Source organism: Streptomyces sp. NBC_00620 (assembly GCF_026341825.1).
Lineage (GTDB): Bacteria > Actinomycetota > Actinomycetes > Streptomycetales > Streptomycetaceae > Streptomyces.
The window spans coordinates 1,775,405-1,830,889 of record NZ_JAPENY010000001.1 but is presented as its reverse complement, the minus strand read 5'-3'; the positions used below and the strand labels follow the sequence as shown (position 1 = coordinate 1,830,889).

The window sequence follows — 55,485 nt, the reverse complement described above, 5'->3', positions numbered from 1 at the left end:
GCCGGTCGCGGCGGCCGCGGGCCGGTCGATGCCGATCCGGGCCAGCTCCCGCTGTGCGTAGGCGAGTTGGGCGGCGTCTTCGGCGAGGAGGGTGACGGGTTTGCCCCACGGGATGAGCCAGGCCAGGTAGGTGGCGAGCTTGCCCTCGGCCTCGAAGTTGAAGGTGCCCGACACGTGCCCTTCGGAGAAGGCGGTGCGGGCGCGCAGGTCGACGACCCATTCCCCGGCGGCGAGGCGCTCGGCGATCTCCCGGCCGTCGGCGGCCTCCGGCGGCGTCAGGTCCACCGGCGCGGGCCCGGCGGCGTTGACCGGGCCCATGTGGGCGTAGTAGGCCGGTACGTCGTCGAGACCGGCCAGCAGCTGTGCCACGAACGTGTCCACGTCCCTGGTCAGCGCGTCATTGGTCCTGCGCTCCTGGCCGATGGTGCCGGCCTCGCCCTCGGCCTGCGAGGAGGAGCAGAAGCTGCCGAACCCGTGTGTGGGCAGCACCCGTACGGCGTCGTCGAGCTCCGCGGCCAGCCGGTGTGCGGAGGCGTGCTGGGCGCGGGCCAGCTGTTCGGTCAGTCGCGGCTCGACCAGGTCGGGACGGCCCACGCTGCCGATCAGCAGGGACCCGCCGGTGAACGCCGCGACCTCCTGCCCGTCCTCGACGAGCACGTAGGAGGTGTGGTGCGGGGTGTGCCCCGGGGTGGCCAGCGCTCGCAGGGTCAGTCCGGCATCGACGGTGACGGTCTCGCCGTCGGCGATGGGCGTGCGGGCGAAGGAAACGCGGGCGGCGGCGGGCACCAGGTAGGTGGCGCCGGTCAGCCGGGCGAGCTCCAGGCCGCCGGAGACGTAGTCGTTGTGTATGTGGGTCTCCGCCACGTAGGCGATCCGCACCCCCCGCGCGGCCGCGGCCGCCACCACCCGCTCCGCATCGCGCGGCGGATCGACGACGACGGCTGTCTCGCGGCCGCCGGCCAGGTAGCTGCGGTTGCCCAGACCCTCGGTCTCCAGGATGTCCACGAAGAACACGGATGGGCCCCTTTCTCGGATGGGTGTACCCCGGGGGGTATCTTGTTTTCACTGTAGCACCGATACCCCAGGGGGTATTTTTGAGGCTGTAGGTCTCTCCGCAGGCGCATCGCCCGTACGCCTTCACCGCCACCCCTCGCACGCCGCAGAGGCGGGGGTCAGACTGGAGAGAGGCGGAGATCGTCGGGACCCCGCCGTGAACCGGCCTGGAGGAGTCATGACGGCGACCACGCGGAATGAGACTCCCGTCGCGATCGAAGGTGGCGGCGTGGAACTGCGCGCGCAGGAGATCGGGGGAGACATGAGTGTCGCCTTCGCGCGGCTTCCCGGGGGTACGGACATGACGCCGGCGGTCAAGGGGCTGCCCGGTGACGCTTGCCAGTGCCCGCACTGGGGCTACCTGCTCAAGGGGCGGCTGCAGATGCGGACCGAGCAGGGGGACGAGATCTACGAGGCGGGGCAGGCCTTCTACTGGGCGCCGGGGCACGTCCCGGTAGCGCTCGAGGACTGCGAGTACGTGGACTTCTCGCCGACGAAGGAGTTCAACGAGGTCATCGACCACGTCAAGGCGCAGTTGGGGTGACTCCGGCGGCGAGGGGCTGCGCGGCGGACCCTCATAAACGGGCGTAATCGCGCCCGCTTCGTACCCGCTTCATCGTCGAGTTCGCCCGGCTCGCAATCACCGGACCGAAAGCCGAATTCGTCACCCGCGCTGATCGATGCTCGCGCGGTCAGATGTTCGGCTATTCGGAGGGATTCTGCCCACACGGGAGATGATTCGGAGTCGGGTGCAGGAAAATGCTGGCATCTTGAGGGGCCTTCGGACGCTGTAGCCGCTTCTGGAAAGGCCCGGTCATGCAGGCATCCCCCGCCGACAGCGCCACGCTCCCACCTCAGCAGTCACAGTCCGACAAACAGGCGCGAGCAGGGGATTCCCCCAGGGGTCGCGACGGGATTCCGTGGTGGCTCTGGGTTCTCGTGGGGGCGCTGTTCTTCACGTACATGACGCTGTCCCTCCGCATCCATCAACGGCTGCTGTCCAACGCCTTCGACCTGGGAATCTTCGAACAGGTCATCCGGTCCTACGCGGACGGGCACCTTCCCGTGTCCGAGGTGAAGGGGCCGGACTACCCCGTTCTGGGGGACCATTTCCACCCTGTTCTGGCCCTTGTCGCCCCCTTCTACCGGCTCTGGCCCTCGCCGCAGGTCCTGCTCGTGGTGCAGGCGGCGCTGATCGCCGCGAGCGTTCTGCCGCTGGCCCTCTGGGCCCGTCGTGCACTGGGCTCCGGCGCGGCGGCGGTCATCGGCACTTGCTACGGCCTGTCCTGGGGCCTCGCGAACGCCGCCGGCTTCGACTTCCATGAAGTGGCCTTCGCCGTTCCGCTGCTCGCGTGCTCACTGGCCGCTCTGGGGAGCGACCGGCTGCGTGCCGCGGCGTTCTGGGCCCTGCCCTTGCTGCTGGTCAAGGAGGACCTCGGCCTCACCGTGGCCGTGATCGGCTTCCTCATCGCCCTGCGGGGGGACCGCAAGCTGGGGATCGCCACCGCCGCGGCCGGTCTGGTCGGGACGGCCCTGGCGATGCTGGTGATCCTGCCGGCCTTCAACCCGCAGGGGTCCTACGCGTACACGCACTGGCTGACAGGTCCAGAAGGCGGCGCCGAAAGCGGGCCGATGGACCTGCTGTACAAGGCCACGATCGGTCTCATCACCCCCGAGGCCAAGGTCACGACTCTGCTGTTCCTGTTGGCCCCCACACTGTTCCTGGCCCTGCGGTCCCCGCTGTTGTGGGTCGCGCTGCCTACCCTGGCCTGGCGCTTCGCCTCCGGGCTCTGGACCCACTGGGGCACCAGCTACCACTACTCGGTCGTGCTGATGCCGATCGTCTTCGCCGCCTTCATCGATGCCCTGATCCGGAGGCAGTCGAGCACAGTGAGCCTGCGGCGCTACCTCGTGGGCTCGGCCGCGATCACGGCCCTGCTCCTTCCGCAGTTCCCGCTGTGGCAGCTGGCGAAGCCGGAGACCTGGCGGACCGATCCGCGCATCGCCATCGCCCACAAGCTCATGGACCGCATCCCCGACGGCGCGACGGTCCAGGCGTCCAACCAACTCGTGCCCCAGCTCACCGACCGCACGAGCGCCAGCCTCTACGGCTGGGCCGACAGCCGCCCCGACCCGGAGTGGATCATGGTGGACACCGAGGTGCCGCAGCAGCGGCGATGGCCGCTGAGTCCCGGGGAGGAGAGGATCTCCCTGGACCGTGCCCTCACGCAGGGGTACCGCACCGCGGCGGAACAGGACGGCTTCGTACTGCTCACCCGCTCGGGCTGACGCCCCCCGGCCGACGCGAGCCAACGCGAACCGACGCGAGCCCCAGACCTACCGCACGAGCACCGACTTGATGATGACGGGCAGCTGGGGCCTGCCATCGGTGGATCCGTCCGACGTCCCCGTCTCGCCGATCTTCCGCAGTACGCCCATTCCGTCGACGACTTTCGCGAACGGAGTCCACTGGGGAGACATGGCGACGTCCGGATCGGCGTAACTGATGAAGAACTGGCTTCCATTCTTCCCCGGTTCCACCTTGGCCATCGCCACGGTGCCCGCCGGATAGCTCGCTCCGTCCAGATTTTCGTCGGACAAGAAGTATCCGGGGTCGGCTTTGCCGTCCCCTTTGGTGTCTCCGCATTCCAGAACGTAGATCCCCTGAGTGGTGACGCGGTGGCATTCGCTGCCGTCGAAGTACCCCTTGCGGGCCAGGAAGGAGAACGAGTTGGTCGTGCAGGGCGCGTCGCCGGTCAGGGCCTTGAGCGTGACCTCTCCCCGGTTGGTGACCAAGGTGACCGTGAGCGGACGGGCGGCCTTCTCGGCGTCGAAGACGGGGAGGTCGGAGCGGGTTCCGCGCTCGGTGGGCGTGTAGGAACACGATGCCTGCGGCTTGGAGTCGGAATCCTGTGTGGCCAGGGAGACCGACATCCAGGTCAGCGCCGAGCCGACCCCCGTGACGGCGAGAGCCATCGTCGCGGCCGCCGCCACACGGTTCCTGGGCCGTGCACCGGCCCTCAGTTTTCCTGACCATTTCCTGATGGGCATTCATTCCCCGATCGTGGTGGGTTGCGTCGGCCGAAACGACGCCGAGAGCGTATCCAGGCGTATTTGGATCAGGGCCAGCGACACACACCATTCCCGTTTCGGCTCGGCGCGCCTCAGCCATTCATGCCGGGGAGCTGGAATTGGATGAGGATTGTGAATCCAACGGTATGCCTGAACATGATCGTCAAAGACGAAGCGCCGGTGATTCGCCGCTGTCTTGAATCCGTCCGTCCCCTGATCGATACCTGGGTCATCCTGGACACCGGCTCCAGCGACGGCACTCAGGACGTCATCCGTGAGGTCTTCAAGGATCTGCCCGGTGCTCTGCACGAGAGCCCCTGGAAGGGCTTCGACGGGAGCCGCAGCGAAGCGATCGACCTCGCCCGCGACCGTGCGGACTATCTGCTGTTCATCGACGCCGACGACCTGATGGAGGTGGAGCAGGGGTTCCGTATGCCGGAGCTGACCCACGACGCCTACCGGGTCGCCCTCCACGACGGGCCGATCATCCACTGGCGCCCCGCCCTGGTCTCGACCCGGCTGCCCTGGCGCTATGTCGGTGTCCTGCACGAGTACCTCGAATGCGGAGAGCCGTACAGCCGCGGGACGTTCAAGGGCGCCAACATCCTCTCCGTGGGAGGCGGCGCCCGCCTGCGCGACGGCCAGCGGAACAAGTACCTGCGCGACGCGGAGATCCTTGAGGAAGGCCTGCTCAAGGAGCCCGACAACGCCCGCTACGTCTTCTATCTCGCGCAGAGCTGGCGCGACGCCGGCGAGCCCGAGAAGGCACTCGCCGCCTACGACCGCCGGGCGGCCATGGGCGGATGGGGCGAGGAGGTCTTCTGCGCCCACCTCTACGCCGCGCGGCTCGCGGCACGTCTCGAAAGGCCCGCCGCCGAGGTGATGGACCGCTATCTCCGCGCCCACGAGAGCCGGCCCTCACGCGCCGAAGCACTCGGCGATCTGGCACGCTACTGCCGCGAGAACGGCCCGCGCTGGCCGCTGGCCCACCTCTTCGCGAAGGCCGCGGCGCGGATCCCGTATCCGAGCGACATCCTGTTCGTCGAGTTCGACTGGTACAACTGGCGCGCTCTCGACGAACTGGCGGTGGCGGCGTACTGGACCGGGGAGTACGAGGAGACCATGGCCTGCTGCGAGCAGCTTCTCGCCGACGGCAAGCTCCCTGAGGCGCAGCGCGAACGCGTCACCCGCAACCTCGAATTCGCCCGGAGCAAGCGGGGCTCGAGTGAGCTGGTGGACGCCTGACCCTGACGATCGCGTACGGGTTCGAGGCAGTGTTCGAAGCGCTCGACCCGGTCCTGACGATCACGCACAGGCAGATCGACGGCCGCACGGCAACACCGCTCCCGGCGATTCGGCGCGGGAGACCATAGGCACAGGAGTCACGGGCCTTGCGGCGGCTCGCCGGTAGGCGGCTGCGAATGCGCTGTCGTGCACGCATCCATCGGGGGGTGGCCGGTACGCCGATATGTTGATAACCCTTCCGAGCACTCAAGGCGTTGCTTCTGCGATCCGATGTTGCCCAGGGAGGCTCGAACGCGCTTCCGGAATGGAATCTCGAACGTGCTTCCGGGACATCACTCGATCCGAAATCATGAGGAGCAGTGCATGAGTCCTGAACACCGGAACCGATCCCCATTCGGTCCGCTGCCTGTACGGAACGCCTGGCTGACCGGGGGCACCATCGCCTCGCTCGCACTCGTGCTCTCGAGCATCGCGAGCCCCGCGGGCGCCGTGGCGCGCACCACCGACCCGGCCACCGAGACCGCCGTGTCGAGCCCGTCCACGGGGGACCCGTGCAAGAAGCCGCGGCCGAAGCCGAAGCCGAAGCCGCACAGGCCGCACAGGCCGGAGGGGAAGTCCGTCGAGCCTGCGGCCGGCGGCGACCACGGCAAGTGCAAGGTCGGGCCTACGGGTCCGACGGGTCCGACTGGGGCCACCGGTGCCACGGGCGCGACCGGTGCCACGGGTCCGACCGGGCCCGCAGACGGTGCGACGGGTGCGACAGGTGCCACGGGTGCGACCGGTGCCACCGGTCCGACCGGGCCCGCAGACGGTGCGACGGGTGCGACAGGTGCCACAGGTGCCACGGGTGCGACTGGGGCCACCGGCGCAACGGGCCCGTGTACTGACATCGACACCTACGAGCCCTCGGACTCGGAGGAGTTCAGCGCGCTGCTCATCGACGGTGTGGCGTACGCCGGGCGCAGGGACAACCAGCCGGAGCTGGGCGACTACACGTGGACGGACCTCAGCGACAACGAGGACTACCCCGAAAACGTCTGCGGCATCTCTATCGCGGCCCAGGGCAACGACTCTTCGATCAAGGTCGTGACCACAGAGGGTGACATCTGGGAGACGCTGGGCGACACGAACGGCGACAACTTCGACTGGGACGGGGACTGGGACCCGGTGGATGCACCGACGGCCGTGAACCGCGCCATCATCAAGTCCAAGGGCGACCTGAACATGATCGGTTCCCTGAACGGACTTCCGACGAACAGGAACGGCTCCTGACCCCCTCCTGATACCCGCGGCTCGCCGCGCGCGCCCATCCGTACGCGCGCGGTGAGCCGGGGCACCGCCCGCCCAAAACCCACGGCAACCTTTCAACTCCCCGCGCCCACTGATGAGTCGAAGCCCCGCACCGGAGCTTCACACCGCACGTGACCACCACGTAAGGACTCATCCGTGGCATCCCCCTCCCACCGCCCTTCCCACCGACGCTCCCTCCGCAAGCGGCGCACGATCGTCGTAGCCTCCGCCGCAGTCGCGGCGACAGGCCTCGGCGCCGTCGCCTTCGTGATGAACGCGAACGCCGGAGCCGTCGACCTGGCCCACCAGACGCTGCCCGCCAAGGACGGCTGGGCGGCCTCCGGGTCGGGCACGACCGGCGGCTCGCAGGCCGACTCGGCGCACGTGTTCACCGTCAGCACCCGGGCGCAGCTGGTGAAGGCGCTGGGATCCAGCACCAATTCAACGGCGAAGATCATCCAGGTCAAGGGCACGATCGACGCCAACACGGACGACGCCGGCAAGAAGCTGACCTGCGCCGACTACGCCTCCGGTACGGGCTATTCGCTGGCCGCCTACCTCAAGGCGTACGACCCGGCCACCTACGGCACCTCCAAGCTGCCCTCGGGCACGCAGGAGTCCGCCCGCGCCGCCGCCCAGGCCAAGCAGGCGAAGAGTGTCGTCCTCAAGGTGCCGGCCAACACCACGATCGTGGGCGTGCCGGGGAGCAAGGCCGGGATCACCGGCGGCAGTCTGCAGGTGAAGAGCGTGGACAACGTCATCATCCGCAACCTCGCCTTCTCCGCCACCGAGGACTGCTTCCCGCAGTGGGACCCGACGGACGGTTCCACCGGCAACTGGAACTCCGCCTACGACTCCGTCACCCTGCGCGGGGCGACCCATGTGTGGGCCGACCACAACACGTTCACCGACGCGCCGCACCTCGACAGCGCCAACCCCAAGTACTACGGCCGGGAGTACCAGATCCACGACGGCGCCCTCGACATCACCAACGGCTCGGACCTGGTGACCGTCGAGCGCAACCAGTTCACCAGTCACGACAAGACCATGCTGATAGGCAGCAGCGACACGGACAGCACCGGCAAGCTGCGCGTCTCGATCCACCACAACGTGTGGAAGGGCATAGTCCAGCGCGCCCCGCTGGCCCGCATCGGCCAGATCCACATCTACAACAACTACTTCGACACGACGACCCTCAACGGCTACGCGCCCCTCTACAGCATCAACTCCCGCGCCAAGGCCCAGGTCGTCGCCGAGAACAACTACTGGAAACTGCCGTCCGGCGGCAAGGCCGCGAAGCTTCTCAGCGGCGACGGCACCGGCTCGGTCGCGGGCGGCGGCAACCTCGTCAACGGCACGGCGACCGACCTCGTCGCCGCGTACAACGCCGCCAACTCGAAGAAGCTGAAGACGACGGTGAACTGGACCCCGGCGCTCACCGCCGGCCTCCAGACCTCCGCGAAGAACCTCCCCACGGAACTGGCGACCACCACCGGCGCCGGGATCCTCACCAACTAGAGCCACACAAAAGGGCGCCCGGGGTCGGAAGACCCCGGGCGCCCTTCAACTTTGCGGTCAGGACAGGGACTTGTATCCGCCCCAACCCGTCGCGATCTTTGTGCGGGCTCCGAACGACCCTGCGCCGTTGCCGTAGTTGCGCCAGAGGTTGCCGGCCGTGTCACGCGAGACCAGGTCGGCCTTGCCGTCGCGGTTGAGGTCGCCCACGCCGACGATGACGTTGTAGGAGCCACCCCAGTTGGCGAAGACCTTCACGCGGGCCGCGAAGGTGCCGTTGCCCTTGCCGTAGTAGCGGTAGAGGTTGTTGGCCTTGTCCTGCGCGACCAGGTCACCGATGCCGTCACCGTTGAGGTCGCCGGTGCCGACGATCTTCTTGTACGTCTTCCAGTTGTCGTAGAGCTTCACGCGGGCGGAGAGCTTGCCCGCGCTCGTGCCCTTGTACAGGTAGACCGCGCCGGTGGAGGTGTTGCGGGCGATCAGGTCGGGACGACCGTCGCCGCTGACGTCTCCGGGCGAGGTGAGGATGTCGTACTGGTTCCAGCCGCTCGCCCCCAGCGACGTGTACGACGTCGACGGCTTGACCGCGCTGCCGCAGCCGGGCTTGTAGAGGCGCAGGGCGCCACTGCTCAGCCGGACCAGCACGTCATTGCAGCGGTCGCCGCTCAGGTCCCCGAACGGGACGGCCTTGATGCTGGTGGCCCAGCCCGTGCCGGTCGTCTTCTCGGAGAACTTGCCGCCGCCGGTGCCGTGTTGGTAGCTCAGGCCACCCGAGGAGTTGAGGGTGAGGACGTCGCCCACGCCGTCCGGTTCGCCTTCGATGCTGTTGAAGTCGTGGCGTACCGCCGCGCCGCCGAACACCGTTCCCGTGCCGCTGGTCAAGGTGGTCGCCGCGGTGCTGCCGAGGCCGGTCACCTTGAGGGTCCACTTGAAGCGGCCGTTGGGGAAGTAACTCCCGTTCGTAGCCTTGCCGTTCCAGGTCGGCGCCAGCCATGCCGTGGCTGCTCCGCCGGTGACCGTGCGCGTGGCCTTGCCGGTCTCGCCGCTCTCCACCGAGGTGAAGGTGAGGGACCAGGAGGAGATGGGACGGGACAGCAGCCAGTTGCCGTTCCACGTCTTGGAGTCGGTGTCCGACGACTTCGCCCAGACGAGGTCGTCGGCGGTCTTGGTCTCGAACACAGTTGTGGTGGACGGGGTCACCCCGGTCGTCGCCACGTGCGTCCGCTCGTGCAGGTCGAACCAGGCGACCAGGCCCGTGTACTCGTCCACCGTCCACCGGTAGCGGCGGTCGACGGCGAGCCCGGAGTCCGGGAGCCCGGAGGCGATCGCGCGGGTGGCGCCGGTGGTCGCGTCGGTCAGGACGAGTTCGTCCGTGGTGTGGTCGTGGCGTACGGCGAATCCGTCGCCGAGCAGCACGTCACCGGGGATGGTGGCGACCGACGTACCCGCCTTGGTGTCGTACACGCCCGCCGAGGCGGTCCCGCAGGCCCAGTACACCCAGCGGCCCGCCGCCTGCAGCTCGGTCGGGACGCAGCCCGCGCCCGGGATGGTGACCGTGGAGAGGGTCTTCGCCTCGGGCAGGCTGTACGAGGTGATCTGGCCGGCGGTGGTGGTGGCGCTCCAGAGCGTGGGGCCGTTGAGGGCGGCGGCGCGCACCGAACGCTTCAGCAGCTGACCGTCCTGGAAGTTGCCGACGTACTGCGTGGGCGTGGTGCCGCCGGAGTTGTACACCGCGTAGTCGTCGGAGACGTCGACGATGGAGCCGCCCTGGGTCGCGAAGTCCAGTTCGAGGCCCGGGATGGCGATCAGCCTGTCCGAAGCCGAGGTGTCGCTGTCGTCGGCCGTGCTGAGGTAGACGTCCCTGGGAGTGCTGCCGCTGTTGCCCCACAGCACCGAGCAACTGGTGACGGCGTACGGGCATGCGGAGCTGACCCCGGAGGACGCCGTGGCGGCGGAGGCGGTCAGCGTGGTGCCGCCGTCCGTGGCCAGGGTCCGTATCGACGTGTCGTCACTGGTGGTGGAGGCGGGGTCGTCCTCCGCCACGCGCAGGCTGCCCCGGCTGAGCGCGAGGCCCGTCTTGGCGTTCTCCGTCGCCGGGATCTCGGACACCTTTGCCAGCTCCAGGGAGCCGTCCGCCGCCTGGCTCGCGCGCTGCACCCACCAGTCGGTTGCGCTGGTGCCGCCCGTGACGAGGGCGTCGTCGCCGGCGGTGTGGATCGCGTACCCGTCCGCGTCGGCCAGCAGGGTCCGCGTGGAGCCGTCGGCGAGCGAGTGGGCCGTGATCGCGGTGCCGGTGCGCGTGTGCGTGGGCAGCAGCAGCCAGTCGCCGATCAGGACCGGCTCGCCGTCGAGGGAGCCGAGGGCCGGCTGGCCGATGATCGTGACGGGCGGGAGGTCGACGACCTGTTCCGTCCCCGCAGGGTCGGTACGGGACTTGAGGTGGAGGTCGCCGGTGCCGGGCTCGTACCAGCCGAACCGGTCCTCGCTCTGTACGTAGAACACGTTGGAGCCGACGTCGGTGAAGGCCTGGGTGGCGACGGCCGTGTCGACGTCGACGTAGGACAGGTAACTGCCGTACCCGTACAGCACACCGGCGGAGTCCGCGGCCACGACCTCGGAGGCCCCGATGCCGTACACGCCGTCGATGCCGGTAATGGTCCGAGAGCGCCGTACGCCGTCCACGGTGTCGATCAGGGTGTGCGCGGTGACGACCGTGTCACCGGCCAGCGCCCGGTATTCGTAGGAGGACGTGAAGGTCGACGTCTTGCGGGTCGCCGGGTCCCAGAGGGTGACGGACTTGGTGGTCGCGGCCGTCGGCAGGGCGACCAGGTCGCCGTCCGAGCCGAACCAGGCGGTCGAGCACTGCGAGCCGAGGGACGCGCAGGGCGCCGAGGGCGTGTAGACGCCGCTCGCGTTCTCCACGGTGACCGTCGTGCCGGTGGCGTAGTCCGTCCACAGCAGTCCGGCGACCCCGCTCTGCCGGTGCAGGAAGCCGGTCGTGCCGGCGGTGAGCGGCCGGTCGTCGCGATGCGTGTCCGAGTTCGGGTCGGTGAGCGTGATCCCGGTGGTGGCCGCGGCTTCGGTGGTGGCCGCCTCGGCGGAACCGCCGGCCTCGGAGTAAACGGTGACGGCCGCGACGGCGACCGCGAGTGCGGAGACGGCTGCGGCAAGACCGCCCCGTCTCAGGGCGTGTCTGCCCACGTGAATATCCCTCCCCGCGAGGGTCCCCGCCCTCGCACAAGTGAACGGATGCTACCAGCGGGTTCTTTGTGGGTTGTACGAGGTGGCGGACCGGGCCCGGACATCTGTCAGGGGCGGTCGACGCGGCCCGAACATCCGCCGCGGCACGCTCAGTTCACCCGCGTTTTCCGTTCCGTACTTCTCAAGTTTCGTTAAGGGGAGGCAAAGGTAACTCAAAGGGTTACCCACGATTGTCAGTGACATGTTGCTTCTTGTCGCCGCTGACCTGGTCGCCGTCTCCGTGCTGGCCTTCGGGATCTACTTCCCCCGCCACCACCGCCGGGACCTGGTGGCCTCGTTCCTGGGCGTGAACGTCGGTGTGCTCGCCGTGGCGATGGTGCTCGGCTCCACCTCGGTCGGCATCGGCATGGGGATGGGCCTGTTCGGGGTGCTGTCGATCATCCGGCTCCGCTCGTACGAGATCGCGCACCACGACATCGCCTACTACTTCTCGGCGCTGGCCATCGGCCTGCTGGCCGGTCTCTCCGAGTCTCTCGACCTTCTGCACGTCGGGCTGATGCTGCTGGTCGTGGGCACCCTCTTCGTCGGCGACCACCCCCGGCTGTTCCCGCGCTACCGGCAGCAGAACCTGCGTCTGGACTCCGCGTACACCGACGAGGACGCCCTGCGCGCGGACCTCGAAGTGCTGCTCGGCGGACGGGTGGTGAACCTGTCGGTGCGGAGCATCGACCTCGTCAACGACACGACTCAGGTCGAGGTGCGGTACGTCGTTCCGGCCGCTTCCCGGGCCCCCAAGGCGGCGAAGGCGGCCAAGGCACCCGGCTCCCGTACCGAGCGGAGGGTGGGGGCGTGACCGCCCTCGACTCCGTCGACGCGGTCGTCGGCACACTGCGGCCGATCGGTCTCGACGAACTCCTCACGCGGGCCTCGCTGTTGACCCGCCTCGACCGCAAGTACATGCTGCCCCTCGCCGATCTGCCCTTCGTCCTCGGCGGCCTCGACGAGGACTCGCAGGTCCTGGAGATGGACGGGGCACGGCAGTTCGCCTACCGGTCCGTCTACTTCGACACCCCGGAGATGGACGGCTACCTGGGCGCCGCCCGCAGCCGACGGCGCCGGTTCAAGCTGCGGATCCGTACGTATCTCGACTCCGGCCAGCACTTCTTCGAGGTCAAGACGCGGGGCCCGCGCGGCACCACCGTCAAGCAACGCATCCCGTACGAGGGTGAGTTGGGGTGGCTCGGTGCCGAGGCGCGGGCCTACGCGGACGCGGCGCTCGCCGAGTCCGGGATCGACTCCGGCCGCTTCCGGTTCGTGCCCACGCTGACCACGTACTACCGGCGCACGACCCTCTTCCTCCCGGCCACCGGAAGCCGGCTGACCGCCGACACCGACCTGACCTGGACGCTGCCCGACGGCACCGCCCTGCGTACCCCCGACCGGACCATCGTCGAGACCAAGGCGGGCCGGGCGGGCTCGGGGGCGGACCGGCTGCTCTGGTCGCTGAAGCACCGGCCCTGCCCGGTGTCGAAGTACGGCACCGGGCTCGCCGCCCTGCGCCCCGAGCTTCCCTCGAACCGCTGGCTGCCCGTACTGCGGCGCCATTTTCCGACGGCACTGGACGGGAGTCCGGCATGAGCACACGTACACGTATCAGAACGACGGCACGAGGATTTCGTACGAAGGCGGTGGGCGCCCTCGCTTCGGCGGTGCTCGCCGCGGCGGCGCTGGCCGGGTGCTCCTCGGGGAGCGACACCGCGGGAGACTCCGCCACGCCGAGTGCGAGCAGCGGGTCGTCGGCCGCAGCAGTGGACGGTGGCCAGGGCGCAGCCGCCGTGCTCGCCGCCAACAAGGAGTCGCACGCGGAGGCCTCCGACGGCGACTGGGACGAGACCGCCGCCGTCGGGATCGAGCTGGCCGGCGACTCGGCGTCCGCCGACGGCGACGGGGTGACGGTGGATGGCTCCACGGTGACCATCACCGCGGGCGGCACCTACCGGGTCAGCGGCACCCTCGCCGACGGGCAGATCGTCGTCAACGCGCCGGACCAGAAGGTGCAGTTGGTGCTCGACGGCGCCTCGGTCTCGCACTCCTCCGGCGCCGCGATCGAGGTCACCGCGGCCGACGAGGTCGTCGTCGTCCTCGCCGACGGCAGCGAGAACACCCTGAACGACGCCGACTCCTACGCCGACGACGCCGAGGCCAACGCCGCGCTCTACAGCGCCGCCGACCTGACGGTCACGGGCGGCGGCCAACTCACCGTGCACGGCAACGGCAACGACGGCATCGCGAGCACGGACGGCCTGGTGATCTCCTCCGGCACGATCGTGGTCGACGCCGCCGACGACGGCATCCGCGGCAAGGACTACCTGATCGTCGAGGGCGGCCGGGTGACGGTCACCGCAGGTGGCGACGGCCTCAAGGCCGACAACAGCGAGGACACGGACTCCGGTTACGTCGCCCTCGGCGGCGGGACGGTGAAGGTGACCGCCAAGGGCGACGGCGTCGACGCCGCCACCGACCTGGTGGTCACCGGCGGCACGCTGACCGTCGACAGCGGCGAAGGGAGCGGCACGCAGCCGTCCGACGACACGTCCACGAAGGGGCTGAAGGCGGGCGTGATCAACGTGCTCGAGGGCGGCACCGTGTACGTCGACTCCTCCGACGACGCGGTGCACAGTGACGGCGCGGTCCACATCAGCGGGGCGAAGGTGACGGCCGCGAGCGGCGACGACGGGGTGCACGCCGAGGGTGACCTGATCGTCGACAAGGGGTCGTTGAAGATCACGTCGGCGGTCGAGGGCGTGGAGGGGGCCGACATCGCGGTGAACGGCGGCACGGTGGAGATCCACTCCAGCGACGACGGGATCAACGCGGCGGGTGGTACGAGTACTTCGGAGGACGGCGGCGGTGGCTTCGGAGGGGGCGGCGGTGGCGGCGGTGAGGATGTCGGGGACTTCAAGCTGACCGTCACCGGCGGCACCCTGGTGATCAACGCCGACGGCGACGGCCTCGACTCGAACGGCACCGCCGAGATCACCGGCGGCACGGTCGTCGTCAACGGACCGGAGCAGGCGGGGAACGGCGCCCTCGACGTCAACGGCAGCTTCACCGTCAGCGGCGGCACCCTCCTCGCCGCGGGCAGCGCGGGCATGGCCGTCGCACCCGGCACCGAGTCCGAGCAGGGCTGGCTCTCCGCGACCCTCGACTCGGCGGTCGACGCGGGCACGACCCTCCATGTCGTCGACTCCGACGGCAAGGTCCTGGCCACCTTCGTCACTTCGAGGTCCGTCCAGAACGTCGTCTACTCCTCCTCCGCCGTCAAGAGCGGCGAGGAGTACCGCATCTACTCCGGCGGCTCAGCCTCGGGCACGAGTACCGGCGGTCTGACCGCGACCGGCGAACTCGGCTCGGCCGAGGAGATCGCCACGGTGACGGCGGGCGAGGCTCCGGAGGGCGGCTTCGGCGGCGGTGGACCGGGCGGCCGGGGGTAGCACGGGTAGCACGCGAGGGGTGCCCAGGACTTGAACTCCTGGGTGCCCCTCAGGTGTCGTACGAGCCGTCCCAGGGCTCGCCGAAGCCGAGGCGGTCCGGGTAGAGCTCCGCCCAGCTCTCGCCCTCATCCTCCCTGATCACCAGGCCGAACAGCACGCCGTCGACGGTGAGTTGGAAGGGGCGGATCGCGATGTCCATGTAGCGGCGCCGGGGGAGACTTCTCAGCAGTTTCCCCAGGTGGGCCTCGGCCCTTGCGAGGACCGAGCCCTCGGCGTGCGGGGCGCGGTGCTGCTCGGCCCAGGTGCCCGCGCACCAGATCTCCGAGTCGCGGTACCGGCCCTCGGCGTCGAAAGTGTGAAGCACCGTGTAGAGGCGCTTGTGCTCTTCCCAGCCGTCGTCGGGACGGAACCCTTCGGGAAAGGCATACGTGACCGACGCCAGGAACTGGCCATCCGCGTACCGGCCGATGGCCTCGGTGCGGTGGTGCGGTTCATAGGCGATCGGGATGACCTCGGGGACTGCCATGGCGAAACCATACGGGTGGGCGCGAACATGCCAGCGCCGGGGGCTGTTTCCAGCCTGGCGGATTTTGTGAAGAGGCCCGGCACCGAATGGTGCCGGGCCCTCCTCACAACGTCCTGACTACTCCGGACAACGTCCTGACTACTCCGGTGCGCCGCCGAAGCGCTCCTTGTACGACTCCAGGTCCTCGTCCGTGATCTTGGCGAAGAGGACGGGGGGCACGGTGAAGGCCGTACCGGCGGGGACCGCGGTCAGCGCCTTCGCCTCCTCCGCCGATACCCAGGTCGCGGTGTCGTCGGGAAGGGAGAAGGCCGAGCGCATAGCTGCGGCCGACGCCGGGATGAAGGGCTCCGACACCACCGAGTAGAGGTGGATCAGGTTCATCGCCGTACGCAGGGTCAGGGCCGCGCCTTCCGGGTCGGTCTTGATCTCCAGCCAGGGGGCCTTCTCCTCCAGGTAGGAGTTGCCGGCCGACCACAGGGCACGCAGCGCGGCGGCCGCCTTGCGGAACTGGAGGGCCTCCATCTGGGTCTCGTACTCCGCGAGCAGGCCCGCGATCTCCTCGCCGAGCCGCGTCTCCGCCTCACCGGCAGCGGTGCCCGCCGGTACTTCGTCGCCGAAGCGCTTGCGCGAGAAGGACAGGACCCGGTTGACGAAGTTGCCCAGCGTGTCCGCCAGGTCCTTGTTCACCGTCGCCGTGAAGTGCTCCCAGGTGAAGGACGAGTCGTCCGACTCGGGGGCGTTGGCGATCAGGAAGTAGCGCCAGTAGTCGGCGGGGAGGATGTCCAGGGCGGCGTCGGTGAAGACACCGCGCTTCTGGGACGTGGAGAACTTTCCGCCGTAGTACGTCAGCCAGTTGAAGGACTTCAGGTAGTCGACCTTCTTCCACGGCTCGCGGACACCCAGCTCGGTCGCCGGGAACATCACCGAGTGGAAGGGCACGTTGTCCTTGGCCATGAACTCCGTGTAGCGGACCGGGTTCTCGCCGGAGTCGGCGTCGTACCACCAGGACTTCCAGTCCCGGTTCTCCGGGTCGAGATCCGACCACTCCTTCGTCGCGCCGATGTACTCGATCGGGGCGTCGAACCAGACGTAGAAGACCTTGCCCGCGGCGGCCAGCTCCGGCCAGGTGTCGGCCGGGACCGGGACACCCCAGTCCAGGTCGCGGGTGATCGCGCGGTCGTGCAGGCCCTCGGTCAGCCACTTGCGGGCAATGGAGGAGGCGAGCTGCGGCCACTCGTCGCTGACCTCGTCGATCCACGCCTCGACCTCGTGCTGCAGCTTCGACTGGAGGAGGAAGAGGTGCTTGGTCTCCCGGACCTCGAGGTCGGTGGAGCCGCTGATGGCGCTGCGCGGGTTGATCAGGTCGGTCGGGTCCAGGACGCGGGTGCAGTTCTCGCACTGGTCGCCGCGGGCCTTGTCGTAGCCGCAGTGCGGGCAGGTGCCCTCGACGTAGCGGTCCGGGAGGAAACGGCCGTCCGTCGGCGAGTACACCTGACGGATCTCGCGCTCCTCGATGAAGCCGTTCTCGTTCAGGCGGCGCGCGAAGTGCTGGGTGATCTCGCGGTTCTGCGGGCTGGAGCTGCGGCCGAAGTAGTCGAAGGCCAGCGCGAAGCCGTCGTACACCGCCTTCTGCGCGTCGTGCGCCTGCGCGCAGAACTCGTCGACCGGGAGGCCCTGCTCCTTCGCGGCCAGCTCGGCCGGGGTGCCGTGCTCGTCCGTCGCGCAGATGTACAGCACGTCGTGGCCGCGCTGGCGGAGGTACCGGGAGTACACGTCCGCCGGGAGCATGGACCCCACCATGTTGCCCAGGTGCTTGATCCCGTTGATGTACGGAAGAGCGCTGGTGATGAGGTGTCGAGCCATTGCGGGCTGCTCCCAAGTCGGTACGTGGGGTGACGATCGTCGGTTCAGGTGGTGACGTCGGTCGTCTTACGAACCTTGAAATCGTATCCGACATGGGTGGGCCGCCCGCCTCCCGTTTAACCGGGTGGGAAGCGGGCGGCCGTTGTGCGGTGCCGGTGAGGGTTACGGGCGCCAGTTCGCCAGTACGCCCTCGTAGATCTCGGCGTCCGTCAGTTCGCGCGGGGTCGGGCCCGCGTGGAAGAAGGCCGTGTTCTCGGTCTTCAGCTTGCGGAGGTAGTCGAAGGCCTTGTTGTCCGTCTCTCCGAAGGCGACGAAGGAGAAGAAGACGGAGGGGTGGCTCTTCGCCGCGTCCGTGAGGGACTGGGTGGCGGGGGTCTTGGCGTCCGGGGCGCCGTCCGTCTGGAAGACGACGAGGGCGGGGGCCGTGGTGTCCGACTTCTGGTAGTGCGTGAGGATTTCCTCCACGGCCGCGTGGTAGCTCGTACGTCCCATGCGGCCGAGGTCCGCGTGGAGCTCGTCGACCTTGTTCTCGTGGTCGGTGAGGGTCAGCTCGCCGGTGCCGTCCAGCTCCGTGGAGAAGAAGACGACGTGGACCGTGGCCTCGGGGTCGAGGTGGGCGGCGAGGGCGAGGGTCTGCTCGCCGAGGGCCTGGGCGGAGCCGTCCTTGTAGTACGGGCGCATGCTCGCGGAGCGGTCGAGGACGAGGTAGATCTTGGCGCTGGTGCCGGTCAGCTTCTGCGTTTCCAGGGCTGTGGCTGCCTCGGTGTAGGCGGTGAGGAGGCTTGCGGGTACGTCTGCCTGGGCGGCTACCGGGGTGAGCTTCTCCGCCTCCGGCTCGGGGGTTTCCTCGGCCTCGGGCCGGGGGGTGGGCACCCGGCCTTCGGCCGGGTCGTTGTTCCCGCCCGCACCACCCGTGACAGTCTCGTCGTCGGCTGCGGGTGGCCCCGGTGGGGCCTCGTCGCCGTCGGCGGCCGCGGGCTCGTCGGCCTGTGCGGCGACGGGAGCGGGCTCCTCGGCGACGACCGGCTCGGGCTCGGCAGCGGGCTCGGGCTCGGCCACGACCTCCGGCTCCGTCTCGACCACGCTCGCCGTCTCCGGCTCGGCCACGATCTCGGCCTCGGGCTCCGGCTCGGCCGCAGCCTCCGGCTCGGGAACGGCCACGACCTCGGGCTCCGGCTCGGCTTCGGCCACGACCTCGGCCTCCGCCTCCGCGACGACCTCCGGCTCCGGCTCGGCCTCGGCCACAACCTCCGCCTCCGCGACGACCTCGGCCTCCGGCTCGACCGCAGCCTCCGCCGCGACCGCGGGCTCGACGACCGGCTCGGGCTCGATCACCGGTGCGGGCGTCTCCGCCTGCTCGGGCTCGATCACCGGCTCCGGTTCCGGGGTCCGTGCCGGCGGAACCGTCACATTGTCGAAGGCCGCTGACACCAGCTCGTCCACGACGGACGGCTTGGGCTCGGTGGCAGGTGCGGGGACCTCCGCGGCCGGTGCGGGTTCCGGCTGGAGTTCGGTGGACGGTGCCGGAATCCTCGGCTCGGTCTCCTGTGCGGGGACCCGTTCGGGAGCCGTCGGAGTCGAAACCTCCCGCGAGGTCTCCCCGTCGGCGTCACGACCCTTGCGTGAGCGGCCGAACGCATTCCGCAAGACGGTGAGAATGCCCATGTGCGCAACCCTTCGCGTGAGTTGGTGCCCGTCAATCCCTGGCCAGGACGGACACGTAAGGTTAGCGGTCACAGCTGGTGATCTTTGGCAGGGGCAGAGTACGGGGGCGACAGCCGTCAACACCGCGTCGCCGACGCTACCCGCGTATCCCCAACACCCCTGCGGATCCCATGGGTTCACCCCCCGTTCATCCCGCTGGCCTGTTTCCGCACATACGCACCACCTAGCGTCACGCTGAAACCAAGGGACCGCATGGGGAGAGCAAAAGTGCGCAGACTTCTGCCGTTGATCGGAACGCCCGACTCGCATCCCGGTGGCAGGTCGGCCATGACCTGCCTGTACCGCTGTGGCAACGCCTGTTTCCACGAGATACCGAACACCAGCGACAACGAGTACGTCGGTGACGTGATCGCCACCGCGCTGAGCCGCCGTTCGATGATGCGTGCCGCGGCCGTCGTGACCGTCGCCACCGCGGCGGGCACCGCCGTCATCGGCACCGGCGCCCAGCAGGCGCAGGCGGCCACGACGGACACCGCGTCCAAGAGCGGCAAGGCCGCCCGCGGCCTCCGCTTCACCGCCGTCGCCCCCAACCTCACCGACGCCGTGGTGATCCCCGACGGGTACGCCCAGAACGTCGTGATCCGCTGGGGCGAGCCCATCCTCCGCGGCGCCCCCGCGTTCGACCCGGACAACCAGACCGCCGCGGCACAGGCGGCCCAGTTCGGTTACAACAATGACTTCCTGGCGCTGCTGCCGCTCCCCGGTGAGCGAGGCCGTCAGGTGCTTGTGGCGAACCACGAGTACACGGACGAGGTCCTGATGTTCAAGGCGTACGACGCCGCGAACCCGACCCGTGAGCAGGCCGAGATCGCCTGGGCGGCGCACGGCCTGTCCGTCGTGGTCGTGGAGGAGGACAAGCGGAGCGGCAAGCTGACCGCGGTCCCCCGCCACCACCTCAACCGCCGGGTCACCGCGACCACCGAGTTCAAGGTGACGGGACCGGCCGCCGGCTCGGACCTCCTCAAGACCTCCGCCGACCCGACCGGCAAGAAGGTCCTGGGCACGCTCAACAACTGCGCCGGCGGCGAGACCCCCTGGGGCACGACGCTGCACGGCGAGGAGAACTTCAACCAGTACTTCGCCAACAGCAGCCGCCCCACCGACGCCCGCTACGGCATCGGCACCGGCGCCAGCGAGCGCAAGTGGGAGCGTTTCGACAAGCGTTTCGACGTCGCCCAGGAGCCGAACGAGGTCCACCGCTTCGGCTACGTCGTCGAGCTGGACCCGTACGACCCCACCTCCTCGCCCCGCAAGCGCACCGCCCTCGGCCGCTTCAAGCACGAGGGCGCCACCGTCCGCCTCACGGACGACGGCCGCCCGGTCCTCTACACCGGTGACGACGAGCGCTTCGACTACTTCTACAAGTTCGTCGGCAGCAAGAAGATGAAGAAGGGCAGCTCCCGCTCCGCCCGCGAGCACAACCTGACCCTTCTCGACGAGGGCACGCTGTACGTCGCCAAGCTCACCGGCGACTCCCCGGCGGCCGAGATCGACGGCACGGGCAAGCTGCCGGCCGACGGCGAGTTCGACGGCGGCGGCGTGTGGATCCCGCTCGCGACCGCCACCGCGAAGGGCGCCGTCTCGCACGTCGAGGGCATGACCGCCGAGGAGGTGTACGTCTTCACGCGCCTCGCCGGTGACAAGGTCGGCGCCACGAAGATGGACCGCCCCGAGGACATCCAGCCCTCCCCGACCACCGGCAAGGTGTACGTCGCCCTGACGAACAACACCAACCGCGGTGTCGGCAGCAACGCCAAGGCCGACGAGGCCAACCCGCGCAACGCCAACAAGCACGGGCACATCCTCGAGCTCACCGAGGGCCGCAACCGCCCCGAGAGCCTGACCTTCGCCTGGTCGCTGTTCCTCGTCGCGGGTGACCCGACCGACCCGGCCACCTACTTCGCGGGCTTCCCGAAGGAGAAGGTCAGCCCGATCTCCTGCCCGGACAACGTGGCCTTCGACCCGCACGGCAACCTGTGGATCTCCACCGACGGCAACCAGCTCGGTTCGCACGACGGCCTGTTCGGTGTCGCGACCAAGGGCGACCGGCGCGGTGAGCTGAAGCAGTTCCTGACCGTCCCGACCGGCGCGGAGACCTGCGGCCCGCTCGTCCAGGACCGGCGCGTGCTCGTCGCCGTCCAGCACCCGGGCGAGATCAGCGGCGCGACCGTCGAGAAGCCGGCGAGCATCTGGCCCGACGGCGCCGGCAAGATCGTCCGCCCGGCGGTCGTCGCGGTGTGGCGCAAGGACGGCTGCGACATCGGCGTCTGATGGCAGAAGTGCAGTAGTTACGAGGATGGGGCGCCCCTTGCCGAAGGGGGCGCCCCATCCTCGTACGCGCAGTCGTCAGTGCGGCGACGTGATCGCCCGTGCCGCCGCGACCTCCTGCCGGAGCGGTTCGAGGACACTCCCCGACGGCCCGGTGAGATCCGTACGGACCTCGAAGAGCACGTCGGTCTCGCGCAGGCCCTCGGACAACTCCCGCAATTGCAGGGTGACCTGGCCGACCTCGGCGGGCGAAGGGCGGGAAGCCCCGTGCCGGATCCGTACCCCGGCGGCCGTCGTCGCGTCGACGATCCGCTCGACGGCGACGACGAGCGGGAGCCAGGCGGCGGCGCGCCGTCCACCCGGTGGGGGTTCGGTCAGGGCGCGCTGGAACTCCGTACGGATGGCCGAGAGGTCGCGGTAGAGGCGGCGGCGCATCCGGGAGCGGGCGGCGGGGTCGGCGCCGTCGCCGAACGCGTACTCCACGTACCCGGCGGTTTCCGCGACCGCGTCCGCGAGCCGGTCGCCGACCCGGGTGTGCCAGCTCTCCGGCCACAGCAGGTACCCGGCGACGATGGCGATCGCGCACCCCATGAGGGAGTCGACCAGGCGCGGTACGAGGAGTGCCGTGCCCTGGTGGTTGAGGACGTCGGAGAGGAGGAGGATCACCGGGGTGACGGCGGCGGTCTGGTAGCCGTATCCGCGCGGGGTGAACGCGGGGATGAGCGGGGCGAGGACGAGCATCACGGGTACGTCCCACCAGCCGAGCGGTACGACGGCGAGGACGCCGGCCGCGACGACGAGCCCCACGACCGTGCCGAGGGCGCGCAGCAGCGCCCGGGAGAAGACGGAACCGAAGTCGGGCTTCATCACGAAGGTGATGGTGAGGGCGACCCAGTAGGAGCGCGGCACCGGGACGATCGAGACGAGGGCCTGCGCGAGGCCGATGCACAGGGCGAGGCGCAGGCCGTAGCGCCAGGAGGCGTTGGACAGGACGACGTTGCGGGCGGCGCGTGCGGCGCGGACGCGGAGCGCGGCGGGCCTGCCGAGCCGGTCGTCGACGTTGCCCGCGTTCGGGGCCTGGTCCGTCACCACGTCGGCGGCGTACCGCAGGGCGTGGTCGACGGCGCGCGCGGTCTCGCTCTCGGGCACCGGGAGCTTGAGCCCTATCGGGCCGCTGTAACCGGTCTCCACCGCGTCGGCGAGGTGGCGTACGGCGGCGGGGACTTCGGCCTGCAGCGGCTTGCCGTACTGGTGGGCCGCCGGAGCGGCCTCCACGACGGGTGTCACGGCGTTCAACTGGGCGAGCAGGCGTACGAGTTCGGGGCTGCGGCCGTGCTGGAAGGCGCGCCGGGCGAGGACGAGGTCGTAGGACTTGTTGAGGGACTCGGTGACGGCCAGGCGGAGTTCGTCGTACTTCTCGGTGCCGCTCGCGGCGAGGAGATCCGCCACCGTCCGGTAGCTCGCGGCGACCGCGGCCCGCTCGGGCACCCGTGACCGCAGCGGCCAGGCGAGCAGCGCCAGGACGAGCACCAGGAGCCCGCCGCCGGACATCAGCAGCGGTGCGAGCCACCACTCGCCCGGCAGTGGAAGTCCGGCGCCGATCACGCAGTTGAGGAGCAGCAGCAGGCCGGACACGGAGGCCACGGCGCCGATCGACGAGATCATCCCGGAGAGCAGCGCGATGGCGGTGACCGCGACGACGGTGACCCAGCCGTGCCCGAACGCGAGTGAGCCGATGGTGACGCCGATGGCGCCGAAGAGCTGGGGGACGGCGATGTTGAGGATCCGCATGCGGTAGGCGTCGGCGGTGTCGCCGATGACTCCCGACAGGGCGCCCATGGAGGCGAGGGCGCCGTACGCCGGCTGTCCGGCGGCGAGACCGATCACGAGCGGCAGGGTCATCGCGATCGCGGCGCGGGCGACCGCTGCCCAGGGCACGGGAGCCGGCTTCGGTTGGAGGTTCCTGACCAGCCAGTCGGGAGGGGTGAGGCGGCTGATGGGGAACTGGTGGGACATGCCCACAGTATGGCGGGCAGGTCTTCCTCAGCCGTCGCGGCTGTCTCAGCCGCGCTGGTGGAGGGTGAGATCGACGACGAGCGCGCGGTGGTCGGAGCCGGTGAGGTCGAGGAAGCCGGCCTTGTTCACCGAGAACTCCTCGGACACCAGGACGTGGTCGATCTGGACGCCGAGCGGCGGGGCCGTGTCGACGGGCCAGCTCGGGTCGCGGGTGTCTCCGTCGAGGCGGGAGCTGTCGCGCAGGCCGGTGTCGAGGATGCGGCGGAACGCGGCGTGGTCCTGGGAGGCGTTGAAGTCCCCGGCCAGGATGGTGGGTCCGTCGCCCGCCGCCGCGTAGTCGCGCAGCTCGCCGAGCTCGCGCCGCCAGACGCCGACCTGGCCGGGGAGCGGGGGCATGGGGTGCGCGAGCTGCAGCCTTACGTCGTGTCCCTGTACGTCGGCCACGGCGCCGGGCATGCCCATGGTCGTCCCGGGCAGGCCGTCGGCGCCCTTGAGCGGGAACCGGCTGAGGATCACGGACCCGTCGGATCCGGCGCCCTCGACGGCCTCCCGGTACGGGAACGCGCCGCCGCTCCCGCCGAAGGCGTCCTCCAGCGCGCGGGAGCACGCGTACTCGCACTCCTCCACGAACACGATGGCGGGTTTCTCCCGCTCGACGGCGGCGATGAGCGCGTCGGTCGCCCGCCCGAACTGCACGTTGGAAGTCATCACACGGAGTTCGGCGACGGCCGCCCCGGTCGGCTCGCTGATCTTCCCGTACGGGTCCATGTACCAGATGAGGCCGAAGACAACGGCCATGCCCCACACCATCCCGGTCCGCCAGAGGGCGAGCGTCGAGATCGCGAGTCCCAGCCCGGCGGGCGCGAGCAGCCAGGGCAGGAACGCGAGCAACTGCGGCACGGGCGTGATCCCGTCGCTGTCGCCCACCCGGAACCCGAGGACCACACTCACCGCGGCCAGCAGCAACCCCGCGAACCGGGTGGGCCACCGCCGCCGCGGCGTGACGCTCTCCCACTCCGGAGCAGACCACCCCGCCGGCGCAGTATCCAAGTCCTGGTCCCGGCCTTCCGTTCGTCCGCATGGGGTGTCGGAATTCTCCCCTGAGGACCCTAAGGACGGGGTGAGGCGGTGGAGGGTTGCCCTGTGAACGGGAGGACCGTGGACGCTACTTCGTCGTCGACGGGCGTCCTGCCGTCGCCAGGGCCCAGATCACGAAGACCGCGATGGCGATGGAGATGATCGACCAGAAGGGGGCGTAGGGCAGGAACATGAAGTACTCGATCATGGACAGGGCGGCGAGGCCGATGCCGACGCCGCGGGCCCAGTCCATGCCCTGGAGGATGCCCCAGCCGGTGATGGCGACGAGGACGCCGATGACGAGGTGGATCCAGCCCCAGGTGGTGAGGTTGAACTCGTACACATAGCTGCCGAGGCGTGTGTAGACGTCGTCGGCCGCGATGCCCGCGATGCCGTTGAGCACGCTCAGGATGCCGGTGACCATCATCAGGACACCGGCGAAGACGGTGCCGCCGGAGGCCCAGTCGGAGCCTCCTGTCGAGGCCGTGCGGTGCTTGGGGTCGACGGGCGGCGCGGCGTGGTCGGTCATGGGGTCTCCTCGGGGCGGGCCTGGAGTTCCCTCGCAGGTTCGCCCCGGGGGCGGGGCCTCGCATCAGGGGTGGGCCGAACGGGTGAGCCGCCGCTTCGGGCGTAGCCGTGTCAGCCGTCCAGCCGTCCAGCCGTGTCAGCGGTCCAGCCGTGCCAGGAAGCCCGCCAGTGCCTCGTTGAACTCTTCCGGGCGCTCCAGGTTCGGCATGTGCGCCGCCGAGTCGATCACCTGGAGCGTGGAGTCGGGGAGCGCCGCGTGCATCGCCTCCGCGTCGGAGACCGGTGTGAACTCGTCGTCGGCGCCCACGACCACGAGGGCCGGGACCGTGACCCCGGTCAGCAGTGAGCGGTAGTCGGGGCGTTCCGCGCGGCCGCGCAGGGCCGCCGCCGCGCCCTCGGGTGAGGTTGCGGTCATCATGCGGTGCACGTGCGCCGCGACCTCCGCGTCCGCGTACGGCGCGACCATCTTGCGCAGCACCTCGTCGGCGTATCCGCGCATCCCCTCGCGCAGCAGCCGGTCCGCCATCGCGTTCCGCGTCTTCTTGCCCTCCGGCGTCTCGGCGGCCGGGAAGGTGTCCGCGAGGACCAGACCCCGGATGCGCTCGGGGAACTGCCGGTAGCACTCCATGACGATCTGCCCGCCCATCGAAAGACCGGCGAGGACGAACTCCTCGACGCCCAGGTCGTCGAGGAGCGCCGCGATGTCCTCGGCGAACGTGGAGAGCGGGGTGACGCCGGGCACCACCGGGGACGCGCCGTAGCCGCGCAGGTCGGGGGCGACGACCCGCCGGGAGGGGGCGAACGCGGTGATCTGCGGGGCCCACATCGTGCGGTCGAAGGGGTGGCCGTGGATGAGGACGAGGGGGAGCGCCGTGGAGTCGGCGTCGCCTTCGTCCGCGTGGGCGAGGTACGAGGAGTCGTGGGGCGGGACTTCGGATGCCGTGGTCACGACCCTAGACACACCAACTCCCCAGTGCAATAAGGTCTTTGGTCTAGTGCAATGAGAGGGGTGTGGGTGCGGTCAGGCCCGGACCCGCGACGCTCCTTCCACCGGAGCTTCCGCGGGCACCTCCTCCGTGCCCGCCCGCCGGTGCCGTGCGTACGCGCCCGTGAGCAGTGCGGCGGCGGCCACGGTGACGCCGAGTGCGAGGAGCAGCCAGCAGGCCAGGCGGAGCGTGGACGTGAGGGCGTCGTACACCGCGCCCGCCGCCGTGGGGGAGACGCCGGGCGGCAGGTCGGCGAGGGTGAGCCGGCGGCCGACGGCGATCGCCACGCCGAGCAGCGCGGCGCCCAGCGCGGTGCCGAGCCCTGTCGAGAGCACCGCGCGGCGGCGGCACACCGCGACGAGGATCCCGGCGAGGGTGAGGACGACCGAGGCGGCCGGCAGCCAGAACGCGGCGACTTCGAGCACGTGGAAACCCTTCCGGAGCCGGGTCAGATCCTCGGCCGCGAGCACCGTGAGCCGGGTGTGCTCGACGGGGATACGGTTCGCCAACGGCATGTGGTCGTCGGCGAGTTGGCGCTTCACGCGCTCGGTGACGGTCGCGAGGTCGACGGTCACCGGGCCCTCGCTGTCGTCGCGCAGCGCCCGCATCAGGGCGTCGTGCGCGGCGATGTTCGCGGCCTCCCAGGCCGTGCGGTACGCCTCGGTCTGCGTGAACGAGCGCACCGCGTCCCGCACGAAGGAGTTCACCGGACCCTGCATCCGCGGCCGTACGTGGACCTCCCGCATGATCCCGTCCGTGACCCCGGCCGCGATCGCGTCCCGTACGTCCGCGTCGGCGGCCAGCGGCGCCATCGTGGCCTCGTAACGGGCCGTGTCGCCGATCCCGTACAGCGCCCAGGCCGAGAGCGCGCCCAGCGGCGTGAGCAGGCAGGCGAGGACGATCAGCGCGGCCGAAAGGGCGCTGCGGGCACGGTGGGACACCCCACCAGGCAAGGCCTCGGGGGCGCCTCGCGCGAGCGGTTTGGCTGCAAATGGGCGCATATGACAAGCCGTACGGGGGCCAGGGACCCCGGTATGGGATCACCGCGCGCCCGGCACCCGCCCACAGCCCAGTAACCGCACGGCCCGCACGCTCTCCGGTGGAGGCCTCACCCGAACGGGTGTTACCTGGTTCTGGGGAAAAGGAGGCCGATATGCGCACCACCCCGGCCCTGCGGACCCTTGCCGTGGCCCTGTTCACCGGCGGCGTCATCACCGTCGCCGTGGCGGGCACCTCGGCGGCGGCGGTCCCGTCGGCTCACACCTCCGGTGGCGGCGGCTCGGACAGTCCCATATGGGGCACCGTCGTCTCCCGAGGCGATCTGAACGTACGACAGCAGCCCAACGCGAACTCGTCCCTGGTCGACAGGCTCTCGCCGGGCAGTCAGGACCGCGTCCTGTGCGCGGTGCAGGGACAGAGCATCTTCGGCAACACGGACTGGTACTGGCTCGTCGGGGCGCAGGGATGGGCAAGCGCCGCCTTCGTGGACACCGGCAGGCAGTGGGTGCCCAGCTGTCAGGACCCGTGCCCCGGCTGGAAGGACGGGGCCTGGGACGACGACAACTGGAAGAACGGCGACAACAGCTGGAACAACGACAGCAACAGGAACAGCGGCTGGAACAACGGTGACTCCGACTGGAGTTCGTCCAGTTCGTCCAGTTCAGGTTCCTGGAGTTTCAGCGTCTCCGGCTCGTGGAGCTTCAGCGCTTCCGGCTCCTCTTCGAGCTCCTGGGACTGGATCCCAGGGGGCAGGTGAGTGAGGGACAAACACGAGGCCCCGGCTGCTGCGCCGGGGCCTCGTGTGTGCCGTACGTCGGGGGTCGGCGGGTCAGTTCACCCGGTGACCCTCGGCGTCCTCGTGGGTGTAGTAGCGGTAGAAGAGCACCACGTACACGCTCGCCGCGACCGCGAGGGACATGAGCACGGACCGCAGGATGGTCGCGCCGGTCTGGCTGTAGATGAAACCGAACGCGATACCCGCGAACGCCATCCACATCAGCGCGTGCAGCTCGCGCCTCATCAGCGGAGCCATCATGCGTACGCCGATCCAGGCCGCGGCGAACGCGATCGCGCACACGAACCCGAACAGCACGTTCCAGCCCGTGATCGCGCCGGTGTCGCGGTTGATGGCCGCCGCCCAGAAGCCGTAGATGAGCCCGCCGACCACGGGCATCGCCCATTTCACGATGCTCGCGGCCCGCGGGCCCATGAGGTCGTACAGGAAGCCGGGCTGATCCGCTCCGGATGTACGTGGCCGGGAACGCGGTGTCCCTGACGCCGGTGATGCGGGTGCTGCCTGAGCCATGGGAGCACTCCTCTCTCTCCTCGCCCCTGCCTCCAGGGCACACCTCGCCCGGGCGGCTGGCAAGTCGGGATGCGGTGGTCGGGGCAGCGTGTTTCGCTGGGCTTCATGAAGCTCGTACTCTTCGGCGCCACCGGCATGGTCGGCAGCCGTATCGCCACGGAGGCGTCGGCACGCGGACACCAGGTCATCGCCGTGAGCCGGTCCGGGCAGTCCCCGGTCCCCGGTGTCATCACGGCGGCGGCGGACGTCTCGGACCCGGCGAAGGTGACGGAGCTGGCGGCGGGCGCGGACGCGGTGGCGTCCGCGTGCGCGCCGCCCAGGGACGGCACGGATCCCCGCGGCCCCTACCTCGCACTGACCCAGTCGCTGGTGGAGGGCGTCAGGGCGGCCGGTGTACGGCGGCTCGTGGTCGCCGGTGGCGCGGGCAGCCTGGAGGTCGCCCCGGGTCAGGCGGCGGCGGACCAGCCCGGCTTCCCCGAGGCCTACCTCCCCGAGGCCCTCGCCCAGCGCGACGCCCTCACCTTCTACCGGGGCCTCGACGACGGCCTCGACTGGACCTACGTCTCGCCCGCCGCGGCGATCGCCCCCGGCCAACGCACGGGCCGGTTCCGCATCGGCGGCGACCAGCTGCTCACCGACGAGCACGGCAACAGCCGGATCAGCGCCGAGGACTACGCGGTCGCCTTCGTCGACGAGCTGGAGAAGGACGCCCATCCTCGCGCCCGTATGTCGGTCGCGTACTGACGGGCGCGAGGAAGAGACGGAAGGGCGAGGTGGGCGGCCGGCGGACCGTCATCGAGCAACTGCCTCCCGCCGGACGGACGGACCCGGTCCAGCGGCAGAGGATCCTGCGGCTGCGCGGCCACAGCGTGGCCTGGGTGCCGCCGCTGCTCCTCCTCATCGGCATCACGCTCGCCGACGCGAACACCTCCGGCGAGTTCCGGATCATCTCCTGGATCGTGCTCGTGCCGGGTATCGCGGCGGCGATCTGCGGGGTGTGGGGCACGGGGGCGTTCGCCGTGCTCTCGCTGCTCACCTACTTCGCCGTGGACACCTCCTGGCCGCACCAGTACCAGACCGGCCTGCCCGACTTCATCCTCGTCGCGGTGGGCGGCATCCTCGCCACGCTGGCCTGCGCGGTCCGGGTCCGCGGCGAACAGCGGATGCTGCACATGAAGGACGTCGCCGAGACCACCCGGCGCACCCTGCTGCGCCCGCTGGCGCCGGGCTGGGGCGGCCTCGACCACGCGGCCGTGTACCTCGCCGCCGACAGCGAGGCCCGCGTCGGCGGCGACTTCTACGACATCCAGCCGGGCCTTCACGGCACCCGCGTCCTCCTCGGCGACGTCCAGGGCAAGGGGCTCTCGGCGGTGGAGGCGGCGGCCGCGCTGCTGGGCACCTTCCGCGAGTCGGCGTACCACGAGCCCCGCCTGCGCACCGTCTCCGACCGCCTGGAGACCCGCATGCTCCGGCACGTCCACTACTGCGCCTCGCTCGGCTACGACGACGACGACCGCTTCGCGACGGCGATCCTGGTCGGCTTCCCCAGGACCGAGTGGCGCGGCCCGACCCGGCGGGACGGTACGAGCGAGCCGGAGCCCGAGGCTCCGGTTCTGCCGGTCTCCCCCGGCACCGTCGAGGTCATCAACTTCGGCCACGAACCGCCGCTCGTGATCTCCCACGGCGGGGTGCGTTCGCTGCCGCCCGGCGACGGACTCCCGCTCGGGCTCAGCGAGTTGACGTACCACCCGCCGCCGCTGATCACCGTCCCGCTCGCCCCCGGCGAGACCCTGCTCCTCGTCACGGACGGGGTGACCGAGGCCCGCGACTCCGCCGATGTGTTCTACCCGCTCCGCGACAGCGTGGCCCGCGCCGCGGCCGAGGACCCGGACATCGCCGATCCGCAGCGCCTCGTGCAGTTCGTCCGCGACGCCACCCTGCGGCACTGCGGCGGCCGCCTCGCCGACGACACGACGATCTTCGCCGTACGACGTCGGCTGCCACCCCCGGGCGAGGTACAAGCCCCGTCATAGCCGGGCGTTTGCACTCCTGCCGCCCCCCTTTGCAGGCGCAGCGGTTACGGTGCTGGCGTACGTGATCGATGGGGAGGGAACCTATGCCCGGAACCGTGCTGCTTCTCGCGGCCTCGCCGGTGGGCAAGGGGCGTCTGGTGGACGCGGCGTCCGTGCTTCCCGTACTCGCGGCGGTGTCCCCCGCGGTGCTGTCCGGCGCGGACACCGCGAACGTGGTGGAACTGGCCGATCCGCTGGAGCCGCAGGCCGTGCTCACCCGGCTGCGGGCTGCGGCTGCGGCCCCCGGACCGCTGACGGTGTTCGTGACCGGCCAGCTTCAGCTGGACCGGCGCCAGCGTCTTCCCCACCTCGCTCTCGCCCGGACCACGGCGGCGACGGTTCGCTATACCGCCTTTCCCTGGCACTGGATCGCCGAGGAGCTGCGGTTGCGGCCGCCGGGTACCAGCACGCTGGTGGTCGACCTGCACGCCGATCCGGAGGCCTGGCAGCATCTCGCCGCCCACCCGCTCACCGCGGGGCCGACCTGCGCTCTGTACGGGCGCGTTGCTCCGCCTCCGGCCCGCCGCACTGTGGCGTCACCGGCGTACATGAAGGCCGTCGCCACGCTTCTCCGCAGTGGGTACCGGCCGCCGGTTGCGCAGCTTCACCAGCAGGCGCTGTCGCGGATCGTGGGGGAGGGTGGGTACGGGGACGTGGTGCTGGAGCCCGGAGTTGGGGCCGGGGTGGGGTTTTTCGCCCCCTCCGCCCCTTCCCGTCCCGTTCCTGGGGGCTTCGCCCCCAGACCCCCCTATCGGCCTGAACGGCCTCGTCCTCAAACGCCGGACGGGCTGGAACCTGATCCCCACGCCCTCATTGCCGCGGCCGTGCAGGGCGAGCGGCATGGTGACGCCGATGCGCTGGCCGGCCAGTGTGAACAGGACGCGCTGCGCGCGCACGGGGTCGGCTCCGAGCAGGTGCTGCACTGGATGGAAGTTCGTGCGGATCTGGCTATGTTCGCGGGGGATCCGGTCCGTAGTTGCCGGACCTGGCTCGCTGTTGCGAACGGGCGGCTCGGTGCGGGGCAGGCACCGGACGCGGCGGCCGTCGAGACGGCCGCCGACCGTGCCCATCACCAGTGGGGCAGCATCCGTGACTCGGCTCGGGCCCGTGAACTCGGGCCCGAGCTGGCCGAGTTGCGCCGTCGGGTCCCCGGGCGTCGTGAGGGCGCGTTGAGTCACGTGCAGCGGCACCTGAACGAGCTGCAGGCGACGGAACAACTCGCCGGCTAGTTGGCGGGGGCGAGGTACGCGAGCGCGCCGGACACCAGCGTGCGTACGCCCGGTGCGACCACGGACAGGTCGGGGGCGAAGAGCGGGCTGTGGTTGCTGGGGACGGCGTCGAACTTCGTCATCAGGTCCTCGCCCGGTGCCTCGTCCCACACCGCGGCCGGGGTGCTCGTCACGAACCAGTAGGCGTACGGCAGTTTGCCCTCCGCGAGCTGCGAGAAGTCCTCGCTGCCCATCGCCGGGCCGGGGTCGAAGACGGTGGCCTCGCCGAACACCTCGCGGTGGACGCCGGCGACACGGTGGTCGGTCTCCGCGTCGTTCACCGTCGCCGGGAAGCTGTTGCCCAGCGTCACCTCGGGCCCGCGCGGGCAGCCCGCGGCATGGCACTCGCCCTCGGCGATGCGGCGGATGGCGGCGAGCATCCGGTCCCGGACCGCCTCGGACTGCGTACGGAGGTTGAGGGAGATACGGGCGGTGGCGGGGATGATGTTCGAGGCCGTGCCCGCCTCGATGCGGCCGACGGTCAGCACGGTCGACTCGCGCGGGGCGATCTCGCGGCTGACTACGGTCTGCAGCCGGGTCACGATGTACGCGGCGGTCACCACCGGGTCGACGGTCGTCTCCGGCCGCGACCCGTGCCCGCCCCGCCCGTGCACCACGATGTCGACGTCCGTCGTCGCCGACATGATCAGCCCCGGCACATGCGCGTACAGACCCGCGGGCCCGGGTGCCACATGCTGGCCGAGCAGGACGTCGGGGCGCGGAAAGCGGTCGTAGAGCCCGTCCGTGACCATCGCCGCCGCACCCTTGCCGGACTCCTCGGCGGGCTGGCCGACCACCAGCAGCGTCCCGGACCAGGCGTCACGTCCGGCGGCCAGCGCCGCCGCCGCGCCGGCCAGCCAGGTCACGTGCATGTCGTGCCCGCAGGCGTGCATCACACCGGGCGTCCCGGAGGCGTACGCAAGGCCGGTCTGCTCGGTCACCGGCAGCGCGTCCATGTCGGCGCGCAGCAGCACGGTCGGGCCCTCGCCGTTGCGCAGCACCCCGGCGACTCCGGTACCGCCGATGCCCTTGGCCGTCTCGAACCCCGCTCCGGCGAGCCGCTCGGTCAGTTTGGCCGCCGTGCGGTGTTCCTCGAAGGCCAGTTCCGGGTGGCGGTGCAGGTCCCGGTAGAAGTCCTCCAGAGCGGAGACCGGGAGGCCGTCGGTGAGTTCCAGTGCGGCGCGTGCGGCGGCAGAGGTCATGAACGCAGCGTAGACCGGCTGGCTGTGACCTGTATGGCGGCGTTCACGCCCACCGCCCGCCGCCCCCCGGCGGTGGATCCCGCTTGACGTGACACTCGAACCACACCGTCTTCCCCGCCCGCCCCGGCAGCGGGGTCCACCCCCACCGGTCGGTGACCGCCTCCACGATCACCAGGCCCCGCCCGCCCTCCCCGAGCTCGTCCACAGCTGTGGACAACGGCGGCCGCGGGCAGGTGTCGGTCACCTCCACCCGTACGCCGTCGGCCGACCACAGCATCAGCAGCGCGGCCCGCCGCTCCGGCACATGCCGTACGACGTTCGCGACCAGCTCGGTCAACGCGAGCCCGGCGGCGTCGTTCAGCTCCTGCATCTCCCAGGCGATCAGATACGCCCGCAGAATGCGCCGCAGGTGTCGCGCCGAGTGCTCACCGACGGTGAAGCTGATGCCGTACCTCGCGGCAATTGCCGTCTCTGGCGGGTCAGTTGCGTGATTCATGTCACCAGCGTGGAGTGGAGTGATTACGCTCGGCTACAGAATGAATTGAACGCCGCCCGGCGTTCGGACCTGGGGGTGACCGCCCATGCCCAACATCCGCGAACTCGATCCCAGTGCTTCCCCGTTGGACTACTTCGGCTCGGAGCTGCGCCGGCAGAGAGAGGCGGCGGGTCTGAGGCAGGGGCAGTTGGGCGACGTCATCTTCTGCACGGGGTCGCTGATCGGGCAGGTCGAGACGGCCCACAAGGTCCCGACCCGCGAATTCGCAGAGCGGATCGACGCGGCGCTGATGACGGACGGGGCGTTTTCGCGGTTGGTGGGGTTGGTTTTGCGGAGCCAACTGCCGTCGTGGTTTCAGGCGTATGCGGAGATGGAGGCCAAGGCCGCTTACATCTCCTCGTTCCAGGCCCAGTTGGTGGATGGGCTTCTCCAGACAGAGGGGTACGCCCGTGCGGTATTGGGCGCCCGGAGTGAGGGAGACCTCGACGCGAAGGTGGCGGCTCGGCTGGATCGTCAGCGGATCCTGGCGAAGGAGTCGCCGCCACTGGTGTGGGTGGTGCTGAGCGAGGCCGTTCTGCATCAGGAAGTTGGTGGCCGTGAGGTCATGCGGAACCAACTGGCGCACTTGTTGGAGTTCTCCAGGGACGGATGGACGCAGATCCAGGTGCTTCCCTTCGAGGTGGGTCAACACCCGGGGTTGATGGGCTCGTTCAACCTCCTGCGCTTCGATGACGACCCGGATCTCGTCTACACCGAGGACTTCATCCAGGGCCATATGACCGCCGACCCGAGCAAGTTCAAGGAAGGCTCCCTCCGTTACGATCATTTGAAGGCCGCCGCTCTCTCCGTGGAGGACTCGGCGGCGCTGATCGCGCGCGTGATGGAGGAGCGTTATGGGCACCAGCCAGGACCTGACAGCCGCGCGGTGGCGTAAGTCCAGCTACAGCGGCGACACCGGCGGCCAGTGTGTCGAGTGCGCCCCCCTCGGCACCGCCGAGTGGCGCAAGTCGACCTACTGCGCCAGCGGCGGCAGCGACTGCCTCGAAGTCGCCGACCTCACCCCCCACATCGCCGTCCGCGACTCCAAGAACCCCGCCGGCGGCACCCTCACGCTCTCGCCGGAGGCGTACGCGGCCTTCGTGAGCCACGTCTCCGCGCGGTAGCCCAGCGGCAGTGAGCCTGCTCCAGATTCCGTGTGCGGGCTGCTTGTCTACTCTGGGAGCGTGGCGCTGAGCGAAGGAGGTCTGTCATGGCGACGGCGGAGCCGATCATCTGCCGGGGTACCAGGGCGAGGCCTTTCAAGGCCCCAACGACGACCCTGACGGCGACTACGAGATGCCCTTCTGCATGGGCGGCGTAGGCGTGGAGCAGGCCTTCGAGCTGTTCAGTGCTGCGGCTCCCGAGGGCTGGCGCGTGGAGCTGGTTGAAGGGGAGATTTGCGTGTCGCCACCGACGAATGGGGCGCACGAGGAGATTGTGTCGGAGCTCAGCGAGCAGTTCTGGGACCATGACAAGGGGCTGGGTCGTTACACCGGCATCGGCCTGAACATCCCCGGTGCCTCCGGGACCGGTCACGTCATCCCCGACCTGGCGACCGCCCCCAAAGGCAGTTTCCATGACGAGGAGGAGTGGCACGACCCCTCCGCCGTCCTCCTCGTCGCTGAGGTCACCTCGACCAGCACGGCCGACCGCGACCGGGAGAAGAAGATCCACGGCTATGCCCGTGCCGGCATCCCCGTCTACCTGCTCATCGACCGGGAAGAGGCCGAGGTGACGGTCTACTCCGACCCGTCGGGCGACGGCTACGCCAAGGGACCGAAGCATAAGCTCGGCCTGACCGTGCCACTCCCCGCCCCCCTCGGGTTCGAGCTCGACACCAAGGAATTCTGAAGTCGGCGTGCCACTCCCCGCCCCCTCGGTCTCGGCTAGTACAGGAACACCAGCCCCGCAGCGACAAGGATGTCGAGGACCCCGCACCACTCCGCGTACGTGCGGGACACCACCTTGTCGAGCTTGATGTACGCGAAGTCCCAGATGCCGTGCAGGAACCAGCCGGCGGCGATCAGCCAGCGGCCGACGTCCGGGTCCACGATCAGCCCGGCCAGGGCCACCGCACCGAAGCCGAGCATGCCCAGGGTCTGGACCCGGAACGGGTCGGGCCGGGAAAGCTGCCCGTCGAGCGCGCCCCAGACCAGGACGACGAGTGCCACGGCGGCGAAGACGGTGGACGGTGGGACCACGTCCACCGCGCCCAGGATCAGCGTGAGCGCGAACGCCACGCTGATCACCGGCCAAGTGGCCCGGCGGTTGCTCAGCTTGGCGACGATCAGGTACTCCAGGGGCAGCAGCGGGAGTATGTGCGCGAGTTCGCTGTCGGCGTCGGGACCGTTCAGGGTGAGGGCGGCGACCGCGACGGCCAGGGCGGTGGGCCAGCGCCCCAGCAGCCAGTGGGTCCAGCCCGTGCGGGCGGTGGGCGTCGTGTCAGCCATGAGAGCAACCTCCGTACTCGGCGCGACGGCGCAGCATCAGCAGGAACATGAGCGGGAGCATCAGGACGTGCTCCAGGAGGAGCAGGGAATCGCCCGAGAGCGCGCCCAGCCACAGCAGCGGGAACAGCACGAGGAACGGGGCGAACATGGCGCCCGCCATTTCGAGGGTTCCGGCCCAGGCGTGACCTCGGTGGCGCATCCAGAGGACCATCCCTGCCGACATGTCGAAGGCCATTTCCAGGCAGACCAACTCCGGGTACTGGGATGGGAATTCGAGGCCTGCGAGCCACAGGACGCCTCGCAGCGCCGGGCCGAGGACCACCATTCCGACGGCCATCGCGGCGACCATCTCCAGGTAGTGGCGGAGGAAGCGTTTGTTCGTCGTCAGGGTTTTCACGGGGCAGCTCCTGAATACCGGGGCGGGGTATCTCGTGCTGCCCAGACTGGCGAAGGCGGACCAGCGCCAGTAGTGCCGAACCCGCATGAGTGGACGTGGAGTTGTCACGTCGTCGTGTGACAACTGTCATCTCCGCCGGACCCGTTGCGACAATGACCGCGTGCGTGACGCGCCGAACGACCAGGGGGCAGGACCGGCAGGGCTGACGGGCTTCCACCGCTACACCTGGTGGAGCCTCATCGGCACCACCGAGTTCTTCTTGGTCTTCCTCGTCGGGGAGTGGGTCCTCGACGAGGACGTCGCGGCCTGGGCGCGGATCCCCGGCGCGGTCGGCCTGGCGGCCACGGCGGTGGCGAGTGCGGTGCTGCTCAGCCGCCGGGTGGCGATGGCACCCGCTCCCGACACCTGGCCCGACCGGCCGCCGGTGGCGTGGCTGACCGTCGGGAGCGTGGGCGCGGCCCTGCTCGGCGGAGTCGCGCTCGCCGTCCGGAACTACGAGCTGTGGTCGTACGCCCCGGCGACGATGGTCACGGTCGCGGCGACGTTCCTGTCGCCAAGGCGCAGGCGGGAGTTGATCGCCGGAGCGGTGGCCGTTGCAGCGGTGCTCGGCGGGGCCGTCGCCCTGGCTTCCGGCGACGGGTTGGTCCACGCGACGGCGTTCCCGGCCGTGATGGTCGCCTCCGTCGCCTGGATCACGCTGGGCATGCTGTGGGGCTGGGACGTCGCCGGGCGGCTCAACCGGGCCCGCGGGCTCGCCGCCGAACTGGCGGTCAAGGACGAGCGCCTGCGCTTCGCCGCCGACCTGCACGACATCCAGGGCCACCATCTGCAAGTGATCGCGCTCAAGGGCGAGTTGGCCGCACGGCTCGTCGAGGCCGACCCGGCGCGGGCCGCCGCCGAGATGAAGGACGTGCAGCGGCTGGCCACCGACGCGCTCACCGACACCCGCGCCGTGGTGCAGGGCTATCGCCGTACCTCCCTGGACGCGGAGATCGCCAACGCGGCCAGGGTCCTCGCCGCGGCCGACATAGACGCCCGGCTGCACATCGAACCCGCCGACGCCGACCGCCTCCCGACCGCCGGACGGCATCTCCTGGGCCTGGTGATGCGGGAGGCCACCACCAACGTGCTGCGCCACAGCCAGGCGCGCCGGGCGGAGGTCGACTACCGCCTCACGAACGGCTTCGCCCGCCTGCGGGTGAGCAACGACGGCGCGGCAGGACCGCCCCGCTCGGGCATGGACACCGGAACCGGGCTGCGCACCCTGGCCGAGCGCCTGGAGGCCGCCGGAGGCGAACTGACCTGGGAACACGAGGAGGACAGCTTCGTGGTGGCGGCCTCACTGCCGGTGAAAGCAGGCACAGACGGGCACTCTGAGGGGGAGGCGGGATGATCCGGCTGCTGCTGGCCGACGACGAGGAGCTCCTCAGGAGCGCCCTGGCCGCCCTGCTGGACCTGGAGGACGACCTCAGCGTGGTCGCCCAGGCGGCCACCTCCACCGACGCCGTACGGCTGGCACGCGAGCACCGGCCCGACATCGCCGTCCTCGACCTGGAGATGCCGCCGGCCGACGGCCTGACCGCCGCCGAACAGATCCGCGCGGAACTGCCCACCCGGATCGTCATGGTCACCCGGCACGCGCGGCCGGGAGTGCTGCGCCGTGCCCTGGCGGCCGGGGTCAGCGGGTTCGTGCCCAAGACGACGCCCGCGGCCAGGCTGGCGGAGATCATCCGTGACGTCGCCGCAGGCCGCCGGTACGTCGATTCCGACATCGCCGCATCCGCGCTGACCGAGGACGACTGCCCGCTCAGCGACAGGGAGCTGGACGTACTGCGGGCGACCCGGACCGGCGCCTCGATCAAGGAGATCGCCAAAGAGGTCGGCCTCGCACAGGGCACGGTCCGCAACTACCTGTCGGCGGCCATGTCCAAACTCAACGTCAGCTCACGGCACGCGGCCGCCCACCGGGCCTGGGAGGAAGGCTGGATCTAGCGGGTCAATGGATCTAGCGCGTCACGGCCAGGACCGGTACCGGTACCGGCTCGGCCGCTCGCGCGGGCCCCGCGTTCGCCGCGAGCAGCAGAGCTGCGATGGCGATGACAGCGGCGCCGAAGCCCCTTGAGTAGCGGACGGTAATACGTCGGAGCATGGCGACCTCGCAACGACAGCGGCGTATTAAGCGGGCTTAATCTCGCGCTTAACGTAGGGGTTAGGAGTGTCAAAGGGCAAGGGGCGCAAGGGGAGTTGGATATTAGTCAGGACTTGACCGAATGTAACTCGGCTTACTGGCATGCTTAAGTCATGGCGGAGCGTGACGGACCGGAGATCATCGGGCGCAGGGTGCAGCAGCTGCGTACGGCACGCGGGTTGACCCAGAAGCAATTGGCGGAACCCGTGTATACGCCCGCCTATATCTCCACGTTGGAGGCCGGGCGGGTGCGGGCCTCCGAGCCGGCGCTCAGGCACATCGCCGAGCGGCTCGGGGTGGCGTACGAGGAACTGGCCACAGGGCGTCCCGCCCACCTCGCCACCGACCTGCGGCTGCGGCTCACCGACGCGCAGCGCACCCTCGCCACCGGCGAGGCCGAGGTCGCGGCGGAGCAGTACGACGGGCTTCTCGCGGAGGCGGATGCGCACGGGCTGGTCGCCGAGCAGGCGGCTGCGTTGCTGGGGCTGGGTGAATGCGCCCTGGAGACCGGTGACCTGGAAACCGCGCGTAAGCGGTTCGAGGAGTCCGAGGGGCGGTTGGGGGACGCTCCGCTGCCGAACCGCGTGCCGGCCATTCGTGGTCGTGCCGTGTCCCACTACCTCGCCGGTGAACTCCGCTACGCCTGCTACCTGTTCGAGTCCACCCTCGACGAACTGAACCGCACCGGAATGCACGACCCGGACGCTCTCCTGCTCCTCTACACCGGCATCATCGCGCCCTACATGGACATGGGCGCGCACGCCCGCGCCGCTCAGGCCGCCGAGCTTGCCCTCGCGCTGGCGCCGCAGGTGGGTGATCCCGCGCTGGTCGCCCGGATGCACCGGTCGGTTGCCCGGACGATGATCGCCGAGGGGCGGATGGCGGAGGCCGACGCGTCCCTCGCCAAGGCCGCCGAGCTCTATCGCCAGCTTCAGATCCGTACGGAGCTGGCCAACTGTCACTGGATGCGCGGGTATTTGTACGCCCAGAACGGCGAACTGGCGCGGGCCGAGGGTGAGTTGCGGGAGGCGCAGGCCATGCTCTCCGCCAAGCGGGCCGCGCTCTACACCAGTCAGGTCGCCGTCGAACTTGCCGACGTGCTGCACCGGCGTGGCAAGTCCGAGGAGGCCGCGACGCTGCTCCACGAGGTGCTCGGTGACCTCAGCCCCGAGCGGGGCGCCGTCCACTCCGCCGGTGCGCACCGGCTCCTCGGGATCATCGCGGAGGACGCGCGGGACACGGAGGCGGCCGAGGAGCACTACGTCCGAGCCCTCAGCCTCCTGGAACGCGCCGGCGCGGCGGGCGACCTCGCCGACCTCTGTCGCCTCCTCGGCGACCTGCTCCGCCGCACGGGCCGGGTCGAGGCCGCCCTCGACGCGTACCGCACGGGCCTGGGCCACCGCACGGCCCCGGGCACGACGACCCTGGGCCCGGCCCCGGCGCAGCCCCCGCTGTGACTTTTTTCGCCCCCTCCGCCCCTACCCATTCCCGTCACTTGGGGGCTCCGCCCCCAAACCCCCGCTCCTCAAACGCCGGAGAGGCTGAACACCTTCAGCCCGTCCGGCGTTTGAGGACGAGGCCGTTCAGGCCGACAGCGGGGGTCTGGGGGCGGCAGCCCCCAGGAACAAGGGACGGGTAGGGGCGGAGGGGGCGAAAAAAACCACCCCCACCCCAGCCCGCCCGCACAGCCCCCTCTTCGACCATTACAGGCCCCCGCACAGCGCCCCCAGCTAGCCTGCGGATGGCGTACAACCAGCACACCCAAGGGCAGGCGGGAACCAGGCGCGTGGAGAACCAGCACTACCCGGCGCCCCGGCGCGGGCTGGCCGACGGTGCCCGCCTCGCCGCCCGGACCGTCTTCTACCTGGTCGTCGGCGGCCTCGCGCTACTGGCGATAGGCACCGTCGTCTCGGTGCTGGGCCCCATGGTCGCCCTGGACCTGGCCACCCCCGCGATGTCGGCATGGTGGACGGTCTTCACGGCGGTCACCGTGCAGGGCGTCCCCTTCCTCCTGCTCGGCACCCTCGTGTCGGCGGCGATAGGCGCGTTCGTCCCCGAGCGGGTCTTCAACAAGCTGCTCCCCAGCAACCCGGCACTGGCGGTACCCGTGGCCGGAGCAGCCGGCGTCGTACTGCCGGGCTGCGAGTGCGCCTCGGTCCCGGTAGCGGGAAGCCTGATGCGCCGCGGAGTCACCCCGGCCGCCGCCCTGGCATTCCTGCTGTCGGCCCCCGCGATCAACCCGGTCGTCATGGTCGCCACGTCGATCGCGTTCCCGGCCAACCCGATGATGGTCCTCGCCAGGCTGCTGGCGTCCCTCGCGACGGCAGTCGTGATGGGCTGGCTGTGGATCCGCTTCGGACGGGAGGAGTGGATCCGGCTGCCGAAGCCGGCCCGCAGGAAGTACACCGGCTCCCGCTGGGACGGCTTCCGCACCGGCCTCCAGCACGACTTCCTGCACGCGGGCGGCTTCCTCGTCCTCGGCGCGGCGGCCGCCGCGACCTTCAACATCGCGGTCCCGAGGTCGATCCTCGACCTCTTCACCGGCTCCCCGTGGCTGTCGGTACTGCTGCTCGCCGTACTGGCCGTCGTGCTGTGCGTGTGCAGCGAGGCCGACGCCTTCGTGGCCGCGTCCCTGACGGGCTTCTCGCCGACCGCGCGGCTGGCCTTCATGGTGGTCGGCCCGATGGTGGACCTGAAGCTGATCGCCCTGCAGGCGGGCACCTTCGGGAAGTCCTTCGCCGTGCGCTTCTCCTCCGTGACATGGGTGGTGGCTCTGGTGAGCAGTGTCCTGGTCGGGTGGTGGCTGCTGTGAGGCGCTACGGGCCCGCGTTGCTGTTGCTGCTCAGCGGGGCGGCGGTACTGAGGATCACCGTCTTCAGCGACCTGTACCTGCGGTACGTGCAGTCGGGGCTGAAGGTGTACCTGATCGCGTCCGGCGTACTGCTGCTGACGCTGGGCGCCCTGAGCGCCGTACGAGCAACGCGACCGCACGACCACGAAGCCGAGGACGAGGACCTCGAAGAGGACCACGACGACGACCACGGCCACAACCACCACCGCACCCCCCGAATCGCCTGGCTCCTCGCCATCCCCGCCGCCGCCCTCCTCCTCTTCCCGCCCCCCGCCCTCGGCTCGTACAGCGCCGACCGCGAGGCCGAACAACGCGCGGCCCAGGGCGTGGGAACCTTCCCGGCACTCCCCTCCGGGGACCCCGTCGCCCTGACCCTGGGCGAGTACACCTCCCGGGCGATCTACGACAGCGGCAAGTCGCTGACGGGCCGCACGGTCCGGATGACCGGCTTCGTGACCCGGGGAGACAACGGCACCTGGTACCTGGCCCGGCTCCTCATCACGTGCTGTGCGGCCGACGCGAGCACGTACAAGATCGAGATCAAGGGTGCCGACGCTCCCGTGAACGACACCTGGGTCACCGTCACCGGCACCTGGCACCCCAAGGGCAAGCTCGGCTCGGACGAGGCGTGGCCGCCCGTACTGGACTCGACCTCGGTGAAGACGGTGAAGGAGCCGGCGAACCCGTACGAGCGTCGCTGATCCCCACGGGCGTCAGGGCGTCACGACGGGGAAGGCCTTGTCCGGCGGCTCCGAGGCGTACGAGAGCAGGCGGGCCAGGAGTTCCGGGTCGCCGTCCGTCTCGATGCCGGTGAGGCCCTTGCCCGCGAGGACGCCGAGCAGCTCGGCCCTGGTGAGGATGAGCGTGAGGCCGGCGTGCGGTTTCGGGGTGTGGTGGACGGGCATCGCGCGGTGGGTGAGGGCGCCGTTGTGGAGGTTCACGCGGTGGCGGCGCTGCTCGTCGATGACGACGAGGTCCAGGGTGAGGCGGTCGTCCCAGGCGCGTGGGCCGTCGATCCGCACGGCGAGGGAGTCCAGGAGCATGCTCACGGTGAGGGCGGAGGCCATCTCGGCGTTGGCGGTGTCGATGCTGACGTGGCCCGCCCCTTTGCGCAGCTCCATGGCGGCGGTCAGGTAGAAGTTCCGCCAGGGCCCGTTCTCCGAGCCCTGCCCGAGCCTGTCGTAGACGCCCGCGAGGGTCTCCTTGGCCTCCGTGTTCTCGGGTTCGGCGAAGACCACGTGGTTGAGGAGCGTGGCGGCAAAACGGAGATCGCCTTCGTCGACGTACGCACGGGCCTTCGCGAGCGCCCACTCCGCGCCGCCCGCCAAGTCCACGTAGCGGCGCGCCAGTTCGACCGGGGGATGCTCCCAGAGGTGGGCGGGGTTGCCGTCGTACCAGCCCATGTACCGCTGGTAGACCGCCTTGACGTTGTGACTCAGCGAGCCGTAGTAGCCGCGCGCGTGCCAGGACTGCTCCAGCGCGGGCGGCAGCCGCATCTCCTCGGCGATCTCGGTGCCTGTCAGGCCGTTGTTGAGCATGCGCAGGGTCTGGTCGTGCAGGTACGCGTACAGGTCGCGCTGCTCGGCGAGGAAGCGGATGACGTTGTCGCGTCCCCAGGTCGGCCAGTGGTGGGAGGCGAAGGCGACGTCGTACGTGTCGCCGAAGAAGTCGATGGCCTCGTCGAGGTAGCGGGCCCAGATGCGCGCGTCGCGGACGACGGCGCCGCGCAGGGTCAGGATGTTGTGCATGTTGTGGGTCGCGTTCTCGGCCATGCAGAGCGCGCGCCGCTCGGGGAACAGGAAGTTCATCTCGGCCGGCGCCTCGGTGCCGGGGGTGAGCTGGAAGACGATCCGGACGCCGTCGACCGTCTCCTCCTGGCCGGTGTGCGTGATGTCCACGGTCGGCGGGATCAGGCTGATCGTCCCGGTGGACGTCGTCGTGCCGAGGCCCGCGCCGATCTGCCCGTCCGGGGCCTTGGGCAGCCGGTCGCCGTACATGAAGCTCGCGCGGCGCGTCATCGCGTTGCCCGCGTAGACGTTCTCGCTGACGGCGTGCTCCAGAAAGCCCGCCGGAGCCAGAATCGGCACGCCCTCCTCGGCACCGTGCGGAAGTACGCCCCGGGCACCGCCGAAATGATCGCCGTGCGAGTGCGTGTAGACGAGCCCGGTGACGGGCCGCTGCCCCCGGTGCTCGCGGTACAGCGCGAGAGCCGCCGCCGCACACTCCACGGAGATCAACGGATCGACGACGATCACACCCCGCTCGCCCTCGACGACCGTCATGTTCGAGAGGTCGAGCCCCCGCACCTGATAAACACCCTCGGTGACCTCGTACAACCCCTGCCGCGCACACAACCGCGCCTGCCGCCACAGACTGGGATGCGCACTCCCAGGACAGTCGTCCTCCAGAAACCCGTACGCGTCCCCGTCATAGACGACCCGCCCCTCCCCGTCCCGCACCACCCCGGGCACCAACGCCGCGATGAACCCCCGATCAGCATTCTCGAAGTCGGTCAGGTCCTCGAAGGGCAACTCATCGCGCACCGGGGCATCCATGAACCCAGCCTCTGCGGCACACGGGAGAGGAGCTAGCGGGGTGGGCCGTTCGGGCTGGGGACACCGGCGCCGACTCGTCGAGGGCCGGCGCACGAACGCAGTAGTCCACCTCGACCGCCGCGCCCCGCGGGCTCCGCAAGGTGTGGAGGCGGGTGGCGCGGGGGTGAGGTGGACAGGGGTCGAGGTGGACGGGTGACGGACCAGTCACTGCGTGTGGGTCAGAGACGGTCCATCCGGGTGTAGGGGCTGAGGACGCGGACCTGGCGGGCGCCGAAGTCGACGAGCATCGCAATGCCCTCTTCGACGCCGACGATCGTGCCCAGGCCGTACTGGTCGTGGGAGACACGGTCTCCGAGGGCGAACTCCTTGGCCACGGGGACGACCGGGGCGGCGAAGGGGCTGGTGGGCAGGTGGCGCCGGGGCGCGGATGGCTTCGTCATCGTAGAACCAGTATGGGCCCTAATTTTTCGCGCGGTAGAGCTTGAAGGTCTCGATCCCGGCTCTGGACGGAGTTCGCGGGCCAGAGGATGGCCGGCTGATCTTGGCGAGGGCGCGGGGGTCTCACGGCCGGTCACTCTGAGTTCTGCTCGGGCTCGGATGTCGGTTTCGGGGCCGGAATCGCCGCGCCCCAGGGGGAGGGAACCAGGCGGTTGCGGACGTCCGCGTTGACGCGCAGGGCCAGCTCGGAGGTGCCGGAGGGGAGCTGGGCCGTGCGGGCCGGGAGCTTGCCCTCGGCGGGGTGCTGGGCGAAGAGGGCGACGGTGACGGTGAGCTTTTCGTCGTACGTGGTCTGCCAGAGGGTGCGGGTTCCGGCGCCGCCTGTGTGCGTGGCCAGGGAGCCGGACTCGCGGTACGCGTATTTGGCGATCACGTCTGTGGCGTACGGCTCCATCGCGGTGCGGGTGCGGGGATGCGCCGTGTACACGGCGTGTCCGGCCCGGGTTATCTTCCCGACCGTGTACGGCGCGGCGTACGTGCCGCGGGCCGCCGCCGTGGCCCACGCCGACGCCAGCCGCAGCGGCGTCGGCGCGGCCTCGCGCGGCAGGCCGGACAGCGGGTCGCCGAGCTTCGTCCAGGCGAACGGCTCGAGCGCGGTGCCCGCCTCCACCGCGCCGTCCAGCGCGTCGTTGAAGGGCTGCCTGGCGTAGTCCGCGCCGCCGTACAGCACACGGACCGCGCCGTCGCCGGGCACCAACGCGACGACAGAGGTGTGGAGTTGGAGATCTTTGGCCGATGGCTTGGCGTCGTCCACCAGTTCCGCGGCCGCGTTCTGGGCCGTCAGGTCGAAGGTGGTGTGGACGGTGTAGCCGCCGCGGGCCAGCTCGTCCTGGGTGATGCCGAGGCGGTCGGCCGCCTCCGCCGCGGCCGCGTCGATCAGGTACTGGCGCTGCCCGTCCGTGTCACCCGGCGGATAGAAACGGAAGGCGGGGAAGCGCGCCGAGCTCCGCTGGGCGGCCGTGATGGCACCGCTGTCGGCCATCGCGTCGAGCACCCACTCCCACCGGCTCACCAGCTTCGCCGTCACCTCAGGATCGGAGCCCGCCTTCTCGTAGTACGAGGGGATGTTGACGATGCTCGCGAGCGCCGCCCCCTGACTGACCGTCAACTCCTTTGCGTCCACGCCGAAGTAGTTCCGGGCGGCGGCCTGGATGCCCGCCGCTCCCCGCCCGAAGTAGACCGTGTTGAGGTACCCCGCGAGGATCTCGTCCTTCGACCGGGTCCGGTCCAGCTTGACCGCGATCAGCGCCTCCCGCGCCTTGCGGGACAAGGTCTGCTCGGGGCTCAGCAGCGCGTTCTTCACATACTGCTGCGTGATCGTCGAACCGCCCTGCGGGGCACCCCCGGTCACCGCCGCGAGCGCCGCCCGCGCGATCGCGGTCGGAGCGATCCCCGTGTCCGTACGGAAGGACCGGTTCTCGGCGGCGATCACCGCTTCCTGTACGTGCCCGGGGACCTGGGACAGCGGCACCTCCTGCCGGTCCACCGGACCGCGCCGGCCCAGGTAGTCGCCGTGCGAGTCGACGAAGACCGTGCTCTGCATCGCCGTCTCGGGGTGCGGCTCGGGGATGTCCGTCATCTTGTACGCCACTACGGCCGCGCCGACGAGGGAGAGGAGGAGGACGAGGAGTACGGCGAGGGCGCGGCGCAGCCGGCGGCCACGGGTGCGGCGGACCCGCGTACGGCGGGTACGGACCCGGCGTACGAGACCCCGTACCGCCGCCCGTACGGCGCGTACAGCCGCGTGCACGCAGGCCTTCAGCCTCACGCTGCCGCGCCTCACGAGGAGAACTCCTGGCTCGCGATCACACCGCCCGCCGAGTCGTACACCGTCACTCTCTCGGTGACACCGCCCAGGAAGTCCGAGGACGACCTCACGGACTCCGGCACCTTCACCTCCGCGTACCAGACGCCCCAGCCGGGCTCGCCCGCCAGCGTGAGCGCCGTACCGTCGATGGCGCCCGCGACGGTCCTGATCTCGACGAGGGCCGGTTCGCCCGCGCCGTGGAAGATGCCGGAGAGGAAGACGGTGCCGTCCTCGCGCCCCGACTCCTGGAGGCTGACGCCGGGACTGCTCAGGTCGAGGTTGCCGTCGGTCACGCTGCGGAACTGGGTGGGCTTGTCCGGCTCCGTCCAGTGCTTGCCGTCCTCCGTCAGCCAGATCTTGGTGCCGGGCGAGACCGTCACCCGCTCGCCGGGGGTGACGACCCGCACCTTCCCGGCGTGCGGCATGGACATGGAAGGCGACGGAGAGACGCTCGCGGCCGGGGGCGTGACCTGCTCGCGCTCGCCCTGCCCGCCGGGCACACCCCCGCGGAGCATGACCACGACCAGCGGCACGAGCAGCACCCCGCAGGCGGCACCGAGCACCGCGGCCGTACGACGCCGCCTGCGCCGGCGGCCCTCGCGCGCGATGGCGGCGATCGGGACGACGGAGGGCGTGACGTCGTACGCGACCTCGGCGAACGCCTCACGCAGCCGCTCGGCCTCGGCCGCAGGACTCTGGGGCTGCTGGGAACGAGAGGGGTGGCTCATGGGCGGGCTCCGGAAACGGGGTGGTGGCCGGCGAACAAGGGGTGGACGCGCAGGGCCTCGAGGCCACGCCGGGCATGGGTCTTCACCGTGCCGACCGAGCAGCCGAGCAGCTGCGCGATCTCGGCCTCGCCCAGGTCGTCCCAGTAGCGCAGCACCAGCACGGCACGCTGCCGCGCCGAAAGGGAGTTCAGCGCCTGACTGAGGGCAGCCCGCTGCTCGACGTCCTCGGCGTGCCCCGGTACGCGCTGATGCATCCGCTCGGGCAGGAACGGCGTCAGCAGATGGACGACCCGTCTCCTGCGCACCCGGCTGAGGTTGTTGTTGACCAGCGAGCGGCGTACGTAGAAGTCGACGTCGTCGCGCGGGATGCGCCGCCAGCGGGCGTACACCTTGGCCAGCGTGGTCTGCACGAGATCCTCGGCCTCGTGGAAGTCACCGGTGAGCATGTGCGCGGTGCGGACGAGGCGGGGCCAGGCCGCGGTGGCGTACTCGGCGAAGTCGCCTTCCACCGAGGTGGCAGGGACTTCGGGGGCGTCGGATGAGGTCTGCTGCACGGCCGGCGGGGTCCCTCGGAATCGGGTACGTGGGGGGAGGAGGGGGACGGGGTGGTGCGGGGGAGCCGAGACCTGAACGACCCGACTCCCCCGCCCGCGAACTCAGCTCCGCGGCAGCTGGGCGTAGACCTTGCCTCTGGTGTCGAAGACGGTGATGTCGCCGAGGGCGCCGAGGCCCCCGTCGTCACCCACCGGCACGTCGGCGGTGGCGTACCAGACGCCCCAGCCGGGCTTGCCCGCCAGCTCGAGGAGCTTGCCGCGCACGGTGCCGACGGAGGTCTCGACGGTGACCCGCGAGGCGGTGCCCTTGCCGCCGTAGTAGAGGCCGGAGAGCGTGATGTGCCCGTTGTTGCCCTCCGCCTGCATCGACACGCCCGGCTGGCTGCGGTCGATGTTCCCGTCGATCACACTGCGGAACTGCGGGTCCGGATCCCCGGGCGTCGTCCAGTACTTGCCCTCCTCGGTGAGCCAGAGCTCGAAGCCGGGTTCACCGCCCGAGACATGCTCACCGGGGGCGACGATCTGGGCCGAACCGGCATGCGTACCGGTGCCGTACGCCGCCCTCCCCGGCGCGGCGGCGTACGACACCGTGGGCGCCCCCACCAGCGCGGCGGCGACCACCGCGGCGGCCATGTACTTCTGCATCCGTGTCATGAACGGACAACTCCTCGTGGTTCGCGGACCGTTGGGGATCCGCATGAGCGAGATGAGCGATACGGGACGGAGGGCGCCTCTCCACTCCTACAAACTCCCGGGGGCCACAGCCGGGATGACACAGGCGCAGGATTTCTTCGGATCGTGTGTCACGCCGGCGCGCAGGCGGCCGCCGCGCTCATGGCGCGGGCGAGCCGCCCGCTCCCGGCTCCTCTGGTCCCCGTGTTCATCGCGATCCCCCTGTGGTGTGTTTCCATGTGCGACGTACGGGACCTGTACGCACGGCACGGACCGCCGGGTTGCACGGGACTTCGGAATTTCCGCGAACTCCGGCGAGGGGCATGACCGAGGAAGAGTTCGACGCGTTCTACGCGACCGCGTTCCCCCGGCTGACCGGCCAGCTCTACGCCTTCACCGGGGACCACGGCGAGGCGCAGGACGTCGTCCAGGAGGCGTTCGTACGCGCCTGGGACCGCCGGCGTGAGTTTCTCGCAGACGGTGCGCCGGAAGCATGGATACGGACCGTGGCGATGCGGCTCGCGGTGAGCCGCTGGCGCCGAGCGCGCCGCTGGCTGGAACTGGTACGCCGGAATCCGCCGCCGGAGCACGTCCCCGGGCCCGGCCCCGAACACGCCACCCTGGTCGGCGCGTTGCGCACACTGCCCGAGCCGCAGCGGATGGCCATCGTCCTGCACCATCTGTGCGACCTCAGTGTCGAGCAGGTAGCCTCCGAAACCGGCGCCCCCGTGGGGACGGTCAAGGCCCGGCTGTCCCGTGGCCGGGCGGCGCTGGCACGGGAGCTTTCGGCGGGCGACGCGGACTCGGCCGACCCGGCCGGTACAGGGGAGAGGGAGGACCACCGTGTCCGATGAACTCACCTCCGAACTCACCGCGGAACTCCATGAGTTGGCCGCCACCGGTGAGACGCCTCCGCCGCTGTCCGGCGCGGAGATCCGCGGCCGGGCGGTACGCCGCAGACGCCACCGCCGTACGGCCGCCGCCGTCGTCGGCGCCTCCGCCGCGGCGGCGCTCGCCCTGGTCCTGGCCCTGAACCTCGGCGGCGGCGACACGGACCGGCACCCCTCCCCCGCGGCGAGCCCCACCGGCACGCCCACCACCCCCGCGACGCCCGACGCCTCGGTCGACCTGTTCCGACGGGTGGTCACGGTCGCGGGTCGCGAACTGCCGCTCTCCTCCGGCTCCCCGCTCACCCCCACGCGCGCGGGCCGCATGACGGTCACCGCCAAGGTGAGCATGAAGCTCGTCCCCGCCGAGGAACTCCGCTTCGAGGGCTACGACATGAAGCTCCCCTGGTTCATCGAGCTCCGCGCCTCCGACGGCAAGACCAACTACATCGCCGGCCTCACATACGACGAGAAGGCCCCCGGCTACTACAACACCACGTCCGGCTGGATCGGCCTGCGCGAGAGCGACGCGGAGTGGCTGTACGGGCAGCTGAAGGAGGGGTCGGTGGTCGACATCGAGGGGACCGCGCCGACGCCGACTCCCGTGTCGACGCCGACCGCCGCATCGCCCACGGACACGGCCGCCGAGGGCGCGGGCACACCGACGGCTAGGCGGTCGTGACGTCCAGGTAGGCGTCGAGCGCGGCGAAGGACGCGGCGGGCTGTTCGAGGTGCGGGAGATGCCCGGCCTCGGGCACCGTCACGAACCGCCCCCCGGGAAGCGCCGCCGCGAGCGCGCGCCCGTACGCCGGGGTGACGATGCGGTCGCTCTCTCCCCACAGCACGAGGGCCGGAATCCGGACCCGGCCGAGCCGGTCCAGGAGCGTCGGGTCGTGCATGTACGGGTCACCGGCCAGGGCCCGTACGGTCGCCATGTTGGCCTTCTGGGCCGCGACCTGCTCCTGAGTGACGGTGGCGGGGTCGATGGCGAAACGGGCCGGGTCGTGGAAGGAGTACGCGGGGATCTCCCTGGGTTCGAGGCCGAAGATGTCACGGATGGGCTCCCCCGGAACGGCCACACCGACGGAGTTCACCAGCACCAGCCCGGTGATGAGGCCGCCCTCGTCGCGCACGGCCATCTCGGCGCCGGTCCACCCGCCGAGCGACGAGCCGACGACGAGCACGTCCCGGTGCCCCTCGTCCCTCAGCAGGTCCAGATAGGCGGCGGCCATGTCGCCGATACCGGTGAACCAGTCGGGACGCTCGGTCCCGTTCCATCCGGGGTGCGTCGGGACGACGACTCTCATGCGCCGGGCCAGATGCGCGGCTATGCCCCGCACACTGACGGGCCCGCTGCCGCCGTGCAGGACGAGTGCGGTACGGCCGCCGCGCGGGCCGCTCTCGGTGAGGGTGAGGGGGAGACCGGGGCGGGGACGGACGGTACGGGTCACGGGGGCGGTGGGGTTGTCGTCGGGCGTGTCGTTGAGAGCGCCATGGAGAGTGTCATTGAGAGCGTCAGCCATACGGGAGAGGCTATCTACGCATGCGTATATAAGCAAGCGTATTCGCTGGGCTAGTATCGCGGCATGACTGCGAACGACCACGACGAGATACACGACGAGACAGTGGACCTGGAGGTGCTGGGCCGGGCTGTGAAGGGGGCGCAGTACCGGCATCACCGCACGCTCGACACTCGCCTCTCGGCGGTCGGTACGACCCTCGCCCAGTGGGACGCGCTGCGCGCGATCGCCCGCGCCCCCGGCGCCTCCGCGCACGAACTGGCCGTCGCCACCTTCCAGGGCGACCAGTCCTTCGGCACGCTGGCCACCCGGCTCGCGGCCCAGCAGCTCATCGAACGCCGCTCAGGCCGGGGACGCCGCAACGAACACCACCTCACCGAGGAGGGCGAACGCGTCCTCGCAGCAGGCCGCGCCGTCACCCTCGACGTCCTCGGCGCGTCCTTCGCTCCGCTCACCGAGGCCGAACGGGTCACGCTGCTGGGCCTGTTGAGCAAGGTGGGCGCTCTCGTCGACGGCCCCTAGGATTCCTCACCATGGAAATGACAGGACTCCTGGTCATCGCCGCGATCATGATCGCGAGTTTCGCCGGGCTCGAGACCAAGCTGAGCCGGGCCGACCGCAGAATCGCCCGCGTCGAGAAGAAGATCGACCTGATAATCCGCCACCTCGGCGTCCACGCGGACGATCCCGAGCTGCCGGAGGTCGCCGCGTTCCTGCGGGACGGCAAGAAGATCCAGGCGATCAAGGCCTACCGGGCGGCCACGGGCGCCGGTCTCCAGGAGGCCAAGGAAGCCGTCGAGCGCATGGAGTGAACTCCCTTACCAGTCAGCCTTCTTCAGCCTTCTTCAGCGGATTGCTGATCGGCGGGCACGCCGGTTGGCTGGTCTGCGGGCTGATCTACGGGCTGGTCCGCGGGCCGGTTTGCGGGCTGGTTCGGGGTCGTGCGACCGGCGAGGACGTTCTGGAGGCGCTGGGTGCCCAGTTGGACGGCCTGGTTCGTGAAGTCCTCCTCGGCGCCGCCGAGTCCGCCATTGGTGAGGGAGACGGCCCTGTCGCCCACCCGCACGGCGGCGAAGTCCAGTGTCAGCGTCGGGGTCTCGCCGTACAGGTCGCCCTCACCGCTCATGGTCATCCGCAGACCCTCGCGGGCGTCGCCCACGCCGGGCAGCGCCGCCGGGACGACCCGTACCGTCTGCCGCTCGCCCCTGACATCGGTGGCCGTGAACTCCGCGCACTTCTCCGGCAGCGTCCGCAGCCAGGCCATCTTCGCGTCCACCTCCGCCGGTCCGCCGTACGCGGCGACCTGGTAGCGCAGCTGCGCCTCGGTGTCGCTCTGGTCGAGGCCGACGACCGCGCCGGCCCCCTTCGGCTTGCCCAGCAGATCCTCCGCGTACAGCCCGTCCAGGAGCCGCTGGCAGTCCGCGACATCCGTCCTCCCCTTGAGGAGCCCGTCCCGCCAGGTCGCCCCGCCCTGCGTCGCGGACCACCGCTCACCCAGCTCGGCGGGGCCGAGGAGGGCGTCGCGGGCCTGCGCGTCGGTGAGCGACGGGGTGGCGGAGGTGGTGGGTGAGGCCGTGGCGGTGGGGGACGCGGGCGACACGTCGAACTTCGCGGTCTCGGGGCGCTCTAGGAGCGAGCAGGCGGACACCGACACCAAGGCGCCTGCCGTCAGGGCGGAGGCGAGGGCTCGGGAAGCGAGGACGCGGGAGGGGAGGGCGCGGGAGGCGAAGACGCGGGAGGCAGACACGCGGGGCGGGCGACGGGTCATGGCGAGGGCCTCCTGGGAGCGCGACAGTTACCCCCACGCCACCACTGGAGCCCGGACCTCACCAGCGCACCGGGCCGTCCGGGTGAGCCTGGTAGGCCGTGGGGCGTGGTGGAAGATGCCGGGGCCGCCGCGTCAGCCGGCCGACACTCGGACCCGCCGGCTCCCGCACACCGCGCACACCGCATCGGTCAGCGGCGACCTGATGGCGGCGCCGTCCTCGTCGACGTACTCCTGCGTGCCCTGCCCGGTCGGGTCGAGCGGGTCGGTGAAGAACATGACCTTGAACGTCGCCCGCCAGGTGTGTCCGCAGTTCCCGCAGGCGAACGCGAAGGTCTCGGAGACCGCGCCGGGGTCGGTCGTCATGGGTCCAGCGCACCCCGGGCGGTGGGGTCCGGCAAGTCGGGACGGGCCCGTCGGCGGCGGGCGGCGGGTGATCACTGCCTCCGGCGGGGGCGAATATCTGTCGTGGCAGACGGAGAAATTGGTTCGCAGTGCGGGGAGTTTCTTTATTCCCCCGAGTGGGGTGAGATAGTGCGCCCCCCTTCCCGGCCGTCCCGTGCTAGTGTCGATATCAGTTGCAGTTGTGGTTCCCAAAGTCTTGGAGCCTACTTACCGGTCCGTACCGGGAAGTGGGCTTCTGAATATCCGGTGCTTTTTCCGGAGGGGGCAACATCGCGCAGACGCGGACCCACACAGTGTGGGTCCTCGAGCTTTGCCCCGAAGGAGATTTGACATGGCTACTGGCACCGTGAAGTGGTTCAACGCGGAAAAGGGCTTCGGCTTCATTGAGCAGGATGGCGGCGGCGCCGACGTCTTCGCCCACTACTCGAACATCGCCACCCAGGGCTTCCGTGAGCTCCAGGAAGGCCAGAAGGTGACCTTCGATGTCACCCAGGGCCAGAAGGGCCCCCAGGCGGAGAACATCGTCCCCGCCTAGTCCGGGACCCCCGCTGACGCCTGACTTTTGAGTCGGCCGACGCTTACAGGTGGCCGGGACCTGCACCCTGAGGTGCGGGTCCCGGCCACCTGCTTTTTGTTTATTCCCGCATTAAATTTCCGGCGAATTTCCCGTGACGCCGTGCCCGCTTTCCGGTGCTGGGAAACTTCCCCTGCGGAGGCACCCATGCGTTGTGTGATCGCCCGTTTCCCGTTCGACCTCATCAAGGGTGAGGTCGAACACTCGATGGCGGACGTCCAGCCCGAACCCGTCACCGGTCAGTCCGTGGTCATCGGCTCGCGTACGTACCCCGTCAAGCAGGTCGGGGAGGTCATCACCCGGCAGGACCGCCGCGACTTCACCGAGTTCGAGGTGGCCCGTGCGTTGACCCGTCTCGGGTTCGTGTGCCAGCCGGCGGCGCCGGCGCCGGCGCGTGCTGCGCTCAGCGACTGGTCTGCTGAACCGGCGTAGCGGGTGCGGGGGGTGGGTTTTCGCCCCCTCCGCCCCTACCCGTCCCTTGCTTCCTGGGGGCTCCGCCCCCAGACCCCCGTGTCGCGCTGACGCGCTCGTCCTCAAACGCCGGACGGGCTGAAAGATCTTCCCCGGCCGGGATGAAGAGTGGAGCCCCCACGGGTGGGTGGGGGATTGGGATGGCACTACCTCGTCCTCGGACGCCGGATGGGCTGAAGATTTTCAGCCTCTCCGGCGTTTGAGGAGCGGGGGTTTGGGGGCGGAGCCCCCAAGGGACGGGAATGGGTAGGGGCGGAGGGGGCGAAAAACCCAACCCCCAACCGTTACGGGCGCCCCGGCCTCCCCTCCCACGGCGCGCCCGGAACCCCCGTTCGGACCCGTTTTGCCGCGAAGTCGATCGTCGCCTTCCGGCCGGGGGCGACGCGGGCCGTGATGCGGCGCAGGTCACCGGTGGCGTCGAGCACGTAGGTCGGCGGAGTCGTGGGGCGCGCAGAGGCTTTGGGATGGATGGCCGGGCCGTCGGCGCGTGACCACGAGCGCCGGTCGGCAGGGCGGTCCGCGGTCACGGACAGTGCCAGTTGCAGCGCCTGGTCCAGCGGAGCGCTGCCGTAGGGGCGACGCGTCCACTGGCCCGGAGTCAGGCTGCTCGCCCGACGCGCCGCCTGGACGGCGGTGGTGACAGGCCCGGGGGCGGCCGGCCGCGTGGAGGACCCCGAGGTGTCGTCGGTCGACGCCACCGGGGACCCGGCCACCGCGACGCCCTCAAGGTCCCAGGCAAGCAGCCCCCGCATGACGTGCCCCTCGTCCATCACCTCGTACACGCCGACCGCCCGATGAACCCGGTAGTCGGCCACGGCGCGCACCGTCACCGCCCCGCCGCCCGCCGAGGGAAGCCGCACGGTGACCTCTGAGGGACCGGCCTGGGACGCCGTCCGGAACCGGGTCAGCGCGATGGCCGTGCGCTGAGCCTCGTCCGCGGCAGCGGCGGTCCGGCGGGAGCTTTCGCTCCCGCTGCCGCCTCCGGTGACCAGCAAGGCGGCCAGCCCGCCCGCGACCGCCGTCGCCGCCACCCCCGACACCCAGACTCTTCGAGAAAAGCGCATGGTTCGTCTCTACATGCGGGTGGGGTGGCCCTCGGCCGACGCCGGTCGGCGGGCCGTTCCGCGTCACCCGCCCGGGCGCACCCCGTCATCGCGCGCAGGCGGAGCCTCGGGCCTCACACTGCCAGAACCGCGCGGACCGTCTTGCCGCCGAAGCCGGTGCTGACGATCTCCAGGCGGTTGGCGAGATGCTGGACCATCGCGAGACCGCGGCCGCTCTCCGAGTCGGTGTCCATCGGGCCGACACTGGGGCGCCCGGGGCTGTCGTCGTGCACCTCGACGGTCACTTCGCCGTGGCCCACCTGGAGGCGGAGCCGGCAACCGGTGCCGCCGTGCCGGACGGCGTTGGCGACGAGTTCGGAGGCGATCAGCGTGGCGTCGTCGACCTGGTCGGCCGTCGGCGCGTTCATCCGCGGCCGGGTGAGGAACGCCGACGTGAGCCTGCGGGCCCTGCCCGCCGACACCGCCGTGCGCGGCAGCGTGTACTCGACGCGGGCGGTCGGCCGGACGGCGCGCTCATGCGCACGCATGACACCTCACTCCCCTCCAGGACGGTCGGTACTCCCGGCGGTCGGACCCCCCGCCGGCCGGGACCCGCGCGATAGGTGCGCGGCCGGTCCTGCCTACGTGTGATGCCCACGCCGAGTGATCCACAACCGGCGTCGAACGTCACAAAGGCGCTAAGGAAGTTACGGGAGTGGCGGCACTCGTCGGCCCGTGCGCGTGAGCAGATCCCGTACCGCCTTCGTGACCTCTGCGGGCGCCTCCTCCGCCATGAAGTGACCGCAGGAGACGGTGGAATGGCGCAGATCGGTCGCCCAGGCGGCCCACCGCGCGGCGGCGTCGAAACCGAGGGCGGGG

The 55,485-nt window shown here is 70.4% G+C and carries 56 protein-coding genes (2 of these 56 only partly in view); 27 read left to right on the top strand and 29 right to left on the bottom strand.

The window, feature by feature from the left end:
- A protein-coding gene (locus OG246_RS08370; protein ID WP_266458103.1) for an MBL fold metallo-hydrolase crosses the window boundary here: on the bottom strand, positions 1-1,014 show its 5' portion. Its footprint begins 354 nt before the window's first position; the window shows 1,014 of its 1,368 coding nt (coding positions 1-1,014); the start codon lies at positions 1,012-1,014; its stop codon lies off the left edge, out of view.
- A gap of 217 nt (positions 1,015-1,231) precedes the next feature.
- On the opposite strand from OG246_RS08370, the gene OG246_RS08365 reads away from it, so the two are divergent.
- Together OG246_RS08365 and OG246_RS08360 are read left to right on the top strand one after the other, a co-directional pair.
- Positions 1,232-1,597, top strand: a complete 366-nt coding sequence (locus tag OG246_RS08365; protein ID WP_266458101.1) for a hypothetical protein — start codon at positions 1,232-1,234, stop codon at positions 1,595-1,597.
- A gap of 419 nt (positions 1,598-2,016) precedes the next feature.
- Entirely contained in the window at positions 2,017-3,342 is a 1,326-nt protein-coding gene (locus OG246_RS08360) for a DUF2079 domain-containing protein (RefSeq protein ID WP_266458100.1), read from the top strand.
- Positions 3,343-3,390: 48 nt separating this feature from the next.
- Here the strand turns inward: OG246_RS08360 and OG246_RS08355 are convergent, their stop codons facing one another.
- Positions 3,391-4,047, bottom strand: coding sequence for a peptidylprolyl isomerase (locus OG246_RS08355; RefSeq protein WP_266458098.1), 657 nt, complete (start codon positions 4,045-4,047; stop codon positions 3,391-3,393).
- Between the two features lie 234 nt (positions 4,048-4,281).
- On the opposite strand from OG246_RS08355, the gene OG246_RS08350 reads away from it, so the two are divergent.
- From OG246_RS08350 to OG246_RS08340, 3 genes are all read left to right on the top strand, one after another.
- Positions 4,282-5,370: a glycosyltransferase gene (locus OG246_RS08350; RefSeq protein ID WP_266458096.1), complete on the top strand. Its 1,089-nt coding sequence runs from the start codon at positions 4,282-4,284 to the stop codon at positions 5,368-5,370.
- Positions 5,371-5,733: 363 nt separating this feature from the next.
- Positions 5,734-6,642 carry a hypothetical protein gene (locus OG246_RS08345; protein ID WP_266458093.1) on the top strand — a complete coding sequence of 303 codons (909 nt, stop codon included), beginning with the start codon at positions 5,734-5,736 and terminating at the stop codon, positions 6,640-6,642.
- Between the two features lie 174 nt (positions 6,643-6,816).
- Positions 6,817-8,178 (top strand): polysaccharide lyase family 1 protein, encoded by a 1,362-nt coding sequence (locus tag OG246_RS08340; protein WP_266458090.1) that lies wholly within the window; start codon positions 6,817-6,819, stop codon positions 8,176-8,178.
- A gap of 57 nt (positions 8,179-8,235) precedes the next feature.
- On the opposite strand, the gene OG246_RS08335 is transcribed toward OG246_RS08340, so the two are convergent.
- On the bottom strand, positions 8,236-11,376 hold the full coding sequence (locus tag OG246_RS08335; RefSeq protein ID WP_266458086.1) for a VCBS repeat-containing protein: 3,141 nt from the start codon (positions 11,374-11,376) through the stop codon (positions 8,236-8,238).
- Between the two features lie 241 nt (positions 11,377-11,617).
- On the opposite strand from OG246_RS08335, the gene OG246_RS08330 reads away from it, so the two are divergent.
- Genes OG246_RS08330 through OG246_RS08320 form a run of 3 tightly spaced genes read left to right on the top strand, consistent with a single transcriptional unit; the run spans position 11,618 to position 14,870 of the window.
- Complete coding sequence (locus OG246_RS08330; RefSeq protein WP_266458080.1) at positions 11,618-12,229, top strand: DUF4956 domain-containing protein; 612 nt, start codon at positions 11,618-11,620, stop codon at positions 12,227-12,229.
- Positions 12,226-13,014 carry a VTC domain-containing protein gene (locus OG246_RS08325; protein ID WP_266458077.1) on the top strand — a complete coding sequence of 263 codons (789 nt, stop codon included), beginning with the start codon at positions 12,226-12,228 and terminating at the stop codon, positions 13,012-13,014. The genes OG246_RS08330 and OG246_RS08325 overlap by 4 nt, the downstream gene beginning before the upstream one ends.
- The gene (locus tag OG246_RS08320) at positions 13,011-14,870 is read left to right on the top strand and encodes a carbohydrate-binding domain-containing protein (protein ID WP_266458075.1); all 1,860 of its coding nucleotides are present in this window, start codon (positions 13,011-13,013) and stop codon (positions 14,868-14,870) included. The genes OG246_RS08325 and OG246_RS08320 overlap by 4 nt, the downstream gene beginning before the upstream one ends.
- Before the next feature lie 49 nt (positions 14,871-14,919).
- On the opposite strand, the gene OG246_RS08315 is transcribed toward OG246_RS08320, so the two are convergent.
- The 3 genes from OG246_RS08315 to OG246_RS08305 form a co-directional block, all read right to left on the bottom strand.
- Positions 14,920-15,396: a hypothetical protein gene (locus OG246_RS08315; RefSeq protein ID WP_266458072.1), complete on the bottom strand. Its 477-nt coding sequence runs from the start codon at positions 15,394-15,396 to the stop codon at positions 14,920-14,922.
- A gap of 138 nt (positions 15,397-15,534) precedes the next feature.
- Positions 15,535-17,259: a methionine--tRNA ligase gene (gene metG / locus OG246_RS08310; protein ID WP_266458069.1), complete on the bottom strand. Its 1,725-nt coding sequence runs from the start codon at positions 17,257-17,259 to the stop codon at positions 15,535-15,537.
- A gap of 162 nt (positions 17,260-17,421) precedes the next feature.
- The gene (locus OG246_RS08305) at positions 17,422-18,924 is read right to left on the bottom strand and encodes a VWA domain-containing protein (RefSeq protein ID WP_266458067.1); all 1,503 of its coding nucleotides are present in this window, start codon (positions 18,922-18,924) and stop codon (positions 17,422-17,424) included.
- A gap of 267 nt (positions 18,925-19,191) precedes the next feature.
- Here OG246_RS08305 and OG246_RS08300 point away from each other — a divergent pair, with 267 nt between their 5' ends.
- Positions 19,192-21,255, top strand: coding sequence for a PhoX family phosphatase (locus OG246_RS08300; protein WP_266458065.1), 2,064 nt, complete (start codon positions 19,192-19,194; stop codon positions 21,253-21,255).
- Positions 21,256-21,330: 75 nt separating this feature from the next.
- Here OG246_RS08300 and OG246_RS08295 read toward each other — a convergent pair whose 3' ends face one another.
- The 5 genes from OG246_RS08295 to OG246_RS08275 all read right to left on the bottom strand — a co-directional run bounded on the left by OG246_RS08295 (position 21,331) and on the right by OG246_RS08275 (position 26,800).
- Positions 21,331-23,268: an FUSC family protein gene (locus OG246_RS08295; protein ID WP_266458062.1), complete on the bottom strand. Its 1,938-nt coding sequence runs from the start codon at positions 23,266-23,268 to the stop codon at positions 21,331-21,333.
- Between the two features lie 45 nt (positions 23,269-23,313).
- Positions 23,314-24,318 carry an endonuclease/exonuclease/phosphatase family protein gene (locus OG246_RS08290; protein WP_266458059.1) on the bottom strand — a complete coding sequence of 335 codons (1,005 nt, stop codon included), beginning with the start codon at positions 24,316-24,318 and terminating at the stop codon, positions 23,314-23,316.
- Between the two features lie 115 nt (positions 24,319-24,433).
- On the bottom strand, positions 24,434-24,874 hold the full coding sequence (locus OG246_RS08285) for a hypothetical protein (protein ID WP_266458056.1): 441 nt from the start codon (positions 24,872-24,874) through the stop codon (positions 24,434-24,436).
- 135 nt (positions 24,875-25,009) lie between these two features.
- The gene (locus OG246_RS08280) at positions 25,010-25,822 is read right to left on the bottom strand and encodes an alpha/beta fold hydrolase (protein WP_266458053.1); all 813 of its coding nucleotides are present in this window, start codon (positions 25,820-25,822) and stop codon (positions 25,010-25,012) included.
- 72 nt (positions 25,823-25,894) lie between these two features.
- On the bottom strand, positions 25,895-26,800 hold the full coding sequence (locus tag OG246_RS08275) for a hypothetical protein (RefSeq protein ID WP_266458050.1): 906 nt from the start codon (positions 26,798-26,800) through the stop codon (positions 25,895-25,897).
- Between the two features lie 212 nt (positions 26,801-27,012).
- Here OG246_RS08275 and OG246_RS08270 point away from each other — a divergent pair, with 212 nt between their 5' ends.
- Positions 27,013-27,615, top strand: coding sequence for an SH3 domain-containing protein (locus tag OG246_RS08270; protein WP_266458047.1), 603 nt, complete (start codon positions 27,013-27,015; stop codon positions 27,613-27,615).
- Positions 27,616-27,687: 72 nt separating this feature from the next.
- Here OG246_RS08270 and OG246_RS08265 read toward each other — a convergent pair whose 3' ends face one another.
- The gene (locus OG246_RS08265; protein WP_266458043.1) at positions 27,688-28,164 is read right to left on the bottom strand and encodes a hypothetical protein; all 477 of its coding nucleotides are present in this window, start codon (positions 28,162-28,164) and stop codon (positions 27,688-27,690) included.
- 105 nt (positions 28,165-28,269) lie between these two features.
- On the opposite strand from OG246_RS08265, the gene OG246_RS08260 reads away from it, so the two are divergent.
- The 3 genes from OG246_RS08260 (at position 28,270) to OG246_RS08250 (ending at position 31,465) form a co-directional block, all read left to right on the top strand.
- A complete protein-coding gene (locus OG246_RS08260; protein WP_266458041.1) occupies positions 28,270-28,908 on the top strand; it encodes an NAD(P)-dependent oxidoreductase in 639 nt (212 codons plus the stop codon).
- A gap of 29 nt (positions 28,909-28,937) precedes the next feature.
- A complete protein-coding gene (locus OG246_RS08255; protein ID WP_266458039.1) occupies positions 28,938-30,197 on the top strand; it encodes a PP2C family protein-serine/threonine phosphatase in 1,260 nt (419 codons plus the stop codon).
- 83 nt (positions 30,198-30,280) lie between these two features.
- Positions 30,281-31,465, top strand: a complete 1,185-nt coding sequence (locus OG246_RS08250) for a hypothetical protein (protein ID WP_266458037.1) — start codon at positions 30,281-30,283, stop codon at positions 31,463-31,465.
- On the opposite strand, the gene OG246_RS08245 is transcribed toward OG246_RS08250, so the two are convergent.
- Together OG246_RS08245 and OG246_RS08240 are read right to left on the bottom strand one after the other, a co-directional pair.
- Entirely contained in the window at positions 31,462-32,706 is a 1,245-nt protein-coding gene (locus OG246_RS08245; RefSeq protein ID WP_266458035.1) for an amidohydrolase, read from the bottom strand. The genes OG246_RS08250 and OG246_RS08245 overlap by 4 nt on opposite strands.
- 43 nt (positions 32,707-32,749) lie before the next feature.
- Positions 32,750-33,202, bottom strand: a complete 453-nt coding sequence (locus OG246_RS08240; RefSeq protein ID WP_266458032.1) for an ATP-binding protein — start codon at positions 33,200-33,202, stop codon at positions 32,750-32,752.
- A gap of 85 nt (positions 33,203-33,287) precedes the next feature.
- On the opposite strand from OG246_RS08240, the gene OG246_RS08235 reads away from it, so the two are divergent.
- The 3 genes from OG246_RS08235 (at position 33,288) to OG246_RS08225 (ending at position 35,092) form a co-directional block, all read left to right on the top strand.
- Positions 33,288-34,136 (top strand): helix-turn-helix transcriptional regulator, encoded by an 849-nt coding sequence (locus OG246_RS08235; protein ID WP_266458030.1) that lies wholly within the window; start codon positions 33,288-33,290, stop codon positions 34,134-34,136.
- Positions 34,096-34,365 carry a DUF397 domain-containing protein gene (locus OG246_RS08230; RefSeq protein WP_266458028.1) on the top strand — a complete coding sequence of 90 codons (270 nt, stop codon included), beginning with the start codon at positions 34,096-34,098 and terminating at the stop codon, positions 34,363-34,365. The genes OG246_RS08235 and OG246_RS08230 overlap by 41 nt, the downstream gene beginning before the upstream one ends.
- A gap of 199 nt (positions 34,366-34,564) precedes the next feature.
- A complete protein-coding gene (locus tag OG246_RS08225; RefSeq protein ID WP_323178282.1) occupies positions 34,565-35,092 on the top strand; it encodes a Uma2 family endonuclease in 528 nt (175 codons plus the stop codon).
- A 35-nt stretch (positions 35,093-35,127) separates the two neighbouring features.
- Here the strand turns inward: OG246_RS08225 and OG246_RS08220 are convergent, their stop codons facing one another.
- The gene (locus OG246_RS08220) at positions 35,128-35,691 is read right to left on the bottom strand and encodes a hypothetical protein (RefSeq protein WP_266457998.1); all 564 of its coding nucleotides are present in this window, start codon (positions 35,689-35,691) and stop codon (positions 35,128-35,130) included.
- Positions 35,684-36,088 carry a hypothetical protein gene (locus tag OG246_RS08215; protein WP_266457997.1) on the bottom strand — a complete coding sequence of 135 codons (405 nt, stop codon included), beginning with the start codon at positions 36,086-36,088 and terminating at the stop codon, positions 35,684-35,686. Before OG246_RS08215 ends, OG246_RS08220 begins: the two co-directional genes overlap by 8 nt.
- 160 nt (positions 36,089-36,248) lie before the next feature.
- On the opposite strand from OG246_RS08215, the gene OG246_RS08210 reads away from it, so the two are divergent.
- A complete protein-coding gene (locus OG246_RS08210) occupies positions 36,249-37,481 on the top strand; it encodes a sensor histidine kinase (RefSeq protein ID WP_266457996.1) in 1,233 nt (410 codons plus the stop codon).
- Positions 37,478-38,080: a DNA-binding response regulator gene (locus tag OG246_RS08205; protein WP_266457993.1), complete on the top strand. Its 603-nt coding sequence runs from the start codon at positions 37,478-37,480 to the stop codon at positions 38,078-38,080. The genes OG246_RS08210 and OG246_RS08205 overlap by 4 nt, the downstream gene beginning before the upstream one ends.
- A gap of 13 nt (positions 38,081-38,093) precedes the next feature.
- On the opposite strand, the gene OG246_RS08200 is transcribed toward OG246_RS08205, so the two are convergent.
- Positions 38,094-38,237, bottom strand: a complete 144-nt coding sequence (locus OG246_RS08200) for a hypothetical protein (protein ID WP_266457990.1) — start codon at positions 38,235-38,237, stop codon at positions 38,094-38,096.
- 152 nt (positions 38,238-38,389) lie between these two features.
- On the opposite strand from OG246_RS08200, the gene OG246_RS08195 reads away from it, so the two are divergent.
- The 3 genes from OG246_RS08195 (at position 38,390) to OG246_RS08185 (ending at position 41,828) form a co-directional block, all read left to right on the top strand.
- On the top strand, positions 38,390-39,733 hold the full coding sequence (locus tag OG246_RS08195) for a helix-turn-helix transcriptional regulator (RefSeq protein WP_266457987.1): 1,344 nt from the start codon (positions 38,390-38,392) through the stop codon (positions 39,731-39,733).
- A gap of 284 nt (positions 39,734-40,017) precedes the next feature.
- Complete coding sequence (locus tag OG246_RS08190) at positions 40,018-41,088, top strand: permease (protein WP_266457985.1); 1,071 nt, start codon at positions 40,018-40,020, stop codon at positions 41,086-41,088.
- Entirely contained in the window at positions 41,085-41,828 is a 744-nt protein-coding gene (locus OG246_RS08185; protein ID WP_266463968.1) for a TIGR03943 family protein, read from the top strand. Before OG246_RS08190 ends, OG246_RS08185 begins: the two co-directional genes overlap by 4 nt.
- Positions 41,829-41,840: 12 nt before the next feature.
- Here OG246_RS08185 and OG246_RS08180 read toward each other — a convergent pair whose 3' ends face one another.
- The 6 genes from OG246_RS08180 to OG246_RS08155 form a co-directional block, all read right to left on the bottom strand.
- Positions 41,841-43,682, bottom strand: coding sequence for an alkyl/aryl-sulfatase (locus OG246_RS08180; protein ID WP_266457982.1), 1,842 nt, complete (start codon positions 43,680-43,682; stop codon positions 41,841-41,843).
- Between the two features lie 218 nt (positions 43,683-43,900).
- On the bottom strand, positions 43,901-44,122 hold the full coding sequence (locus OG246_RS08175) for a hypothetical protein (RefSeq protein ID WP_266457980.1): 222 nt from the start codon (positions 44,120-44,122) through the stop codon (positions 43,901-43,903).
- A 131-nt stretch (positions 44,123-44,253) separates the two neighbouring features.
- Entirely contained in the window at positions 44,254-45,963 is a 1,710-nt protein-coding gene (locus OG246_RS08170; RefSeq protein ID WP_266457972.1) for a transglycosylase domain-containing protein, read from the bottom strand.
- Positions 45,960-46,715: a hypothetical protein gene (locus tag OG246_RS08165; protein ID WP_266457969.1), complete on the bottom strand. Its 756-nt coding sequence runs from the start codon at positions 46,713-46,715 to the stop codon at positions 45,960-45,962. The genes OG246_RS08170 and OG246_RS08165 overlap by 4 nt, the downstream gene beginning before the upstream one ends.
- The gene (locus OG246_RS08160; protein WP_266457966.1) at positions 46,712-47,269 is read right to left on the bottom strand and encodes a SigE family RNA polymerase sigma factor; all 558 of its coding nucleotides are present in this window, start codon (positions 47,267-47,269) and stop codon (positions 46,712-46,714) included. The genes OG246_RS08165 and OG246_RS08160 overlap by 4 nt, the downstream gene beginning before the upstream one ends.
- 102 nt (positions 47,270-47,371) lie before the next feature.
- A complete protein-coding gene (locus tag OG246_RS08155; protein ID WP_323178281.1) occupies positions 47,372-47,923 on the bottom strand; it encodes a hypothetical protein in 552 nt (183 codons plus the stop codon).
- A gap of 341 nt (positions 47,924-48,264) precedes the next feature.
- Here OG246_RS08155 and OG246_RS08150 point away from each other — a divergent pair, with 341 nt between their 5' ends.
- Positions 48,265-48,795: a SigE family RNA polymerase sigma factor gene (locus OG246_RS08150; protein WP_266457963.1), complete on the top strand. Its 531-nt coding sequence runs from the start codon at positions 48,265-48,267 to the stop codon at positions 48,793-48,795.
- On the top strand, positions 48,785-49,510 hold the full coding sequence (locus OG246_RS08145) for a L,D-transpeptidase family protein (protein WP_266457960.1): 726 nt from the start codon (positions 48,785-48,787) through the stop codon (positions 49,508-49,510). The genes OG246_RS08150 and OG246_RS08145 overlap by 11 nt, the downstream gene beginning before the upstream one ends.
- On the opposite strand, the gene OG246_RS08140 is transcribed toward OG246_RS08145, so the two are convergent.
- On the bottom strand, positions 49,497-50,351 hold the full coding sequence (locus OG246_RS08140) for an alpha/beta fold hydrolase (RefSeq protein ID WP_266457957.1): 855 nt from the start codon (positions 50,349-50,351) through the stop codon (positions 49,497-49,499). The genes OG246_RS08145 and OG246_RS08140 overlap by 14 nt on opposite strands.
- Positions 50,352-50,414: 63 nt before the next feature.
- Here OG246_RS08140 and OG246_RS08135 point away from each other — a divergent pair, with 63 nt between their 5' ends.
- Together OG246_RS08135 and OG246_RS08130 are read left to right on the top strand one after the other, a co-directional pair.
- Complete coding sequence (locus OG246_RS08135; RefSeq protein WP_266457954.1) at positions 50,415-50,870, top strand: MarR family winged helix-turn-helix transcriptional regulator; 456 nt, start codon at positions 50,415-50,417, stop codon at positions 50,868-50,870.
- A gap of 11 nt (positions 50,871-50,881) precedes the next feature.
- On the top strand, positions 50,882-51,160 hold the full coding sequence (locus OG246_RS08130; protein WP_266457951.1) for a ribosomal protein L7/L12: 279 nt from the start codon (positions 50,882-50,884) through the stop codon (positions 51,158-51,160).
- Positions 51,161-51,183: 23 nt separating this feature from the next.
- On the opposite strand, the gene OG246_RS08125 is transcribed toward OG246_RS08130, so the two are convergent.
- Together OG246_RS08125 and OG246_RS08120 are read right to left on the bottom strand one after the other, a co-directional pair.
- Complete coding sequence (locus tag OG246_RS08125) at positions 51,184-52,116, bottom strand: hypothetical protein (RefSeq protein ID WP_266457948.1); 933 nt, start codon at positions 52,114-52,116, stop codon at positions 51,184-51,186.
- A gap of 132 nt (positions 52,117-52,248) precedes the next feature.
- Positions 52,249-52,479, bottom strand: a complete 231-nt coding sequence (locus tag OG246_RS08120) for a hypothetical protein (RefSeq protein ID WP_266457946.1) — start codon at positions 52,477-52,479, stop codon at positions 52,249-52,251.
- Positions 52,480-52,849: 370 nt separating this feature from the next.
- Here OG246_RS08120 and OG246_RS08115 point away from each other — a divergent pair, with 370 nt between their 5' ends.
- Both OG246_RS08115 and OG246_RS08110 read left to right on the top strand, forming a co-directional pair.
- Positions 52,850-53,053 (top strand): cold-shock protein, encoded by a 204-nt coding sequence (locus tag OG246_RS08115; RefSeq protein WP_010986199.1) that lies wholly within the window; start codon positions 52,850-52,852, stop codon positions 53,051-53,053.
- Positions 53,054-53,239: 186 nt separating this feature from the next.
- On the top strand, positions 53,240-53,524 hold the full coding sequence (locus OG246_RS08110) for an SCO5918 family protein (RefSeq protein WP_266457943.1): 285 nt from the start codon (positions 53,240-53,242) through the stop codon (positions 53,522-53,524).
- 323 nt (positions 53,525-53,847) lie between these two features.
- Here OG246_RS08110 and OG246_RS08105 read toward each other — a convergent pair whose 3' ends face one another.
- From OG246_RS08105 to OG246_RS08095, 3 genes are all read right to left on the bottom strand, one after another.
- Positions 53,848-54,627 carry a hypothetical protein gene (locus OG246_RS08105; protein WP_266457940.1) on the bottom strand — a complete coding sequence of 260 codons (780 nt, stop codon included), beginning with the start codon at positions 54,625-54,627 and terminating at the stop codon, positions 53,848-53,850.
- A 113-nt stretch (positions 54,628-54,740) separates the two neighbouring features.
- Positions 54,741-55,154: an ATP-binding protein gene (locus OG246_RS08100; RefSeq protein WP_266457937.1), complete on the bottom strand. Its 414-nt coding sequence runs from the start codon at positions 55,152-55,154 to the stop codon at positions 54,741-54,743.
- A 159-nt stretch (positions 55,155-55,313) separates the two neighbouring features.
- A protein-coding gene (locus OG246_RS08095; protein WP_266457934.1) for an alpha/beta fold hydrolase crosses the window boundary here: on the bottom strand, positions 55,314-55,485 show its end. The gene runs 803 nt beyond the window's last position; the window shows 172 of its 975 coding nt (coding positions 804-975); its start codon lies beyond the right edge, outside the window — the gene reads right to left on this strand; its stop codon occupies positions 55,314-55,316.

Bases quoted from the DNA above. Each gene is read 5' to 3' on its own strand.
- OG246_RS08365 (WP_266458101.1), top strand. From the start codon at position 1,232: ATGACGGCGACCACGCGGAATGAGACTCCCGTCGCGATCGAAGGTGGC.
- OG246_RS08360 (WP_266458100.1), top strand. From the start codon at position 2,017: ATGACGCTGTCCCTCCGCATCCATCAACGGCTGCTGTCCAACGCCTTC.
- OG246_RS08350 (WP_266458096.1), top strand. From the start codon at position 4,282: ATGATCGTCAAAGACGAAGCGCCGGTGATTCGCCGCTGTCTTGAATCC.
- OG246_RS08345 (WP_266458093.1), top strand. From the start codon at position 5,734: ATGAGTCCTGAACACCGGAACCGATCCCCATTCGGTCCGCTGCCTGTA.
- OG246_RS08330 (WP_266458080.1), top strand. From the start codon at position 11,618: ATGTTGCTTCTTGTCGCCGCTGACCTGGTCGCCGTCTCCGTGCTGGCC.
- OG246_RS08320 (WP_266458075.1), top strand. From the start codon at position 13,011: ATGAGCACACGTACACGTATCAGAACGACGGCACGAGGATTTCGTACG.
- OG246_RS08315 (WP_266458072.1), bottom strand. From the start codon at position 15,396: ATGGCAGTCCCCGAGGTCATCCCGATCGCCTATGAACCGCACCACCGC.
- metG (WP_266458069.1), bottom strand. From the start codon at position 17,259: ATGGCTCGACACCTCATCACCAGCGCTCTTCCGTACATCAACGGGATC.
- OG246_RS08305 (WP_266458067.1), bottom strand. From the start codon at position 18,924: ATGGGCATTCTCACCGTCTTGCGGAATGCGTTCGGCCGCTCACGCAAG.
- OG246_RS08295 (WP_266458062.1), bottom strand. From the start codon at position 23,268: ATGTCCCACCAGTTCCCCATCAGCCGCCTCACCCCTCCCGACTGGCTG.
- OG246_RS08285 (WP_266458056.1), bottom strand. From the start codon at position 24,874: ATGACCGACCACGCCGCGCCGCCCGTCGACCCCAAGCACCGCACGGCC.
- OG246_RS08270 (WP_266458047.1), top strand. From the start codon at position 27,013: ATGCGCACCACCCCGGCCCTGCGGACCCTTGCCGTGGCCCTGTTCACC.
- OG246_RS08265 (WP_266458043.1), bottom strand. From the start codon at position 28,164: ATGGCTCAGGCAGCACCCGCATCACCGGCGTCAGGGACACCGCGTTCC.
- OG246_RS08260 (WP_266458041.1), top strand. From the start codon at position 28,270: ATGAAGCTCGTACTCTTCGGCGCCACCGGCATGGTCGGCAGCCGTATC.
- OG246_RS08250 (WP_266458037.1), top strand. From the start codon at position 30,281: ATGCCCGGAACCGTGCTGCTTCTCGCGGCCTCGCCGGTGGGCAAGGGG.
- OG246_RS08245 (WP_266458035.1), bottom strand. From the start codon at position 32,706: ATGACCTCTGCCGCCGCACGCGCCGCACTGGAACTCACCGACGGCCTC.
- OG246_RS08240 (WP_266458032.1), bottom strand. From the start codon at position 33,202: ATGAATCACGCAACTGACCCGCCAGAGACGGCAATTGCCGCGAGGTAC.
- OG246_RS08235 (WP_266458030.1), top strand. From the start codon at position 33,288: ATGCCCAACATCCGCGAACTCGATCCCAGTGCTTCCCCGTTGGACTAC.
- OG246_RS08230 (WP_266458028.1), top strand. From the start codon at position 34,096: ATGGGCACCAGCCAGGACCTGACAGCCGCGCGGTGGCGTAAGTCCAGC.
- OG246_RS08220 (WP_266457998.1), bottom strand. From the start codon at position 35,691: ATGGCTGACACGACGCCCACCGCCCGCACGGGCTGGACCCACTGGCTG.
- OG246_RS08205 (WP_266457993.1), top strand. From the start codon at position 37,478: ATGATCCGGCTGCTGCTGGCCGACGACGAGGAGCTCCTCAGGAGCGCC.
- OG246_RS08200 (WP_266457990.1), bottom strand. From the start codon at position 38,237: ATGCTCCGACGTATTACCGTCCGCTACTCAAGGGGCTTCGGCGCCGCT.
- OG246_RS08195 (WP_266457987.1), top strand. From the start codon at position 38,390: ATGGCGGAGCGTGACGGACCGGAGATCATCGGGCGCAGGGTGCAGCAG.
- OG246_RS08190 (WP_266457985.1), top strand. From the start codon at position 40,018: ATGGCGTACAACCAGCACACCCAAGGGCAGGCGGGAACCAGGCGCGTG.
- OG246_RS08180 (WP_266457982.1), bottom strand. From the start codon at position 43,682: ATGGATGCCCCGGTGCGCGATGAGTTGCCCTTCGAGGACCTGACCGAC.
- OG246_RS08175 (WP_266457980.1), bottom strand. From the start codon at position 44,122: ATGACGAAGCCATCCGCGCCCCGGCGCCACCTGCCCACCAGCCCCTTC.
- OG246_RS08165 (WP_266457969.1), bottom strand. From the start codon at position 46,715: ATGAGCCACCCCTCTCGTTCCCAGCAGCCCCAGAGTCCTGCGGCCGAG.
- OG246_RS08155 (WP_323178281.1), bottom strand. From the start codon at position 47,923: ATGACACGGATGCAGAAGTACATGGCCGCCGCGGTGGTCGCCGCCGCG.
- OG246_RS08150 (WP_266457963.1), top strand. From the start codon at position 48,265: ATGACCGAGGAAGAGTTCGACGCGTTCTACGCGACCGCGTTCCCCCGG.
- OG246_RS08140 (WP_266457957.1), bottom strand. From the start codon at position 50,351: ATGGCTGACGCTCTCAATGACACTCTCCATGGCGCTCTCAACGACACG.
- OG246_RS08135 (WP_266457954.1), top strand. From the start codon at position 50,415: ATGACTGCGAACGACCACGACGAGATACACGACGAGACAGTGGACCTG.
- OG246_RS08130 (WP_266457951.1), top strand. From the start codon at position 50,882: ATGGAAATGACAGGACTCCTGGTCATCGCCGCGATCATGATCGCGAGT.
- OG246_RS08125 (WP_266457948.1), bottom strand. From the start codon at position 52,116: ATGACCCGTCGCCCGCCCCGCGTGTCTGCCTCCCGCGTCTTCGCCTCC.
- OG246_RS08120 (WP_266457946.1), bottom strand. From the start codon at position 52,479: ATGACGACCGACCCCGGCGCGGTCTCCGAGACCTTCGCGTTCGCCTGC.
- OG246_RS08115 (WP_010986199.1), top strand. From the start codon at position 52,850: ATGGCTACTGGCACCGTGAAGTGGTTCAACGCGGAAAAGGGCTTCGGC.
- OG246_RS08110 (WP_266457943.1), top strand. From the start codon at position 53,240: ATGCGTTGTGTGATCGCCCGTTTCCCGTTCGACCTCATCAAGGGTGAG.
- OG246_RS08105 (WP_266457940.1), bottom strand. From the start codon at position 54,627: ATGCGCTTTTCTCGAAGAGTCTGGGTGTCGGGGGTGGCGGCGACGGCG.
- OG246_RS08100 (WP_266457937.1), bottom strand. From the start codon at position 55,154: ATGCGTGCGCATGAGCGCGCCGTCCGGCCGACCGCCCGCGTCGAGTAC.